Source organism: Geobacter sp. OR-1 (genome assembly GCF_000813145.1).
In the GTDB taxonomy this organism is placed as follows: Bacteria; Desulfobacterota; Desulfuromonadia; order Geobacterales; family DSM-12255; genus Geoanaerobacter.
The window spans coordinates 1-57,671 of sequence record NZ_BAZF01000017.1 but is presented as its reverse complement, the minus strand read 5'-3'; the positions used below and the strand labels follow the sequence as shown (position 1 = coordinate 57,671).

Sequence of the window (57,671 nt, the reverse complement as noted above, 5' to 3'; positions counted from 1 at the left end):
CGCCAACGGTGCAGAAGAAGGTGCTGGGGGTGTTCATCTTCCCCGGCTTCGAGATGCTGGATGCTTACGGGCCGATGGAGCTGTGGGGGAACCTGCGCCATGCTCCGGCTCCACTCTGGGGCGGGGAGGAGAAGCGGGTGGCAGTGGAGGTGGTGACCATTGCCGCCAGGCAGGGTGAGGTCGCTTCGGCCCAAGGGCCGAAGACGGTTGCGGATTACGGCTTTGACAATGCCCCGGCGCTCGACTATCTGCTGGTGCCGGGCGGTATGGCCGTTTTTCCGCTGCTGAAGGACCGAGCCACGCTGGATTGGCTCAAGGCACAGGCAATGCAGACGCCGCTGGTGATGTCCGTCTGCAACGGCGCGTCGTTCCTGGCGGCAGCGGGTATTCTGGACAACCGGCCGGCCACCACCAACAAGATGTTCTGGAAGATGTCCACTGACCCGGGACCCAAAGCGAAATGGGTGAAAAAGGCCCGCTGGGTGGATGATGGCACCGTCGTGACCGCCTCCGGCGTCTCGGCCGGCATGGACATGAGCCTGGCGGTGATCGGCCGGCTCTACGGCCAGGGGATCGCCGACTGGCTGGCCCAAGTGACCGAATACGACGCCCACCGCGACCCGACGTGGGACCCGTTTGCCAAGAAGGCCGGGCTGGTGGAGTAACTACCTCGTCCATTGACCGAGCCGAGTCTGAAAATCGAGGGGACCGATTTAATGAATTGTGCTCCCGGCAAAAAGGACTAAAATTATCGATAAGGATGTCCCAGCGCTTTCCGGGCAGGCAGAGGAAAGGAGCGGATGCTGAGGATCATATTTTGCCGGGTTCAGAAGAAGCCATTGCAGTCTGAAAATACCAACATGTTTTGAGGTTCATCTATGGCTATCATTTTCGACGTTGCTGCGCATTACCGAGATCTCCTGGCCAGGCACTATTCCTGGATGTTTGGCGGAGCAGAGACGAAATTCGCCGAGAACCGGCGCTTCTTTGCGGAACACCTGATTTCCCCGCATTTGTCGGGTCGGGCGGTCGATCTGGGGGCAGGACCCGGCTTTCAGAGCATTCCCCTTGCGGAAGCCGGGTTCGACGTCACTGCCATCGATCTGAGTGCTGAGCTGCTGGATGAACTGGCCCGGCACAATAAGGACAACCTGAAGGTCAGAACCGTCGTGGCTGATCTCTGTGACTTCCCCAGTCACGTATCCGCAGCTGTTGAACTGGTTGTCTGCATGGGCGATACCCTGACCCATCTCGGATCACCGGAACAGCTCGAGCAGCTGTTCGAGAACGTGCACTCCCTTCTGGAGCCGGGCGGCCGTTTTGTCGTTACTTATCGCGACCTGACCAGTCTGCCGGCCGGACTGGATCGCTTTATCCCGGTGCGCAGCGATGAGCAGGCAATCTTCACCTGTTTCCTCGAAGACCTGGGAAGCCATGTCGCAGTGCATGACCTGATATATACTCGCGAAGCAGACGGATGGGCGCTACACAAGAGTGCCTACAAAAAGCTCAAGATCTCTCCGGATGGTGCGGCGACCACCCTGGAAAAGCTGGGGTTTGCGGTCGAATACCGTTCCGCGGCCAGGGGGTTGGTTACACTCATCGCTCGGAAGCACTCCAAGGACTGAACAGACCGGCCGATTCCTTGGGGAATGATCAGTTGGATTGTTCATCTTGGCGACATAAAGAGTATTTTTAGTTCTGACACCAAAGGACACCATGAATCCATTTCTCCAATCAAGCGAATACATCGACTGGCAGCACCCGGAGATCCTGGCGGCAGCTCGCGAGCTTTCCGGCAACTCGACGGATCAGGTCGAAATCGCCCGGCGCTGCTTCGAGTTTGTCCGGGACAAGATAAGGCACAGTTGGGATTATCGTCTCAATCCGGTAACCTGCAAGGCATCGGAGGTACTGGAATATGCCACCGGCTACTGCTACGCCAAGAGCCATTTGCTGGCAGCTCTCCTGCGGGCCAACGGCATTCCGGCCGGGCTCTGTTATCAGAGGCTCTCGGTCAACGACAACGGTGCGCCTTACTGCCTGCACGGCCTCAATGCGTTCTGGCTGCCGGACTACGGCTGGTATCGTATCGATGCGCGGGGGAACAAGCCGGGGGTGGATGCGCAATTCTGTCCGCCGGTGGAGCGGCTGGCGTTTCCACTGAATGACAAGCAGGAGGCAGACCTGCCGGAGATCTGGCCCGACCCGCTGCCGGTGGTGATCAAGGTCTTAACCGGATACGACACAATCGAGGATGTGTATCTGAATCTGCCGGATGTGGAGTTGATCCGTCCGGCATCCGGAGGAAGCAATGGAAAATGCGGCAACGGTTAGCCGCTGCGCCTGGGTGGGGAATGACCCGCTCTACCGGGAGTACCACGACAAGGAATGGGGGGTGCCGGTTCACGACGACCGGCTGCTGTTCGAGTTCCTGATCCTGGAAGGTGCCCAGGCCGGGCTCTCCTGGATAACGATTCTCAGGAAGCGCGCGGCGTACCGCACCGCCTTTGCCGGGTTCGATCCCGGACTGGTGGCCTGTTTCGATCAGGCAAACGTGGCAGAGCTGCTGGCCAATCCCGGCATCGTCCGCAATCGCTTGAAGGTGGAGTCGGCGATAACCAATGCCCGCGCCTTCCTCAAGGTTCAGGAGGAGTTCGGCTCCTTCGATGCCTACATGTGGCGCTTCGTGGACGGTGAACCGATCCGGAATGCCTGGAAAAGCATCTCGGAGGTCCCGGCCAGCACGCCGGTTTCCGATACCATGAGCCGGGATCTCAAGCAGCGGGGTTTCCGTTTTGTCGGCAGCACCATCTGCTATGCCCACATGCAGGCCGTCGGCATGGTGAACGACCATACCGTGGATTGCTTCCGCTGGCAGGAACTCGGGGGCGTCACAGGACCATCCTGATCCTCTCCAGCAGAGCCTCGGCAGTAAACGGTTTCTGCAGGTAGTTGACCTCCTCTTCGAGCGTGTCCTTCCGAAGGCTGGGGTTCATCGGATAGCCTGAGATATAAACCACCCGTAGGGAAGGTATCTGCAGCAACAGTTGTTCGTATAGTTCCGGACCGTTGATCCCCGGCATGACGATATCTGACACCAGCAAATCGATCTTGTCCCGGTTATCTGCTGCAACTTGAATGGCGTTATTACCGTCTGCGGCGGTCAGCACCCGATAGCTGTACCCTTCCAGCATCTCCCGGACCATGTCCCGAACCATTTCGTTGTCTTCAACCACCAGGACGGTTATCTCTCCATGATCCCTGACCGGTTCGGCAACCGGCGCCATGGTCTCAACCGGTGCAAGTTCAGCAGCTGCCGGCAGGTAGATGCGAAAGGTAGTGCCCTCATGTTCCCGGCTCAAAACACTGACATGACCATTGTGCTGCTTAACGATCCCATAAACCGTTGCCAGACCGAGTCCGGTGCCATGGCCGGCCGGCTTGGTCGTGAAAAACGGTTCGAAAATATGGGCGAGCACCTCACTGCTCATACCGCAGCCGGAATCATGAAACGCCAGCAGGATATAGTCACCGTCCATCATCCCCGGGTGCAGCCGGGCACTCTCGCCATCCATGAACAGCTTGCAGGTCTCGATGGCTATGGTGCCTTTGCCGCCCAAGGCATCCTGGGCGTTTACCGTGAGATTGAGGATCACCTGCTCCATCTGGGAACGGTCCGCCGCAATAAATGCGCCAGCCGGATCTAGGGCCAGGTCAATGCTGATACTTTCACGAATAGTCCGGCGCAGGACAATGTAAAACGATTCGATGATCTCGTTGAGATCTATAACCGCCGTGGCCACTGCCTGCCTCCGGCCAAAGCTCAGGAGCTGCTGGGTGAGGTCTTTGGCCTTGTGAGCCGCAGCGCTGATCCCGGCCATCTTTGCGCCCAACGGATCACCGGGTTGCAGACGGGCGGCAACCATCTCGGCGTATCCCAGGATCGGCGTCAACAGGTTATTGAAATCATGGGCAATACCGCCGGCTAAATGCCCGATGGCTTCCATTTTCTGCGCCTGGCGTAGCTGCATCTCCATCTGCAGCTGGTCGGATATATCCCGTTCCACCACGAGCATGCCGCGCCGGCTGCCATCCGTCTTGTAAAGTGGAATTTTGATGGTGTCGAATACCCTGATCGTGCCATCCGGATCAGTGATTGTCTCCTCCGAATGAGTCCGGCATTGCTGCTCCCAGGCGGCCCGGTCGGATTCCCGGCAGGCCAGTAGCGCCTCCCGGCGCTCAGGCACCAATTCCGCCAGTTCAGAATCGGTCTTACCGAAATAATCCACTGCTTGCAAACGAAACAGTTCGATTCCGGCGTTGTTGGCCAGCAACCACCTACCGGCGGCGTCCTTGAAGAAGATCGCATCCGGTATAGCCGAAAGGAGCCCAAGAATACGGGTCTCGTTTTCGAGCGCCTGCTCCTCAACCAGTTTCAACTCAGTGATGTCTGAAACAATGTGCACCGCACCGGTTATAGCGCCGGCGTCGTTCCTGATCGGATCGACCGTGACATCGTACCACTGTTGACCGTGCATGATCTGCATTGAGGCGCGATGACCGCTGTCCAGCATCTTCTGGAAGGGACATCCGGCAAAGGGGGTCGCATTGCTATGGGCAACTTCGCAACATCTGCGGCCGACGACCGGCTCCCCCGGTTTGCCGAAAATCTGCTCGGTTGCCTTATTGGCGCGCAGAATGACACGATCATTATCCATGACCCAGATGGCGTCTGCCACGGCATCAAAGGTTGTCTGCCAGGCCTCGGCAGATCTCACAATCTCGCCCTGCTGCTGCAGCAGCACCCGGTTTGATTCCTCAATACGCCTCAGTTGCCGTAGCAGTCCCGCTGCCAGCAGACTCAACGCTGCAGATACCGCAATGACGAGAACCGCCTGGATTAAGGCGCTTTGTTGCCACTGGGACAACACCTCGTCCTCGTCCATGTTTGCCATTGCGACCACGGGGAACTCGTCCAGAGAGGCGTACGAGATGATCCGGGCAGTCGATTCCAGGAGCGCCTTCCCCTTGGGGATATGAAAAGTGCCTATCGGTGAACGGGGGAGATGGGTCCGGATGAGGTGGGATTTTTTGAAATCGATGGCAAAGTCAGACTCCTTGTACGGCACCGCCAGTAGCAATACCCCGTCCTTGCGGACCATCACGATCTTGCCATGGTCGCCCAGGTCGAGGGATTCGTAAAATTTGCGGAAATAGTCCAGATCCAGGGCAACTGCGGCCACCCCGTCAAACTCCCCTTTGGCATTCCGGATGGGACGGGAAAGGGTGATGCGCCATTTGCCGTTGATCCGGCTCTTGAGCGGCTTTGACAGGTAAGGAGTATCAGAGGGGTTATCGCGATGATGGATGAAATAATCGCGATCGGTCACATCGGCTTGCCTGACCGGCGCGTCCAGAGAATGGGCAAACAACAGGCCGTTCCGGTTGACCAGGATGATCGAGGCTACTTGCGGGGTTATGCGAACCTGTGCGCTCGCAATCCTGCGCAGAGATTCGCTGGATTGCGCAGAAATGCCGCCATTGGTGGCAACCTGCTTGATAACCTCCTGCAGCACGGTATCCGCTTCGTTCAGGGCGCGGCCGGCATGTTCATTGAGAGCGCTGGCATAGCCCCGCGTCTGCAGTTCCGCCCCGTGGATCGTCAACCGGTATTCGGCGATTGATTTCCACACGAAAAACGCTGCCGATACCAGGATAAGTGCCGCTACGGCAATTATCACAACCCGTTTCAGCAGGCGATAATCCGGTATGGAGTCTATTTTATTCAGGCTCATGACAGTACCGGGTGAAAATGCTCATAATACCGTTATCGGTAACAACGATAGCAGCTTGACAGGATTATTACCATATACGGTCAGAGTCAATAAATCAATAGACCGTGAACCAGCAGAACATGGCGAGGCAGGGACGGCGCCAGTCGGCAAAACGCCCGGTCCACGCTTCTAACATAAGGGTTTCCCTAATCGTTACTGCGTATTCCCTATGTTGCACAAACATTTTCATAAGCTACCATTTAGACGGCAAGTAAAACCTGCTTGTTAATGACGGGCCGTCAATTATTGCCAACAGTTCTGTCAACTGATCCGAATATGCGCACCGTTTATCCGAATATATTTCCATCCGGGAGTTTGACCCGGACATTACCGGACAACATACTGAATTCCCTTTGCCGGAGGCCCCATGACAACCCTGCGCAAGATAATTGATAGGGTAATTTCCCCCGTTACTATGATCAGTGGGATTAAAAACATTATCCAGACATTCTGCCTTCTGATTGCTTTGATGATGAGCAGCCAGGCAATGGCGGCGAGTTACGGCGCCAATCTGGTGCTTAATGGCGATGCCGAAACCAACAGCCTTGCAAATTGGACAAATTCAGGCCCGGTCTTTGTTGCTTTGAGTCCCTCGGGCAGTGGCGTCAGCAACAGTCCAAGCGGCGGTTACGCCTTTGATTATTATCCGGGATCCGCTTCCGGAAATGAGTCGCTTTCCCAGATCATTGACATCACTTCCCTTGCCGCCGACATTGCTGCGGGCAGCGTCCGGGCCGTGCTAAGCGGTGAGGTGAAGAAATTCTATGCGGCTTCAAACTGCATCCTTCGCGTGCAAGAGCTGGATGCTTCCAATGCTCTTTTGCAAACATCCGAGATCGATGGCAATACAAGCGGAGACGTTTGGGTGACATCCAGCGTAACGATCGCCAATTTGAATACGAATACAAGAAAGCTGAACGTCATCTTGTATGCCCAGGTTTCAACAAATACGGATGATTATATTGAATTCGATAATATTCAGCTCGTCTTGTCCCGGTCCCCGACCTTGACCACGACCACCGTTTCCACCTATGGAGCAACATCGGCAACACTGGGTGGCAATGTGACTGCCGATTGTGGAGCAACCGTGACGGGCCGGGGTGTCGTTTACTCTTCCACGGACCTGACCCCGACGATTGGCGAACCTGGAGTTACTCAAGACGCCAATGGCAGTGGGACAGGAACCTTTAGCGAATTGATTGCTTCTTTGTCTCCCGCTACGACCTATTACGTCCAGGCCTATGCGACGAATAGTGTGGGAACCAGTTATGGCGGAGTGGTGAATTTTGCAACCAATGCCGATGCTCCAACCGTTTCCACTCAAGCGGCGTCGGCCATAGCCGCTACGTCGGCCACAGGCAACGGCACAATCACCGCCACCAACGGCGTCAATGCCACAACCCGCGGGGTGATCTACTATGCCTACACCAACACAGACAAGATCATCGGCGATGCTGGCGTCACCAATGTCAGTGAAAATGGCAACTTCGGCACCGGCGCCTTTACCGCATCACAGACATCTCTTTCGGTCAACACCCAGTACAACACACGGGCTTATGCCGTCAACGCCATCGGCACCGGCTACGGCGCCCGCGTTGCCTTCTGGACCCTGGCCAACGTCCCGGCGGCGCCGACGGTGAATAACCCGACCGCCACGACGCTTGATGTCAGCGTCAACGTCAACAGCAACCCGAGCGGGACGGAATTCACCATTCAGGAGACCGGCACCGGCAATTACGTGCAGGCGGACGGTACGCTGGGTGCCGGCGCGGTCTGGCAGACCGCCGCCACCTGGGGCACCAAGACCGTCACCGGCCTGACCACCGGCAGCACCTACACCTTCCAGGTCAAGGCGCGTAACGGCGGCTCGACCGAGACGTCTTTCGGTGCCACTGCCTCGGGCACACCGGTCGCCGCCCCCACCGTCACCACTCAGGCAGCGTCAAGTATCAGTGCCACTGCCGCCACCGGCAATGGCAACATCACAGCCACCAACGGCGCCAATGCCACGACTCGCGGCGCGATCTACTGGGCCTATTCCAATACGGACAAGATTATCGGCGATGCCGGCGTCACCAATATCAGCGAAAACGGCAGCTTCGGCACCGGCGCCTTTAACGCCTCCCTGACCTCCCTGTCTGTCAATACCCAGTACAACGCCCGCGCTTATGCAACGAGCGCCAATGGCACCGGCTACGGCGCTCGCGTCGCCTTCTGGACCCTGGCCAACGTGCCTTCGGCGCCAACAGTGAATAACCCTACCGCCACCACCCTGGATGTGGCCGTCAACGTTAACAGCAACCCGAGCGGGACGGAATTCGCCATCCAGGAGACCAGTACCGGCAATTACGTCCAGGCGGACGGTACGCTGGGTGCCGGCGCGGTCTGGCAGAACGCGGTCACCTGGGGGACCAAGACCGTCACCGGCCTCACCACCGGCACCACCTACACCTTCCAGGTGAAGGCACGCAACGGCGGTTCGACCGAAACGGCTTTCGGGGCCACGGCATCGGGTGTACCGGTGGCGGCCACCCTTACCGTTACCAACACCAACGACAGCGGCGCCGGCAGCCTGCGTGACACCATAGCAGGGGCCAATCCCGGCGACGCCATCACTTTTAATGCTGCGTTGAACGGCCAGACAATAACGCTGAGCTCGCAGATCACTATCGACAAGGATCTGACCATAAACGGTCCGGGGGCAGCCAGCCTGAGCATCAGCGGCGGGGGGAGCGTCCGCATCTTTGAGGTCAATGCGGGCAAGACCGTCCAGATTGCCGGACTAACCCTCGCCAACGGCAGTTGGTTCGACGGCCCGTCTCTTTTCAACCGAGGCATTCTTACAATCAGCAACGCTCTCATTACCGGCAACCATGCGGTTGCCTCATCGGGAAGCGGCATCTACAATGAGACCGGCGCCACCCTGACCGTATCCGGCTGCACAATCACCGGCAACATAGCCGATGCCTTCGGAGGCGGTGTCTATAACAATATCGGCAGCACGGCGACCATCAGCAACACCACCATTACCGTCAATACCGCATCGACCGGAAGCGGCATATATAACAACCTGTTGAGCAATTTGACGGTGGAAAACTCCACCATCTCGGGCAACTCTGCTGTGGGAGTATACAATGACGATACCGCACTGATCCGCAACAGCATTCTCTGGGGGAACGGTGGCAGCGAAATCTACAACGGTGACACTATCACCGTTACCAACAGCATCGTCCAGGGAGGGTATGCAGGCGCGGGTAATCTCAATGTCGACCCCAAACTCGGCCCCCTTGCCAACAACGGCGGGCCGACCAGGACCATGATGCTGCTTAGCGGCTCACCGGCAATTAACGCCGGCAACTGCGCCACCGGCCCTGCCGCTGACCAGCGTGGCATGGCACGGCCACAGGACGCAACCTGCGACATCGGCGCCTATGAGAGGGGCGCTGTAGCCAGTGTGATCGCAACCGGCGGCTCACCGCAGTCTGCGATCATCAACGCAGCATTCGCTACGCCACTCTCTGCGAAGGTCACCGATTCCCTGGGCGGCTTACTGGACGGCATCAGTGTAACTTTTGCCGGACCCGGAAGCGGGGCCGGCATAACTGCGGGCGGCAGTGTCAATACTGCCTCTAACGGCATCGCTGCGTTCAGCCCTGCAGCCAACGCGACAGCCGGAGCATATACCGTTACCGCCACGGTCGCTGCGCTCACCGCGAATTTCAACCTGACCAACAGCAAGGTGAGCCAGGCCATCGCCTTTGGCGCTGCTCCGACCGTCGCGGTCGGCGGCAACGGCACTGTCAGCGCCACAGGTGGCGCCAGCGGCAATGCCGTCACGTTCAGCTCGCAAACAGCGCCAGTCTGCACGGTCAGTGGCACCACCGTCACCGGCATTACCGCGGGCAGCTGCACCATTGCCGCCGCCCAGGCGGGCAACGCTAACTACAATGCCGCCGCCACGGTTACTCAGAGCTTCACTATCGGCAAGGGAAGCCAGACCATCACCTTTGGCCTCGCCCCGACCGTTGCGGCCGGCAGCAGCGGCACGGTCAGCGCCATTGCCACGTCCGGCCTGGCAGTCGGCTTCAGTTCAACCACGCCGGGAATTTGCACTGTCAGCGGCTCAACCGTAACCGGCGTAACCGTCGGCACCTGCACCATTGCAGCCAATCAGGGTGGTGATGCCAACTACCTTGCCGCTTCCCAGGCAACACAAAGCTTCACCGTCGGCAAAGGTACACAGACTATTGTCTTCGGGGTCGCTCCGACCGTGATAGTCGGCAGTACCGGCACCGTTACCGCCACCGGCGGGGCATCGACAAGCCCGGTGCTTTTCAGCAGCATGACTCCGTCCGTCTGCTCCGTAGCCGGTGCCACTTTTACCGCCATCACCACCGGCACCTGCATCATTGCGGCTAACCAGGCCGGCGACAGCAGCTACAACGCAGCCTCTCAGGCAACCCAGAACATTACCGTTGCCTACAGCACCACTGCACCCACCCTTACCGTCTCCACTCTGGCGGACAGCAGCGTCACCAACAACGCCACCCTCAACGTCAGCGGCACAGCCACCGCTATAAACGGCATCACGTCCGTCACCGTCAACGGCACTGCAGTAACCCTTGCTCAAGACAACAGCTTCTCCACGGCCGTTACCCTACAACAGGGCAAGAACACCATCGCCACCGTGGCCACGGACAATGCCGGACTCACTACCACCGACAGCCGCAGCATCACCCTGGACACCACCAGCCCGGTCACCACCATCACCTCGCCGGCCGACAACAGCACCCTGGCGGCCGCATCGGTCACCATCACCGGCACCGTGGACAAGAGCGCCACGGTCCAGGCAACCGTCAACTCGGGCTCGCCCCAATCAGCGGCCATGGACGGCAACACCTTCACCATCATCGTCAACCTGGCTGACGGCTCGAACACCATCACCGTCTCCGCCACCGACCTTGCCGGCAACAGCGCCTCGATCAAGCGAACCGTTGTCTCCGACACCACCAAGCCGACCCTGGCCATCTCCGACCCGGCCCAGGACATCACCACCAGCCAGCCCTCCCTGACCATCTCCGGCACGGTCAGCGATACCCTCACGGCAGTCACGGTCAGCATTGCCTGTGACGGACAGACCTACGCACCCCAGGTGGCAAACGGCAGCTTCCAGCAGCAGATTTCCTTTACGGGCGCCAAGCAGTACGCCATTGTAGTGACCGCCACGGACCTTGCCGGTAACAGCGCCACGACCCAGCGGAACGTTATCTATGCCCCATCGACAGCCCTTCCCACCGGCGACATCAACAATGACGGGACGGTGGATATCGCCGACGCGCTTTTGACCCTGCAGATGGCCGTAAAGCTTGCCACCCCCACACCAGCCCAACTGGCCGCAGGTGACGTGGCCCCGCTGGTGGGCGACAAGCCGGCGCCGGATGGAACCATCGACATCGGAGACGCCGTGGTGATACTCGGAAAGGTAGTGGGGATATTGACGTGGTAGGGCAAACTCCTCCCCGTGGTTTAAGGGGACCCAAGGGGCCTAAAGAAGACGGGAGTGGTTATTGCCGCAGATAAGTTGCCAAAAAACATGTGAGGAGATGGTATGAAGAGATTTATGCGCATTGCATCATCACTGCTGTTACTGTTCACCCTTGCCGCCTGCGGCGGAGGCGGAGGTTCCAATACCGTACCGGCTAATACGATTGTCAGCGGTATCGCCTCAAAGGGATTGATCATCAACGGCACCGTCAGGATATATGCCCTGGTCAACGGAACAAAAGGCGCCCTGCTGGCCACCGTCCCCACCAACGACCAGGGTTATTACTCCGCCGATATCGGCAGCTATGTAGGGCCGGTCATGGCCGAGGCCAGCGGCGCTTACCTGGACGAGGCCACAGGCACCACCAAAACCGTGCCCGACAACGCTCCCATCCATGCGGCCCTCCCCCTGGCCCAGGGGACCGTATCCCTGCCGGTGACGGCGCTCACCGAACTGGCGGTACAGAAGGCGGACAACCTTACCCCTGAGGCCATTACTGCCGCCAATACCCTGGTCTCAGAGATCTTCAAGGTGGACATCGTCACCACCCTGCCGGTGGCCCCCACCGCCACTGCGCTGGCAGATGCCACCCAGGCCCAGAAGGACTATACCCTGGCGCTGGCCACAGTGTCCCAGGTATCCAAGGATACGGGGACCAGCCTTGAGAATACCCTGACCACCCTGGCCCAGGGCATCACCTCCAGCGGCATGTCCACCGCCACTGTCGCCACGGTCCAGGCCGCCCTGACCACCTTTGTAACCACCAACAGCAACAACCGGACCGGCGTGACCAACACCGCCGAAACCAATGTGGCCAACGCCGGAACCCTGAGCAAAAGCTATACCCTTGCCCTGCAGGGAACCATTGCCGCCGGAGCGATCAGGGGTATCCAGTTCAACCTGGTCCTGCCGCCCGGAGTCACCCTGAACATCAACAGCGCCACCTCGGCCATCCTGGACAGCAGCCTGAAACTCCCGGCCGATGGGGTGCTCGCCGCCAAGTATGCAAACGGAGCGGCAACCATCGGCATCGTCAACACCAGCGGCCTCAGCGTTGGGACATTGGCCACCCTGACCTGCAACATCACCGCGACTGGAGGCGCGCCAGCAGCAACTGCATTCTCCGTGACCAATCTCAAAGCGGTCAATGAAAAGGGAAGTGCCATTACAGGGGTCACGGTGATCGTGCAATGAGGACGCGCACCGGCATTACCCTCGCCGGCGGAATGCGGCCGGTTACGACCCGATTACCAATGGTACGGTAGTGCTGACCAACAAAGTCCAGGTGACCATCGGGACGTACAATTATCCGGTAAGATAATTTTAATTCTGTCAGATACTATGGGTTGACATTAACGTGAAAGGTGACATTATGTTTCAATCCCCTTGCATATCGCGCCTCAGCGTCACTAATTATTCCCGGGAATTCATTAAATGGCTGAAGACTCCTTCAAACCGATACCGCTTGAATGCGTACTGCCCGATATCTTCCCCGCAATAGCACTCTACACCAAGGGAAGCGGTGCCAATTACGTACTGTACAAACCATTCGACCGCCCGTTCACGCTCTCCGATCAGCAACGGCTCGAACGAACCGGAAAGCAGAACATCTATGTGCAGATGGATGATTCAGTGGATCTGACCTCATATATTGAGGAGCATCTGACGGCATTTCTGGCTGACGATTCGATCTCGGAAAAATCCAAAAACCTGATCCTGTATCAAACCTCCATGGAATTTGTGGCCGAAGTCATGGAATCGCCTCATGGGCTGTCATCCAACATTGGCCGGTGCAAGAGTCTGATCAAAAACCTCATGAAACATGTCGCCTCCTCCGCAGCGCTCTTGGACGTATTTCAGGAAATCGCCGCCGACAAGCTCTATATCCTGTCGCATTCGGTCAAAGTGGCGGCTCTGACCATGCTGGTGCACGACAAGGCCTTTAACATCTCTCCTGACGAAATGCTGGATGTGGGAGTAGGAGGCATACTCCACGACATCGGCATGACAATGATCTCCGGAGATATCCTGGAAAAGCCGGAGGCGCTGTCGAATATCGAGTACGAAATCGTGAAAACCCATCCGCAAAAAGGTTATGAACTGCTGAATAATGCGGGATGCTTCAATGAAATTTCCCTTACCATCGTCAGGCATCATCACGAAAAATGGGACGGGTCAGGGTATCCGGCCAGGCTCAAGGGGGACAACATCACACGGTCGGCTCAGGTTGCCGCGATCTGCGACATCTATTGCGCCCTGGTATCGGAGCGCCCCTACCGCAAGGCCTCGCCGCATCCGGAAGCGTTGCGGATCATGAAGGATGAAGCCGGCAGAACGTTCAAGAAAGAGCTCTTCGACACATTCGAGAAAATCGTAAACAAGCAAACATTGCAGAAGTGAGCCGGTAAAATCGTTTTTACGGCAAAAAAATTCCCTCAGGAACGGCCGTCCCGCTGGCCGAGTTCGCTCTCGCACGTTTTCAGCCGCTCCCTGAGAGCAACCTCCCGATTTCGCTGTTCCGTCACGTTCCGCATTATCGAACCGCTTCCCGCTATCGTGCCGTCCTCGTTCTTAAGCAGGACCATACTGAACTCCAGCGACACCCGGCGCCCCTCCCTGTCGATCCCTGGAGCGCTAAGCAGGCCGGTCTTGTATTTGGTCTCCCCGGTTGCCATGACCCGGCGGTAGCCCTCCCAATGGCGGCCCCGCAGGTTTTCAGGGATGATGATATCAAGCGACTTTCCCAGGGCATAGTCAGCGCCATGGCCGAAGATTCTCTCCGCCCCGGAGTTCCAGTACCGGATGACCCCTTCCTGGTCCGCGGCAAGGATGGCGTCGGGGGAATCATCAAGGAGCTGTTCGAGCGTCTTATTCATGTGGCCTCCCAATTTCCGGTCAATGTAATAAGTTAACCAGAAAGCCGGGCCGGCGCAAATCCGATTATTTTAATCGAATTGGGCATGCGCCTTGATACTAATGACATATTCTGTCATCTCTCCCTGTTATTATTCAGCCACCATGCCTAAGGAGTTGGCCTTGTGGCGACTATTGACCTGATGGACAAACTGAAGATACTGGCAGATGGGGCGAAATACGACGTCTCCTGTGCCTCCAGCGGCAGTTTCCGCCGGAACAGGGACGGCATCGGCAACGCCGCTTCGTGCGGCATCTGTCACACCTGGACCAGTGACGGCCGTTGTGTCTCACTCCTGAAAATCCTCATGACCAACAGCTGCGTCTACGACTGCGCTTACTGCGTCAACCGGCGCAGCAACGATGTGCAGCGGGTGCTGCTGACTCCGGCGGAGGTCGCGGAACTTACCATCGGCTTCTATCGCCGCAACTACATCGAGGGGCTCTTCCTCAGTACCGGGGTGGTGCGTTCGCCCGACCATACCATGGAGTTGCTGATCGAAGCGGTACGAACCCTGCGGGAGGAGTACCGGTTCAACGGCTACATCCACTTGAAGCTGGTACCGGGAGCCGATCCGCTCCTGGTGCAGAAAGCCGGGCTCCTTGCCGACCGGGTGAGCGTCAACCTGGAGCTGGCGACCAGGGAAAGCCTGGCCCTGCTGGCGCCGGACAAGAGCCGCGACGCCGTGGTGGAGCCGATGCGGCAGGTAAACCAGCTGATAACCGTCAACCGGGCGGAACGCAAGGAATCCCGAAAAGTGCCGCGCTTTGCCCCTGCCGGCCAGAGCACCCAGCTGATCGTCGGCGCCACCCAGGAAACCGACCGGCAGATCGTGACCCTGTCGGAGCAGCTCTACCAGCGAATGGAGCTGAAGCGGGTCTACTATTCGGCCTTTATTCCGGTAATGACCGACAACCGCCTTCCCGCCCTACCCGATTCGCCGCTCCGGCGTGAGCACCGGCTGTATCAGGCCGACTGGCTGCTCCGTTATTACGGCTTCAAGGCCCACGAGCTGCTGGATGAAGAGCGCCCCAACCTGGAGGCTAATCTCGACCCGAAAACCGGCTGGGCGCTGCGGCACCTGGAACTATTTCCGGTTGAGATCAACCGAGCCGATTACGAGGTGCTGCTGCGGATTCCGGGGATCGGCGTCCGCTCGGCCCAGCGCATCCTCAGGGCACGGCGCCAGGGTCACCTGGGAATTGACGACCTGGCAAAGCTCGGCGTAGTTTTGAAGCGGGCACGCTATTTCATTACCGCCAGGGGCCGCTACGCCGGTGAATGCGCCATTGAGAGCACCCTGTTGCGCAGCCGGTTGGTGGGAGGGACCGTTCGGAAAGGTGGAATCCAGTTGGAACTGCCGTTTTCACAGCCGGAGGCGCATGGAGATGCAATCAGCCTGATTTCCGGGGAGTTGTGATGGGTGGCATCTACCGTTACGACGGCAGTTTCAGCGGGCTGCTGACGGTCATGGCCAGACTCGTGCCGCAGCGCATCCTGCCGGACGCCATCGGCACGGACCCGCCGCCTCAGCAGAGCCTCTTTTACGAAGTGATTGCCATTGAAACGGATGAGCAGCTGGTGGAACAGTTCTGGCCCGAGCTGATCGCACGTCTGACGCCGGCGTGCCACCACCGGATCAGCCAGGTCTTTCTGGCCGGCCATCCGGAACGGGAGTTGCTGATCTGCCGCTATCTGCTGCTGGCATGGGAAGTCGGTCGAAAGGTAAGCGCCATGCTGTCACATCAGCACGTGGCGCCGTTCTGGAAACTGGCCCAGCAGGTGGGGCACGAAGCGCACCGGTATCTGGGCTTTGTCCGGTTTCAGGAGGTGAACGGCGGCTTCTATTATAGCGCCATTGCCCCGGACCACCGGATTCTGCCGCTCATTGCTTCTCATTTCGCGGCCCGTTTCAGCGATCAGCAGTGGGTAATACACGATACCAAGCATGGCGAGGGGGTTTTCCATGACCGGCAGCGCCGGGAATGGCTGATTCTTCCCATGGCCAGTCATGCCGATCCGGATCTGACCGTGGCGGAAGAGCGTTTTCAGGAGTTGTGGCGCAGTTACTTTGCCACCCTGGCGATTGGCGAGCGAGAAAATCTGCGGCTGCAGCAGAGCAAGGTGCCGCTTAAGGTGCGGCCGTGGCTGGTGGAGTTTGCACCGGGTAAGGTATGACCCGTTGTGATATCAGACGGTCCGCCGCACTCTTTTCAATCCCTGTTGCTGTCAAAAATATTCTCGAACTTATCGACAGTCGCTTGAAACGCCTCTAGCACCCGGCGGTCAAAATGGCCCGGCATGGTTCTGCCATCCCCTTCACAAATGATGCTTACCGCCTTTTCATGGCTGAAGGCGGGTTTGTACACCCTTTTGCTGCGCAGGGCATCATACTGGTCCACCAGCATGACTATCCGTCCTTCAATCGGAATAAGATCGCCTTTGAGGCCATGAGGGTAACCGGTGCCATCCCATCGTTCATGATGATTGAGCGCAATGGAGGCAGCCATTTGCAGCATGGGATATGACGATCCCCGGAGGATCTTCTCGCCGACCACCGTGTGGCGTTTCATGACGTCGAACTCCTCTGCCGTCAGGCTCCCCTGCTTGAGGAGGATTGCGTCGGGAACGCCGATCTTGCCGACATCATGCATGGCACTGGCAACGGTGATGGTCTCGATGAAATCGTCAGGTTGGCCCAGTTCTCGTGCAAGCATCCCGGCATAGAGCCCGATCCTGGAGATATGACGCCCGGTGTCCTCGTCTCTGAGTTCTGCCGCGGAGGTAAGCCGCGCGATGGTCTCCACGCTCATGTTTTTGAGCATGCACAATGCATCCGCCAGCTCGGCCGTCCGCTGGAGGACTGTCAGCTCAAGCTCCTGGCGGTAATTTTTCTCAATCTCCTTCAACCGCCTGAAATCAACCGCTTTCTCGACGCTATGAATCAGGTACTGGGCGTTATACGGCTTGATGATAAAGTCGTGGGCGCCCTTCTTCACAGCGGATACCGCTACATCAAATTCAGGGAAAGCAGTCATGAGAATGACCGGGGTCTCGGTATCGCTGCGGCGGATCGCCTCCAGCAACTCTATGCCGCTCATCCCCGGCATGTTGATATCAGTGAGGAAAACGTCCACAGCGTTGGTCCCGATGGCAGCAAGAGCGCTTTCACCGCTGTCGTAAGAGTAAACCCGGAAACCGACCATGGAGAGCAGCGTTGATACACTGTGCAACACATGGGGGTCATCATCGATGACCATTATTGACCCTTTTTCTTCCTCATTCATCCTAGCTCTCCTCCGGAGATCGCTGGCAAGAAGATCTTGAAGCTGCTTCCTCGCCCCTTTTCACTGCTACAGGTTATGAACCCGTTATGCCGTTTGACTATGCCGTAAGTTATGGAAAGACCAAGACCGCTGCCGCCACCCATCTCTTTCGTGGTAAAGAACGGTTCGTAGATCCGCTTAAGTGTCGCCTCGTCCATGCCGGTTCCGTCATCGGCAACGGTCACAACCGCATAATCGCCGATCTGGCCATAACCGAGCCGGTTGATCGACTCCTGAGTCAGGTGACAGACTTCGGTTTCGATGGCAAGGGCACCACCACCGGTCAGAGCTTCCCTGGCGTTGGCAATAATGTTCATGATCGCCTGTTCGAGTTGGATGCTGTCAGCCTTGACCGGCAATGGGCTATCGCTGATTTTTGTTTCGAGCCGGATGGCCGGGCCTAGATTTTCGCCAACAATTTTCACCATTCTGCTAACCAGTTCGTTCATGTCGATGGGCGTCAAAGGACCGGCATGTTTGCGGCTGAATGTCAGCAGGTTCTTCGTCAACTTGGCGCCTCGTTCTGAGGCGCGGATAATTTCGGTTATGCACCGGTTGACTTGCTCGCTTTGCTCGCATTTAATTTCAAGAATACTGGCGTAGCCCACTATGGCTGTCAGAATATTGTTGAAATCATGAGCTACGCCGCCGGAAAGCTGGCCGATCGCCTCCATTTTCTGGGCATGCCGGAGCTGACCCTCAAGGCGTTTCTTTTCGGTTACTTCCTCTTTGATCGCAATGAAATGGGTTATCTCCCCATTCGGCCCCTTTATCGGCGAGATCATCGCCTCTTCCCAGTACAGTTCGCCGTTTTTCTTCCTGTTGAGAAACTCGCCCCGCCACTCACGGCCGTCAAGGATTGTTTCCCAAAGGTCTTGGTAAGTCTCCAGGCTGGTCTGCCCCGACTTGAGCACCGAAGGATTACGGCCAATGACCTCCTGCTCGGAGTATCCGGTAACCTCGGTGAATTTCGGATTCACATGTTCAATCAGCCCCTCGGGTGAGGTGATCACGATGGAGACCGGGCTCTGGGTGATGGCATAGGAGAGCGTACGCAGTTCATCCTCAGAACGCTTGCGTTCGGTGATGTCTTCGAGCGTTTCGATTACTGCGACGATTTCACCGGTTGCAGAACGGATCGGAGCGGCATTGAAGAAGATATAACGTTCCTCGTTGCGCAAGAAGTACCACCCCTCAGCCATCAGCAGATCCGTCTGGAGAGGAGACCTGCTGAACTGGCTATAGAGTCCCGATAACAGCCCTTCCTGTCCGTCCAGAACGATATCGGCAAGACAGGGACGCTCATGGTCGTAGAACCCCTTCCATTGTCCCGTTGTCCCGACAACCTCATCTGCGCGAAGGCCGGTCAGCATCTCACAGGCTTTGTTCCAGACAATCACGCGATGCCCGTCATCGATGACAAAAGTCGGCGCCGACAAGCTATCCAGCAGCTTTTCATAAAATTCTTTCTGCTGTTGCAGTGCTGTTTCGGTATTCTTATCCATGTCCGTATCCCGTTACCTCTATTATCGGGTAATTATTCTTTTTATTAACTCTTCTGCGCCATTCTTGTCATTTTGCCGAATTATATTTATTTAATATTGTCTCCCGGATTTCTGGTTCGCGCAAGTTGTTTCCTCTCCGTAGTTTCCCCCTTTGGCTGGCGAAGCATGAAAATTAGGATATCCTAGTACCAGTTCATCTCTCATTTTCCGGAAAAGCGCCCGTGGATCATTATCGTATCGTTGCACATCGGTTTGTGATGCAGCGCATGCTTGCCAGCGTGCTGTGGCCGGCCATTACCATGGTTGTCCTGGCAGTGTGCGCCGCCGGTGCCGGTGCGGCCAACCTCCCCGTACCGGGCGCAGACCGGGAGATCGTTGTCGGCGGCGACCGGGATTATCCCCCCTATGAATTCATTGATCAAAACGGCCAACCAACGGGATTCAACGTCGAACTGACCAGGGCCATTGCCGAGGTCATGGGGATGAAGGTCGAGTTCCGGCTTAGCGGCTGGTCGGAGATGCGTTCAGCCTTGCAGAGCGGCCGCGTTGATGTGCTGGAAGGGATGTCGTTTTCCGAAGAACGGGCGAGAGAGGTCGATTTCTCCCTCCCCCACGCCATGGTCAACCACGCGGTCTTTGCCAGGCGTGACTCACCGCCGATAAACTCGTTTGCCGAACTGGCAGGAAAATCGGTGGCCGTTCACCGGGCCGGGATCATGCACGATTTATTGGTGCGAGAGGGTTTCAAGGGGAGGCTGGAATTGACGCCGACCCCGGCGGATGCCCTGCGGCTCCTGGCTGCCGGGAGAACCGATTATGCCATTGTCGCCATCGTTCCGGGGATGTATATCATTCGCGAGCTGAAACTGACCAACCTCTTTCCGGCCGTGCGCAACGTGGCGACCCATCGTTACGGCTATGCGGTCAAGAAAGGCAATGCCGAACTGCTCTCACGTTTCAACGAGGGGCTGGCCATCCTCAGGAAGACCGGCCAGTACGACCTGATCTATAACAAATGGCTCGGGGTTCTGGAGCCGGAACATGTGGACTGGCGTTCCATAGCCAAGTACGGGGCAGTAGTCGTAGTGCCGCTGGTGCTGCTGCTGGGTGGCTTTGCCCTCTGGTCGCGCACCCTGCACCGCCAGGTCGCCTTGCGCACTGCCGACCTGACCCGGGAAGTCAGCGAGCGCAAACATGCCGAAGAGGAGCTGCGGCGCAACCAGCAGCAGCTGGTCCAGGCCGACAAGCTGGCGGCCCTGGGAGTTCTGGTTTCGGGCGTCGCCCACGAGATCAACAACCCGACCGGGCTGATCCTTCTCGATGTACCGATCCTGAAACGGGCTCACAACGATACGGAACGGATACTTGAAGAGCATTACGCCGGCCATGGCGATTTTACCCTTGGCGGCCTGCCGTATTCTGAGATGCGCGAGGAGATCCCGAGGATTCTGGACGAGATGCAGGATGGGGCGAAGCGGATCAAGCGGATTGTCAACGACCTGAAGGATTTTGCCCGGCGGGACGATCTGGGGGATAAAGAGACCATTGATCTCAACACGGTTGTCCGGACAGCGCTGCGGCTCGTTGAGCCGACGGTCCGCAAAGCAACAAACAGGCTGCAGGTCGATTATGCCGAGGATATACCGCCGGTCAGGGGGAACAACCAGCGGATCGAGCAGGTGGTGATCAACCTGGTGCTCAACGCCTGCCAGGCCCTGCCGGATAGCGAGCGGGGCATATTTATCGCCACCAGCTGCAACCGCGCCACTACCAGCGCCATTCTGACGGTGCGCGACGAAGGGGTCGGCATTACCGCCGAAAACCTGTCACGCCTGACCGACCCGTTTTTCACCACGAAGCGGGAGAGCGGCGGCACCGGTCTCGGCCTGTCGGTATCCGACGGCATAATCAAGGAGCATGGCGGCCGGCTGTTTTTCGATTCGACCCCGGGCAGCGGCACCACCGTTACCCTGGCTTTGCCGGTAATTACAGAGGAGGAGACGTGAACCAGCAATCCTATCCCGCCTTCGGCATTCTCCTGGTGGATGACGAACCGGCCTGGCTGAAATCGCTGTCCCTGACACTGCGAAGCTGCGCCGGGCTGACCAATGTCACCACCTGCCAGGACAGCCGGGAGGTGATTGGCCTCCTTGCCGGAGGAGGGATCGGTCTCGTGCTCCTCGATCTCACCATGCCCCATCTGTCGGGCGAGGAGCTGCTCAAGCAGATCGGCGAGCAGTTCCCGGAGATCACCTGCATAGTCGTCAGCGGCCTCAATCAGCTGGAAACTGCGGTGCGCTGCATGAAGCTCGGGGCGTTCGATTATTTCATCAAGACCGACGAAGAGGACCGGATCGTCGGCGGGGTACTGCGGGCGGTCCGGATGAAGGAGATGCAGCGGGATTACCTGGAGATGTCCAACCGCTTCGCCTCAGGTGAACTGCGCCATCCGGAGGCATTTATTGCCATCGTTACCGGCGACCGGGCAATGCTGAACGTCTTTGCCTATGCCGAGGCAGTGGCCAAAAGCCCGCAGCCTTTGCTGATAACCGGGGAGAGCGGCGTCGGCAAAGAGCTCATCGCCCAGGCGGTCCACCAGTTGAGCGGATGCCGGGGCAAACTGGTAACGGTCAATGTCGCAGGGCTGGACGACACGGTCTTCAGCGACACCCTGTTCGGCCATGTCAGGGGGGCCTTTACCGGAGCCGACCAGCTCCGGCGTGGGATGATCGAAGAGGCGGCCGACGGTACGCTGTTCCTCGACGAAATCGGCGATCTCAGCATCCCTTCCCAGGTCAAGCTGCTCAGGTTGCTGCAGGAGGGGGAATTTTTCCCGATCGGCTGCGATCAGCCGAGGCGGCTAAAAGCGCGGATCATCGCCGCCACCCACCAGAACCTGGCGGAAAAGGAGGCAACAGGGGTATTCCGGCGCGATCTCTACTACCGGCTCCGCACCCACCAGCTGCACGTGCCGCCATTGCGGGAACGGCCAGGCGACATCCCGCTGCTGCTGGACCATTTTCTGGGAGAAGCGGCCAAGGAGCTGGGGAAAAAGAAGCCGACCCCGCCGCGGGAACTGGCCCAGTTGCTGGCGACCTACAGATTCCCCGGCAATGTCCGCGAACTCAAGGCGATAGTTTACGATGCCGTAAGCATCCATCGCGACCGGATGCTTTCCATGGACTCATTTATCAAAGCGGTCGGACAACCCCTGCCAAGCAGTGAACCACAGGCATCACCCCCCCGCCAGAACCCATTTGCCGGCTTTGCCGACCTTCCGACCTTCAGCGACGCGGCCGCTCTTCTGGTGATGGAGGCAATGGACCGGTCCGGCGGTAACCAGACACTTGCGGCGCGCCTGCTTGGCATCTCGCAGCCGGCGCTCTCCAAACGGTTGAAGATGCGACAGTCCTGAGCCGGACAAGCCATCCCAAATATCCAACCCCCATAACCAAGGTTATAATCATAACCCCCGGCTATATCCCATCCATACTGTTTAAAATCAATTAGTTATCAATAATATCCCTTATTCGCCATAGCCTTTGGTTATGAGGGTTAAATTGGCCTTGTGACCATTTTCGCGCAATTTAACTAACATAATCAGCGTGTTACGAACACATGCCGGGCTGGCACTCTCTGTGCTCTCCATAACTTAAAGAGTTCGCACTAATCAGCTTTACGGCTGAATAAGGAGGATTGGCCATGGATTACATCATCGCACTCGAATTTCTGGTTATCGTTGCATGCCTGTTGGTGGGCACCCGTTACGGAGGCTTCGGTCTCGGGCTCATCAGCGGCGCCGGTCTCCTCGTCTTTGCCTTTGTCTTCCATCTCGCACCCGGCAAGCCCCCGGTGGATGTGCTGCTTACCATCATGGCCGTCCTCGGTTGCGCGTCGGTGCTGCAGACCGCCGGAGGTCTCAACGTGATGATGCGCTTCGCAGAAAAGATATTGCGCCGGCATCCCCAGTACATAACCATTCTCGCCCCGATCACGACCTGGTGCCTTACCGTCATGTGCGGCACAGGCCACGTGGTTTACACGATGTTCCCCATCATCTACGACATCGCCATCAAGGAGGGGGTCCGTCCGGAACGCCCAATGGCCGCGGCATCCGTTGCATCCCAGATGGGGATCTGCGCCTCTCCCGTATCCGTGGCTGTCGTCTCGCTGGTCGCCATTCTGGCAAAATCCACCCATCCGGTCAGCTTGCTGCAACTGCTGAGCATCGGCATCCCCGCCACGTTCTGCGGTGTAATAATGATGGCACTCTGGAGCCTCAAGCGTGGCAAGGACCTGGAAAATGATCCCAAGTTCCAGGCAAAGCTGCAGGACCCGGAACAGAAAGAGTACATTTACGGCGAATCCGCCACCCTGCTGGACAAAGTGTTCCCCAAAGAAGCCTACTGGGCCACCTGGATCTTCTTTGCCGCCATCGCCGCCGTGGTTGTCCTGGGCGCCTTCCCGGAATTACGCCCGGTCTTTGCGGTTGCCGGAAAAACAAAGGTGCTCTCCATGAACCTGGCGATCCAGATCATGATGCTGACCGCCGGAGCACTCATAGTGCTGTTCTGCAAGGTGAACACCAAGGATATCCCCAACGGCACCGTATTCAAGGCCGGTATGGTTGCCGTCATCTCCATCTTCGGGGTGGCCTGGATGGCCGACACCTTTTTCGAAGCGCATTTCGAACTGTTGAAAGGGAGCCTCGCGGGTATCGTGGCTACCCAGCCATGGAGCTACGCCATCGTGCTGTTTGTCGTCTCCAAGTTCGTTAACAGCCAGGCTGCGGCCATCGCCGCAATGGCACCCCTGGGGGTCAGCCTCGGTGTGGATCCACTGATGATGATTGCCTTCATTTCCGCCAGCTACGGTTACTTCATCCTTCCTACCTATGCCAGCGACCTGGCCTGCATCAACTTCGACCGCTCCGGCACGACATGCATCGGTAAATACATCCTCAACCACAGCTTCATCATCCCCGGCCTCATCGGCGTAAGCACAGGATGTGGGGTAGGCTATCTCCTCGTTAAGATGCTCATAGTGTAGGCGATTTTAACTGGCAGCAGGACCAAGAGAGTAAGCCACCCCCGCCTCAAGGCAAGGGTGGCTTATTTTTTCTGGGGATCATGGGTGTAGCGGATAACAGTGGCCTTTTCCAGGGTAATCATACCGCCCCCCATCATCGCATCAATGCGCGGCATGATGGCGTCGATCTTCTCCTGGCTGTCGACGACCTCAACAATAATCGGGAGATCGGCAGAGAGGTCAAGGAGCTTTTGCGTATGAAAGACACTATGCGCCCCGAAGCCACAAAGCCCACGCAGTACCGTGGCCCCGGCAAATCCCTCCTGGCGTAGCAGCTCCACCAACGCTTCATAGAGCGGCTTGTGGTTGTGTCGATCGCTCTCTCCGATGAAAATACGCATCAGCAGATGCTCGCCAACCAGTTTTGTCATTTGCCTTCTCCTTTATGAAATCGAGCGGATGGTGATTATCCCGAGCCAGGTAAACGCAAGACAGACTGCCACACTGGCCAGCACATTGACAAAAGCCACCAGCAGCTGGCCCTCTTCCAGAAGCTTGAAGGTTTCATAGCTGAACGTGGAGAACGTGGTCAGGCCTCCCAGGAAACCAACGGTAAGCCCCAGGCGCAGGGTGTCGGGTATGGCGCTGCTGCGCATGCCGAGTTCCATGATCAGGCCGATGAAATACGCGCCGATAATATTGACGGCAAAGGTGCCGTAGGGGAAGGTCCGGCCCATCAGGCTGTAGACCCATCCGGAGAGATAATAGCGGGTGAGCCCGCCGCCGGCGCAGAAAAATGCTATGGTTACCGCTGTTTTCATCTGATATATGCTCCGGAAATCAATGCACCACCTGATCAGATTCCGTCCGGCAGCAGTGACAACTGATCCAGAAATGCAACGCTAAAGCTGCCGGGCCCCTGCGAAACCTTTGCAGCACGCTCCCCTGCTATGGCAAAGATGGCCGAAGCCGATGCGGCTGCCCGCAACGGAGACTCGGTGACCGAAAGCAGAGCTGCAATCAAGGCGCCGAGCGCGCAGCCGGTTCCTGTTACCCTGGTCATGATTACATCACCGCCGGGCACTCTTATCACCGACTTCCCGTCGGTTATGTAATCGATCTCTCCGCTTACCGCTATTACAGCACCGGTTTGCTCGGCCAGTTTTCGCGCAACAGGCAACGCATCCAGGGACGATGCGGTTGAATCAACCCCCTTCGCGCCGCCGACAGCTCCGGCAACCGACAGTATTTCAGAGGCATTGCCCCTGATGACTGCTGGGTTGTACCTGATCAACTCCCTCACAACACTGGTCCTGAACTCCAGTACGCCTGCCGCAACCGGGTCGAGCACCCAGGGGGTTCCTGTCTCAGCAGCAGTGGCGGCCGCCTTGAGCATCGCTGCGGCGTCATGGCCGGTAATAGTGCCGACATTGATCAGGAGTGCCCGGGCGATGCGCACAAATTCGGCGACCTCCTCGGTAGCAACAATCATCGCCGGGGAGCCACCCACCGCCAGCAGCACATTCGCCGTGAAATTCGTCACAACAATATTTGTGATGCAATGCGTCAGTGGGGAACTTTGACGCAACCTGGCCAAGTCGTTCTTAACGTCAGGGTGTGGCCAAGCTACAATAGTATCTGATTCCGGCTTCTGCACAGCCATCCTCCAATGTTACCGTTCATACCCCTTGGCAATAACGGCAGCAGCAAACTCTTTATCCACAAACAGAATATGATTTATCAGCCACTCTTCCAGAAAGTAAATCACTTCGACATTATATTGCTGCGCTGATGAGAGAAATCTGCCGAGCAGTTCATTGACCGTAACCCTGAATTTTTCATGTTCAGCAACATGTGCAGCAGACCCTGTGTATTCGTACCGCTGCATCAACTCCTCTTCGGCAGCAAAATGATATTCCGCATAGGCAAGGAGTTCGTGGAACAGGCACCTGGCGTCATTTATATCCCGGGACTCGGTAAAGGCCCGATATGCCATGTTCAGCAGCTCCAGCAGATGCCGGTGATGCTTGTCAATATGGTTGATCCCCAGGCTGAATCTCTGTTCCCACTCTACAATTCTCATGTTTCCCACTCCAGGCCTAAATCCCGATTCTAGCGTACAGAATTCGTGCCTATTGTCAATCATTGAGCAGAGGGTCGACAAACAGCTGTGGCACCCGGGTGACCTGTTCGGATATGGGGAATTGTTCAGGATAAGCGGAGAAAACAGGTAATGGTTATGTACTTTAAACAACAACTGGCCGCCCCTAAATGGAACGGCCAGTTGAGTTAACCGGATTTTGTATGACTTATTGCACTACTTTGCGACAGGAGCTGCAGCCGGCGCCTCTTCTTTTACAGCGGCTTTCTTGGCTTTCTTGGCTTTCTTGGCTTTCTTGGCCTTCTTGGCAGGCTTCTTCACTTCTTTCTTCGCCTCGGCGGCAGGAGCACCAACAGCCGGGTGACCAGCCGGCATGCCAGCAGGTTCAGCAGCGAAAGCTACGCCGGCAAAAGCAAGGGCAACAAGAGCAGCAACAACGGTGGAAAGAACTTTTTTCATGGGATATCTCCTTGGATGTAATGTTGAAACACACCCAGGTAACAGCATATAAAGTGCCAAGGCGGAAAACTTTTACAACCCATTGAAAATCTTGCAATAATCTTGACGGTGCCGAAATATTCGGGGAAATTACCGCTCGATATCCGTTACCCATACCCCATCTGGGGTAACGTACCGATCAATCCGGACCTCGTGGCAACAAATCTTCGGAATAGCCGGTTGCCTGGAATGGCCGAGCTAATATTCCCTGCGAATGCACATATGCATATTATGAAATTAATCGGGCAATATCCGGCGAAAATGATAATATAAGTCAGCAATAGGAATCGAGGGCCGATGCTGAAGATACTCTTACTCATCTGTGGGGCCGCACTGTCAGCGGCACTGCTCTGGTTTGCGGTCAGCAACTACCGGGCTGCCACCCCAATAGCGCAGGAGAACCTTCGCGGGATGGCCCTCTCAATCACCGCAGCTGTTGAGAATATTGCCGCGCACGATCAAACATTGCGCTCTCTCGACACCCTGCGCCCGAATGAGCTGGCGTTTCTTGCTGTCGTAGATCGCAACGGCTCGTACCGCTTCCATTCCAACCCGGACCTGATCGGCTTGCCGGCCAACGATCCCAGGTATGCGGACGTCCTGAGGAGAGAAGTGGTCGTCGAAGGACGAGTGACGCTGGGGACCGGGGTAAAAAGCCTATGAATTCCTCTCCCCGGTCCATCTCCCCGGCCAGACCCTGGTGCTGCTCCTGACCCTGCATACCTACCGGGCCGATGCCGTTATCCGCAAGGCAGAACTGAACATGACGATACTCCTGGCGCTGCTGCTCGCTGGGTGGGTTCTGTCGATCGTCATCTATCGCTTCGCCGTGCGTGAGGAAAAGCATCAACTAGAGATGGCGAGACAGGAGAGTCTGGCCAGACTTGGGGAGATGGGGGCCATGCTCGCCCATGAGATCAGAAATCCTCTGGGGGGAATCAAGGGATTTGCCCAGATCATCGAGAAGCGACCGACTGATGAGCGGAACCGCGGTTTTGCCCACCGGATTGTCACGGAAACCCTGCGATTGGAAAACCTTGTCACCAACCTCCTCGCCTACGCCGGCAGCGACCGGTTGCGGCCGGTCAAGTTCGGCCTCGAAGAACTGATCGCAGACACGGTTGCGCTTATCCGCAGCGAGGCCGATGAGCAGGGGGTGGCAATCACGGTCAACTCCTCTGCAGCGGTGCAACTCATTGGCGACCGGGACCGGTTCGGCCAGGTACTGCTCAATCTGGTGAAAAACGCGCTCCAGGCAATGCCTGCGGGTGGAACCCTCGGTATTGCATTTGCGACATCCGGCAAGAACGTCTCCATTGTCGTAAGCGATACCGGAGAGGGGATCGCCCCTGAGTCGAAGTCGAGGATCTTCGAGCCGTTCTTTACCACCAAGGCCAAGGGGACCGGCCTGGGGCTGGCGCTCTGCAGGAAAATCATTGAAGAGCACAACGGCACCATCGAAGTGAACAGCTCTGCCGGGCAAGGGACCAAGGTTCTCATAACCATGCCGCGTCACATGCAAACATGATTACATCAACGGGGATTCCGATGACTGGACGCATACTACTGATCGAGGACGATGAAACATTTCGGAGCTTTGTCCAGACGATCCTGGAGGATGAGGGGTACGAGGTCGTCCTTGCCTGCGATGGCCGTGAAGGGGCGCGAAGGCTTGCCAAAGAAAGCTTTGACCTGGTCATCTCCGACCTGAAGATGCCCGGCAAAGGCGGGCTCGAGCTGTTCCGGGAAACCCGCCAGGACCCGAGCCCGCCACAATTTATCTTTCTTACCGCATACGGCACCGTAGACGAAGCTGTGGCCGCCATGAAGGAAGGAGCGGTCGATTTCCTGACCAAGCCGCTCGTTGCCCCTGAAGCGCTCCTGACGCTGGTGACACGGGTCATCGAGAGCCAGTGGCGAACCCGGGAACTCCTCTCGCTTAAAGAATCGGAATCAGCAGGACTGCCACCCGAGGAACTGGTCTTTGCCGGGCAGGCCATGGCAAAAGTCCGGCAACTGGTGCTCGATGTGGCCGGGACCACCGCCAATGTGCTCATTTATGGCGAGAGCGGCACCGGTAAAGAGCTGATTGCCCGTATCATCCACCTTCTAAGCCAGCGGAGCAAGGCCGGCTTCGTTCCACTCAACTGTGCCGCCATTCCGGAAAATCTGCTGGAAAGCGAGCTGTTCGGCCATGAGAAGGGGGCGTTTACCGGGGCGATCCAGGCGCGTCAGGGTAAGTTTGAACTGGCACGAGGCGGAACAATCTTTCTGGACGAAATCGGAGAAATGCCCCTGGCGCTGCAAGCAAAGCTACTGCGGGTGCTCCAGGAGCGGGTCTTCGAACGGGTGGGCGGCAGCAAGGAGATCCGGGCTGAAGTTCGGGTCATTGCCGCCACTAACCGCAATCTCCAGGTTGAAGTAGCGGAGCGGCGCTTCCGCGAAGACCTTTACTACCGGCTCAACGTCTTCCCCCTGCATCTTCCCCCTTTACGGGAGCGGGTTGACGCAATCCCGCTGCTGGTGGACTATTTCCTCGACCGGTTCGGCCGCCAGATCGGCAAGAAGCTGAAGGGTGTGGAAGCCGAGGCTCTGACCGCACTGAAGGGTTACGCCTGGCCGGGAAATGTCCGCGAACTCCAGAATGCCATGGAGAGGGCGGTTATCCTGGCGCAGGGGATGGTCAGGTGCGCCAATCTGCCGGAAGCAATCCTTAACAGGAGCGTACCGGAGAGCAGGGACAGTCGCGAAGCATTGAAAGATGTGGAACGGGAGTTGATCGTCAAGGCGCTGGAGAGACAAAGGGGCAACCGACGCCTGGCTGCAGAGGAGTTAGGGATCTCCAAACGGGCTCTGCAGTATAAGTTGAAAGAGTATGGCCTGCTCGACGACTGAGTTGGAGGTGCAAAACCGTGCGCTACCGGTGCAGGATTTTGCACCTGTTTCCCGACAGGAGAAACCTTTCAGCGATAAAGTATGCCATTAAATCAGCAGGTTACTGGAAATATCCCCATTGGCATGGGGCGTGGAATATCACCCGTCAGAAACAACAATTCACCACGGAGGTATTCCAGATGAAACGAAACGCTACCATTGCCACAGTGGCAACCATCGCTATCCTCAGCGTCGCTGCGCAGGCATTCGCTCTTGGCAGTGGGACCGGCGGGGGCCGGATGAGCATGGCCGGCAGCCATCCGGCTTCTCCAGGCATGCAGCAAGGCACCATGAGCGGCACCGGCCCACGGAGCACGATGCCGACCGGTACCACCAGTGCTACTATGCAGCAGTTGCACATGACAGTTCCACAATCTTCCACTACCACAACCACCAAGTAACATTGCCCGGGGAATAGGTACCCATGAGTCGAGATCGTTTTTCCCACCATATCGTGCTGGCAGCCATCCTGAACTGCCTGTTGACCGGCACCGCGTTCGCAGGCTTCGGCTTCGGCGGCGACGATCTGGGTAAGAGCGGTCTCGACTTCAACAAAGGGTACGATGTCAATACCGTTACGACCGTCTCCGGCCGAGTGGCGTCATCCCCCCGGATCGACGACAAGGAGCAGGTGTTCGTCGATGTCAAGGCAGGTGGCGAGATCGTTACCCTCAGTCTCGGCCCCTCCTGGTTCTGGGAGAAACGGGAGACACCGCTGCACCCCAACGACGAGGTCGTTGCCAAAGGATCAAAGGCCCAGGGGAAGGACGGCAATACGTATCTTCTGGTACAGAGACTCACCAACCGGACAACCGGCGGTCAGTCGATGGTTAGGAGCGACCGCGGATGGGGCGGATGGTCGGGGCGAGGCGGTGGCGGCATGTCGGGCGGGCCGGGCGGCGGCATGATGCGGGGCGGTGGCGGCGGGATGAGGCACTGAGCCTTGTACGCTGGTTCCCCGCACCAGACGAATATCTTCAGAGGAGCAGACAGTGAAACAATTACCTGGACCGGTACAACCTTTCCTCCTTCTTGCGGCTGCGGCCGCCATCCTTCTCCCGGTATGCGCCCATGCCGAGGGAACCGCCTATTCAGTGGGTCTCGGCTTCGAGTTCGCATCGGGGAAATACGGTACCGGGATTACAACGGACTCCATCTACCTGCCGTTTACCGCGACTGTCAACCCGACCGACCGGCTCGACTTCTCCCTGGAACTCCCCATTGTCTACCAGAGCACCAGCGCGGTGGTAGCTGGGCAGTTCATGGGGATGCAAGGGCAGGCCACGGGTAGCAGGTCGATGATGGCCCCCATGAATGGCCAGCGGACGGGGAGCGGGGCGATGACGTCCGCATCGGCGGGAAACGTCGACAAATCCGAGGCCGGGCTTGGCGACATGAAGCTCAAGGCAGGGTATGTCCTGTACACCGAGGAACGGTTCGTGCCGGCCATCCGCCCAAATTTTTACGTCAAATTCCCCACGGCGGACAAGAACAAGTTTCTCGGCTCCGGGGCGTTTGACGAGGGTTTTGCCGTGGAGCTGACCAAATGGTTCGGCGCGTGGTTTGCCGACTGCGAGGCGGGGTACGCGTTCCAGGGGAAGTCATCGGTCCTGGCGGTCAAGGACTACCTGTATTACTACGCCGGCGGCGGCTATCAGCTCACCGACCGGTTGCGGCCGATGTTGTTCGCCAAAGGGAGCACCCCCACCGTCGAGGGGGGAGCACCACTCCTGGAGGCGCGGCTGCGAGTGAAGTACCAGTTGACTGAGCATATCGGCGTCGACGGCTATCTGGCCAAGGGGATAGCAAAGGCCAGCCCCGATTACGGCACCGGATTGGCAATATTTTACGATTTTTAACCAACATACGACAAAGGAGTTATACCGATGAAAAAGATTCTGGCAGCAGCAGGTTTGATGAGTGTGGCATTAGTAGCAGGCTGCGGCAGCAGTGGCAGCGGCAGCGCCAGCAGCAGCAGCGTAACCCCTGCCGGTACAACAACGGTCAGCGGCGCTGTTGCCGACGGCTACCTCCAGAATGCCCAGGTGTTTCTCGACAAAAATGGCAACTATCAGCTGGATGCCGGCGAGCCGTCCACCACTACTGATCAGACTGGCGCCTACACCCTTAATATTGCCCCTGAGGACCTGGGGAAATATCCGGTTGTGGCAGTGGCGATCAAGGGCCAGACCATCGACATGGACAATCCGGGGCAAACGCTCCAGAACTCCTATGTGCTCTGCATCCCTGCTACGGCAACCTCGGGCACAGTCAGCAACTTTATCAGCCCAATGTCGACCCTGCTTCGGGCAAAACTCGAGGCGAATCCGGGCATGACCTTGGCCGATGCCATGACGCAGCTGCGCAACCAGCTGGGCCTGCCCGGCGGGATGAACATGCTCGGCGACTATGTGGCCGGCGCCAAAGCTGGCCAGTATCGGGCGCAGTACCAGGCTATGCATCAGGCTGCGCAGCAGATGGCAAGCCTGATGGCGGATCAGGCGGCACTGGTTATGAATGGGACGAGCGTCAACGCGGGGCGTTTCCGGAGCATGATGGGGCTGATGAACCAGAACCTGCAACAGATTGCCGACAATAGCAACCAGGGTCTGGGAATGAACAGCACATTCATGAATTCCATGCGGGGCCAGATGCAGGGCATGCTCGGCGTAATCACGACATCTACCGGCGGGTTCGGTAATTATTCAGGCATGTTTCGCAACATGACGAGCCAAAGGTATTTCTGGAACTATACCGGCGGAAGAATGCACCCACGCGGCGGCATGATGTAGCGGCATAAAGGAAGAAGTCCGATACGGCAACGCGGGTGGGTGCGGAATAACCTTCATTTTTACGTGAAGTTCTCTTTTTCGTCCCACCCCTCGTTGTTTGGGAACATCCCGTTCTCTTTGATCTTTTCCGCGATCTTTCGGAAATGGAAACCATATATTGCATAGGTTATTGCCAAGGGGAAAAGCCGCGGCTTCGCAAACAGCGACCAGAAGAACAGTTTCCAGAAATGGAGCCGCTCTTTCCCGAACACTCCCAGAAGCAGGACCGACTTGTATAGCGCGCCGATATAGCCTGGCTGCAGGTGGAATTTCCCCAGATGCAACGGCCGGTACTCCCGCAGGAGCCGGATCACCCGCTGGTAGTAGTTTTTTGGGGAGTAAATGGCATCGAGGACGGATTGATAGCCGCCAATAAGTTCTTTGGCTCCCATCCTGGGGATAAAGTTGAGGGAGACATCCGTATTGTTGCCGGACGCGTTTCCGAGTAAGCGTCCCTCCTGGCTGAGACGCTGATGGAGCCTGGTACCGCGAAGTGCGGTCAGTAACCCGACCATTGCGGTGACAATGCCGCTTTCCTGGATAAAGCGGATCTGCCGGTCAAAGATCGTTGGCGGATCGCTGTCGAAGCCGACAATGAAGCCACCATGCACCTGCAGACCAGCCTGCTGGATACGCCTCACCGAGGCCAGCAGGTCACGATTCCGGTTCTGCACCTTGCCGCTCTCGGCGAGCCCTTCCTCCTGTGGGGTCTCGATGCCGATGAAGACCTCTTCGAAACCGGCCCTTGCCATCAATGCCAGGAGGCCGCTATCGTCGGCCAGATCTATCGACGCCTCGGTATAGAAATAGAATGGCCGGTTATGTGCCTCCATCCAATCGATCATGGCGGGCAAGATCCCGGTCTTCAACTTCAGCCGGTCACCGATGAAGTTGTCGTCAACAAAGAATACCGCCCCCCGCCACCCCCGGGCATTGAGAGCATCCAGCTCCGCTAGAAGCTGCTCCCGCGTTTTGCTGCGGGGCTTGCGCCCGAACAGGCCGGTGATATCGCAGAATTCGCAGTCAAAAGGGCAGCCGCGCGAGTACTGAATATTCATGGCCGCGTACTCTCTGATATCAATCAGGTCCCAAAGCGGGACCGGAGTATCTTCAAGATCCGCCCGTCGATTTTCGGAATAGACCGGTCGTGGCGTACCCATATCCAGATCATCCAAAAACTGCGGCAAGGTGCATTCAGCCTCGCCCAGCACCAGATGATCGACCTCGGGAAAGTCATCCCGGTATGAGGTAAAAAAGGGGCCGCCTGCTACTGTTTTCACCCCCAGCCTCCGACAGCGGTCCAGCACCTCCTGCACCGATTCCCGTTGCACAGTCATGGCGCTGATAAAGACATAATCGGCCCACGACAATTCATTGTCAGTCAATGGCCGAACATTCATGTCTATCAGTTTTTTCGTCCAGGTTGCCGGCAGCATTGCCGCAACAGTCAACAGGCCAAGGGGAGGGAAGCTGGCTTTCCTGCCGATGAATTTCATCGCATGCCGAAAGCTCCAGAAGGTGTCCGGATAGCACGGATACACGAGGAGAATCTTCATATGACTGCTCCCGCAAACTCGAAATATACCAGGGAGTGTGTCGTAAAATTATATCGCTATTTCTGTAAGTCAATCTTTCAGCAATGTAAAATTTAGGTAAAAATCGGCTGACCGGCACCAGTCTTTAACCCGATCTACCACAAGCTCGGACTTGCGCAATTGCATGCGCATACATTCAAAAAAATATATACAACAACTCGGCCGAATGAAGTATACTTGTTCTATAGAAATAAAAGTAGCCATGGAGGTAATTCTCATGAAAAAGGCAATTTTCTTTATATTGACAATGGCGGCGGCTTGTATTTTTACAGGAGCATTGCCAGCCTTCTCTGCCGAGCACGCCCACATGGAGGCAAAAAATCAGGCGGCCACCGTGACCAAACTCGCGGACCTGAAGGCAGGGTTGCGTGATCTCTGGATCGGGCATGTCTTCTGGGTTAGAAACGTGGTAGTCGCGACAAAATATGGCGACAACGAAGCAGCCAAAGTTGCTGAAGCGGCAGTGGTAGAAAATGCCAAAGCGATCGCCGGTTCTATTGAGCCGTTCTATGGCAAGGCTGCCTCGGACAAACTATTCGGCTTGCTGGCAGGACACTACGGAGCGGTAAAAGAGTATATGACCTCGGCCTATGCCAATGACAAGACCGGCAAGGATTCATCTCGGGATAAGCTGATCAGAAACGCCGACGAGATTGCGGTATTTCTGAGCGGTGCCAACCCTTATCTGCCGAAAGAGACACTATACGGATTATTGACGGCTCATGGCGGCCATCACATGAAAGAGATCGAAGCCTTGGCCTCTAAAAACTATGCCGAAGAGGCCCAAGTATGGAGTGACATGAAAGCGCACATGTACGTCATTGCCGATGCCTTGGCAGGCGGACTGGCCAAGCAGTTCCCTGAGAAAATCCGGTAACACAGCACGGATCGAGTCAGGCAGAGCCCCGCACATCATCGGATGACGGGGCTCTTTTCATCTGTGCCGCGGATCAGGCTCCGCGCTTTCTTTGCCAGAGGTACCAGTAGATGATCAGGTTGATAAACAGCGCCAGCACGCCGAACAGCACCTGTCTTCGGAGGGACAGACAAAACTTCTAATATTTTGCTGACTGATTTTCGCTGAACTTCTTTTGATCGGGATGGCGACAGACGAAATAAGTAATTAAGGACACTGAAAAATCACATAAGCGGGGATTGGCAAGTTTTGCCTCGCACCGATAGATTTTGTAATCATTTGTGCTGGTCCGGCATACAGCAATATCAGGGGGTTCCTGAACGTTCATTCATTTATAATACTTTACATGCATACAACCTACAATACTTTTTATGACACCCGGCCGGGTGTTATATACCTCCCAAAAATTTTAAAATCGCCCCACTTCCAGTCTCTCCAAATTTTCCATTCAAAATGTAATCTGACTCACAATTTTTAGGCGCGAGTATTGTATTAATGAAAAGCATACATCCCTAGCAGGAGATCACATGGCATACATACGCATTATCAAGCGCTACAAGAAACGATATGAGATCCGGTTCGGAATCTATTCTCCGCAACGTCTCGCCTTTACTGAGGACATCTCGGCCAATGGTCTTTTCATAAGGACTGCCAACATCACCCCAGTTGGTACGCGCATCTTGATCGATCTTATCTTGCCAAATAGCGATACGGTGTCAATCGAGGGGGTTGTTCGCTGGGCCAGAAATCCTCCCCAGACGACCACGATGGCCGATAAGTGTGGCATGGGAGTAGAAATCAAGCTTTTCATTGCCGGCGAGGCAAGCTACCGAAAACATATTGCCGAATTGAATTCCAGGGAATCAAAGTTGATGAGTAACCACGTCCGTTTCATTTCTGCGCCTTAGAGCCTGGTTACTCTGATAGCAACCGGCAGTTGCGGACAAACAAACAATAAAGAAAGTCACCAATAGACATGAAAATTCTGGTAGTCGACGATGAAGTGAAGCTTGTAAAACTGTTAAAAACCGGGTTAGTTGAGAATGGATACCGTGTCGATGTGGCCTATGACGGCAACGATGCGCTGGAACTCGCAACCACAACCGGATATGACATCATAATTCTCGATATCATGCTCCCGGGAATGGATGGCAGGGAGATATTGAGAATTCTGCGTGAGCAGAACATAATGACTCCGGTAATTTTCCTTTCGGCACTAGACCAGATAAATGACCGGATCAAGGGGCTGCAACTCGGCGCGGATGATTATCTTATCAAGCCGTTTGCTTTTGCCGAACTTCTGGCAAGGATAGAGGTTGTAATACATCGCTGCCAGAAAAAACCTTCTGAACCCCGGTATGTTTTTGGCGACCTGGAGCTTGACCCTGCAAACCTAACCGTCGCCAGACAGGGTATTAAAATTAATCTCACCCCTGTCGAATTCAAACTTCTCTCCTTATTGATGGAACAAAGATCTGAACCTATCTCAAGAATTCGTATAGCAGAGAGGATCTGGGATATAGACAGTTTGCATAGGACGAAGATTGTGGAAGTGAACATAAGCCATTTACGGAGAAAGATAGATGACCCCTTTGAAAAAAAGCTGATCCATAACGTGAAGGGGTTCGGGTATATTCTGAAAGATCAGGGATGAAACCATCTATTCGCACTGCATCCAATAATGCTGCGATTGGAGACAGCACTGCCAAACGTTACAGGATGAAATCAGTAGATAGAAAGTGAGAACGCCGTTCCCGTACTATGGCGCTGATTAATTCCTTGTTGCTCTCCTGGTCTTTGCATGCCACCAAGGTTCTGATGGAAAATGCGCGCAGGGCGTCGGAAACTGAAAGTGTGCCGACTGCGGAGTCTTTCCTGCCAGTGAACGGGAATGTGTCCGGTCCTCGCTGGCATTGACTGTTGATATTAACTCGACAGACCTGATTGACCAGCGGGTCGATCAATGCGGCCATGGACGCAGGATTTGCCCCGAACAGGCTGACCTGTTGCCCGTAGCATGAATTCACAATGTAGCTGATTGGCGTTTCAATATCCGAGAATGGCAGCACCGGCACGACCGGCCCGAACTGCTCCTCGTGATAGATTCTCATCTGCTCGTTGACCGGATAAGCTACTGCCGGATAGAAAAACGTGCCATTTACCGTACCGCCTCCTTCGTTGACCACCTGTGCGCCATGCCGTGCGGCATCGGCAAGCAATTCCGTGAGATAATCCGTCTTTCCCGGCTCAGGCAGAGGAGTTATAGCAACACCCGGTTTCCATGGCATGCCACATTCAAGAGCGGCAATCGCCTTGGAGAAGAGTTGCAGGAATCTGTCCGACACGGTTTCGTGGACGAAGATGATCTTCAATGCCGTGCAACGCTGGCCATTGAACGACAGGCTTCCGGAAATACATTCGGAAACTGCCAGATCGAGATCTGCATCGGGAAGAATGATGGCCGGGTTCTTTGCTTCGAGTCCCAGGGTTACCCGTAGTCGATGTGGTTTGGGATGAGCTTTTTGCAGGGAGTCTGCCGCCTTGCTGGTACCGATGAAAGCGAGGGTATCCACCTTGCCGGAACTCATCAGCGGCGGGATGATCGTGCGACCGGCGCCATAGAGCATGTTTACAACACCTGGCGGAAAGGCTTGTTGAAACGCCTTGATGAGCGGTTGAAACAGGAGTACGCCGTGGCGGGGCGGTTTGACTACAGCGGTATTCCCCATGATAAGCGCCGGGATCAGGGTGGTGAAGGTTTCATTAAGCGGGTAGTTGTAAGGCCCCATGCTGAGAACAACGCCCAGCGGCGCCCTGCGGATCTGTCCTATGATACCCTGTTCGACGACAAAGCGTGACGATACCCGATCAAGCTCTTTTAGGGCATCGATGGTATCCATGATATAGTCAACGGTTCGATCGAACTCTTTTCGAGAGTCGGTCAGGCTTTTGCCGATCTCCCACATCAGGAGCATTACCACCGCATCTCTCTGTTCTTTCATCAGCCAGGCAAATTCCTGTAGATGCGCAATCCGTTGCTGTACCGGCATGGTAGGCCAAAAGCCGCGTCCATGGTCATAGGCGTTAACCGAAGCATCCAGTGCGGCCAAGGCTTCGGTCTCGCCCATCAACGGAAAGCTTCCTATCAATTGACGCACTGCGCCTTCCCCAGTGACACAGCAGACAGGGGAATAAACCTGTTGCACCGGCCCGGCCCATTGACGGATTTCGCCATTAAGCAGGTAGTCGATCTGAGGTATCGGTGTCAGACGAAATTCGGGTGGAATTGCATCATATTCGGGGAAAATCGTTGCCAAAGATGCGGACAGAGACATGGTGTTCTCCTACTTATCCGAATGTGGTCATCCCCATACTCCGCTCATTATCCAGTGACTGTGCTGCCCAACACCTATTCAATCCCTCGCTTGTTAGAGCCAGAGTTCAGGGATCAAAAGGGTTTGCTCCTGCATCTCAATGGTTCTAAGCCAGCATTCATGATCCCTTGTTGCCAGGCTTTCTGATTTCTGTCGATCCAACTTACGCACATGAACTGCGAAATCACCATTGGAGAAGTGGACAACCCTGCCTTTATCACCACCAAGATCATATGAGAGCAGCGGAATCCCATCATTCGAGAGGAATTCACGAATAAACCTGCAATTCGCCTCGCCAACACAGGTAAAATTATCGGAACCCGGCGTTTTCTTGATAAAGGAGGCACCTCCAAATGCTTTGGCCTTGAGGTATTTCCTCTGGGCGCCTCTTTTGAGCATGTCGTTGATGAGGAGTTCCATGGCATGAATCCCGTAGCGTCCGGCTTCCGAGATGTGGATCGGTAGGTCGGAGGAATAGCGCCGGTTGCTAAGCATGAAGTGGTTCATTCCGATGATCCTGCCGACCGGGTCGAACAAACAGGCGGCAACGCACGATCCGAGGAGGGTAGAGATGGTTGTCGCCTCACCGGAAACAAAATATTCTCCGGGTTGTATTATTACCTTCTTAAATCTGCCTAACGTCTGAACCCGCATCATGTATCCGGATTAATGTTTTTGTGTGGCCTGGAAACAGTATACCCGATTTCAGTGATCCGTCTGCAATCACTCGCGCTTACATTTACCCGGTATAAGGTGTCTCCCCAGATCCACTGTCATATAGATCATCAGTGCGGCAATCGGCTCATGGGAAAGATCACGGTCAGCAGGGAATGCGGAGAACCTGACAAGGGCCTTACTCCACATGACCCCCGTCTACCCGGTCGCAAACAATATGGCTTTACGCTTCAGAATCATACTTTTTCCAGTACTTCTTGAAACGAGGAAATTTTGTATGGTTTCTGAACAAACCCAGACAGCCCCTTGCCGGCAAATTTCTGCGTCACTTCGTATTCGCTGTAGCCGCTTGACATGATCACCTTCACGTTTGGGTCGATCAATCTCAGTTCTCTGAAAGTCTGCTCACCGTCCATATGAGGCATGGTCAGATCCAAAACCACGCAGAACACATCAGGATTCGCTTTAAACAGATCTATTGCTTCACGGCCATCGTTTGCAGTGACTACCGCGAACCCGAGCTCATTGAGTATTTCGGTGCCGATGGCACGGACAGTCTCTTCATCGTCAACCAAAAGGATTGTTCCCTCTCCACTGAACCCGTTTTTGTGAGGCTCGATTTCGATCTGCTCGGCAGTCTTTGCCCCGGCAGGGAACAACAACTTGAAACGGCTCCCATTACCGGCCTCGCTGTAGACGTTCATTGCCCCCTTGTGGCCGCGCACTATCCCTTGTACCGCAGCCATTCCCAGCCCCCTGCCGGTAAATTTGGTAGTGAAGAACGGGTCGAACATTTTTGCCTGTGTCTCCCTGTCCATTCCGCAGCCAGTATCGGCGACTTCCAGGAAAACGTAAAGCCCTTCGGGAATTTCGCTGTTCAGCCAGGCCGTGTTCAGGTAGTTGCGGTCACAGCTTACACAACCGGTGGTTACTGTAATGACACCGCTTTTATCACCTATCGCCTCTGAGGCATTGATAACCAGATTCATGATTACCTGGCGAATCTGAGTTGCATCAGCTTCGAGCGACGGAAGTGGCTTGGTGAGATTGAATCGCAATATCGCCTTTTTGGATATTGAAACATCGAGCATGTGCCCCATCTCTTCAACCAGCCGGTTGAGATCGATCGCCTCGACAACGAACTTTCCCTTCCCTGAATAGGCGAGCATCTGTTTTGCCAGATCGGTGGCCCGGATGGCACCGTTTTCGATACGCTTCAGGTTGTCCAGGACCGGGGATTCGGGGTTGAGACGCATGAGAGCCAACTCGGTATTGCCCACGATTGCCGTCAGGATGTTATTGAAGTCGTGTGCAATGCCGCCGGCGAGAACTCCGAGGCTTTCCATCTTCTGGGACTGCAGGAGTTGTCTTTCAAGGGACAGGCGCTCCTCTTCGGCCCGTTTGCGGTCGGTAATGTCGTCAAATATCACAAAGACTTTGTCCGAAACCGGTATTCCAAAGATAAGCGACGTCTTGACCGTGCCGTCCTTGCAGGTGACCCGGTACTCGCGACGTTCGATTTCGCTCTTCTCAGTCATTGCTTTTCCGACAAGACCCATCCATTGGGCGATTACTTCGGCACGGTAGGATTCATCAGGATATGCCTGTATCCACCAGCGCTCCATATTCGGAATATCGTCAGGTAAATACCCGAACGTTTCAATGGCCCGGCGGTTGATTTGCTCAATAGTGCCGTCAATGCTTACTATAGCCATCGAGATGGGACTCAGTTCGATTATTTCCGCAAGAAGGTCTTTGTTTTCCTGAAGCGACTGTTCTCTCATCGCCAGCTGGTTGGCCATCATATCAAAAGCCTGGCTCAAATCTCCCAACTCTCCACCAACGACAAGACTGGAAACCCTGATATCAAGATCTCCATGAGACAGTCGCTCTGCGGCATTTTTCAATATGGCAATGCGATCCGTTATTGAGTGTTTGCCGATAAGCCAGGCAAGATAGCATGCCGCTCCCAGAAACAGCATGAATGCTGTCACGTTATACACAAGTGATCTAAAAGCCGCCTCAGTAACCGCATTCAGCGGGATACCGGCTGTGATATACAAGTAAGGGGCCTCTTCTCCAGGCAACAGGAGTTTCTGATAGGAAATAATACGCCTATCTCCGGCAAGACCGGGCCTGATGCTGGTACCAGCCTCAGGTCCCTCCTGCATTTGCTTAAAATAATCCGGGATGTACGGTTTACCGATAAACTTTTCCGGTTCAAGGGCTCTGGACAGAATCATCCCGCGATGATCGATGAGCACGAAAGAGGTACCGGCAGGGAGATCTAAACGTGACAGTAATTCCCGGTACTTATCGATGATGAATCCCACACTGATGATACCGATAGTTTCGCCACGATCATCTTTCAGGGGATAAGCCAGATTGAAAGCAGGTTTTGAAGTGGCGCGGCTGACCACATATTCACCTGACGACAGTTGTCCGCTGGCGAGAGCCCTCTTGAAGTAACGTCTGTCCGCAACAACAAAGGGAGGAGGTGTCGGAACGGCGGTGGCCCAGACGGCACCGGAGCGGTCTGCGATGAAGATGTTAGAATACATCGGGTTCAGCGTGCGGAGTTTCTTCAGGACCGGTTCAACCCGGGCAGCGTCACGGTTCTTTACCTCTGGGAGCTGAGCCAGGGCAGTCATCAACTGCTCGGCGCCGACAACCAGGTTCTGTTGCTCTGTAGCAATCCTGTCCACGAGTTTCCGGGTTGTATTTTGAGCATCGTCAAGTGCCATCTGCCTGGAGTGAAACCCGGAATAAAAAATGATGCCCATCGCCGGGACAGCCACAATGAAAATGATCACGAACAGTTGGCTTTTGATTGATTTTTGGAAGGATATGGCCATGTAATTCTCCGGATTTGCCTGCAGATGCATTTCACATGCGCTCGGATGAGCCACAAAAGTTGAAAATTCGCGTAGTCAACCGAGGTATAAACACCAAAGCCAACTAAATGATATATACTTCTCTCCTTTTGTCTCCTGCTCAACGCCCCAAAGTATACCAGAACCATTCAGATGTGTTGTCTGAAGTCAATCGACATTGAAAAATGACCCACCATCGGCGTCTGGACGCGGAATTGTTGTGCTGTTGCCTGTTCAGAACGTACATCAATGAAGAGGATATTGGGTAGGGAACATTCGATAGTTCGTAATGTTTTAGCTCAGCATCAAACGGATAAATGCCACATGAAAGGGCTTTGTCCTTTCATGTAGCATTCCTGTATTATCGGGGTACATCCTGAATCGACTCGTCATTTCCTCAGTGCTTTGAATAATCAGGCTCTTTGTAGCTCTTTTTGTGTTTTTCTACTGTACCGTGGTTAGCGTGTTCGCCATGCGATTCTTTACCTGTTGCATCCTGATGAAGCCGTTCGACATAATGGGTGTATGCAACATAGGCTTCCACAAACTCCCGCCCCAGCGCAACACTCTCATCTTTGTGCTGGTAGGATGCAACTGCATGCTCGAATCGCTTTTTGATTCCCGCGGCAACGTCGTCGGTGATCAGTTTCACCAGTGCGTCGGACGAGCCGCTCGCCAAGGCCTTGTCAGCTTCAGCAACAGCCGGCTCCACTGCGCCGGCAGGTTTCAGACCGGCAAAGGAAGCCCCTTCGCCGGCACGGTGGATTTTTACAAGGGTTGCGAAGAATGTGTGTTCCGTTTCTTCCTGGTTCTTTGATTTACTGGTCAACACCTTGTTAAATGCGGCTTTAACTGCCTTTTCATCCTTCGTTTTTACCCATTTTAGAATCGGGGTGATATCCTTGGCTTCAATAGCCTTTCTGGCATCCTGAATAACCGGACCGTCCAGTGTGTCACAATGTGCTGCAGCATCACGCGTGGTGGAAAGAATCAGTGCTGTAAATGCTGCGATTCCCAATAAGCTGATTTTGAGCAGGGTTATCTGTCTCATGGCGATTCTCCCGTATTTTTAAGGTTAGATTGTTGATAGATATGCTTTTTGAAAAATGGATCAAACGTGATCTTTGGGGGGGAATTCGATGGGCGATCGATAGCCTGACAGCAAGCTGCCTTTATCCGATGCGATGAAATTGGAAATAACCGGCAAGGGTTCAAGCACAGAGCCAGATGCTGTGTCACATGGCGCATCCAGTTCATGGCAGTGAGGAATCTTTTCGTGACCATCCCGAGATTCCTGGCTGGAATCAGCGTCGGTATGGCCGCAAGCAAGATGAGCATGACTCGCTTCACTGCCGCTCAAATATTCAGAGATATATACCGGTCCTGAAACCGGCAAGCATAACTGCACCAGCAGCATTAGTAGCGATAAAATCTGTATATATCTGCGAGAAGGACTCATAGGCAATATCAACCTGTTTCGTTCGGAATAGCTTCCTGTATCTGACTATCTCATATCCTTAATACGGAAACTTTGATTAAGGTCAATAAAATGAAGAATACCGCCATCGCACGAGTTGAAATTTGTCAGCTCGACAGTTTTGCTTCACAAGCCGTCAACTTCACCGTCAGCTCTTTCTCTTTCTTCCAGCGCTCAGCCACATCCCGCATGATCAAAGCACACCTCAGAATTGAATCACCGCTTCCACATGTTAAGCATCGCGACAATGGGTAGCATGGCGCGAGCCCCCAACACTACGGCTTCAAGAGGATTGTAAACCGGCGCAACTAAAACCTTCGTCTCCGACTGGATTATTCCCCGCATACCTGCCAGCAGGGCGCCTCCGCCAGTCAAATGGATCCCGTTGTCAATAATTTCACTGCCGAGGGAATGCGGCACATCCTTGAGAAATGTCTTTATCATGTCGGTAATTGTCTCGACTGCCGGCCAAACGGCTTGCCACGCTTCTTCCGGGCTGATTAATGACACTACTGAAGAGGCTGTGTTTTCAGAGGCAGGATAAGCCAGCCTTGCGTCATCGCTCTGCTCAGCCAGCCCAATACGCAAAATTTCCTCTGCATGATGTTTGAGGATTCGGAAATTCCGCCGTCGGTATATCTCTGTCTGTATCGCTTTTCGTAAGGCACTGCACCCTCCTCTAACGGCTGCGGTGCCGACAATTTTACCAGCCCTGATAATAGCACAGTCGGTTACCCCTTCGCCGATATCAACAACCATCTGCGCATATGGCGACGAAATATCGACTTTACCGCCAACTGCTGCGGCAAGGGGTTCAGGTATGACAACAACTGACGATGCGCCAGCCCTGGAAACGCTCTCGACAATAGCCTCCCGCTCGCTGATGCTGGCATCGGTTGGTGCACATACCACTGCACGTGGGCGCAGGATCCCCATTGATCTTGTTTCTGACAGAATCGGCTCAAGAATCGCCACCACTGCTTCTATGTTAACAACTACCCCTGAACAGAGTGCAGAGATGGTACCTGTCTCAGATGGGCAAACTATCGGCCCATGCAATTTGGACGCAACCCTGATTGTCGCTGTGCCCAGGTCTATGGCGATATCGGGTCGCCAGACCGGGCGACCCCACAACTGTGCCATACCACTCCTCCGCTTGTGTTACTAATTACTTTCCACCCAATGATAAAGTCTCTCTGTGCCGGAAAACATCCTGTATCAAGAGCTATAAATGAAAGTCCCCGGCGGCCTCAGGCTGGTAAAGTATTTCTTCAATTTTGAACTTTTTTGCTGCTGAGCGAATGTTCCATTCTATGGTGTCGCCGACAGAATAACCAAGAGTTGCAGTGCCGATGGGAGAAACCACAGAGATCTTTCCTTTCTCAATATTTGCATCCTTGGGGAATACCAGAGTTAAGACCATCTCCTTGTCGGCATTCAGGTCGCGCAGCCTGAATTTGGAGTTCATTGTTACAATGTTTGGAGGAATGTCTTTCGAGTCAACAACCTTGGCTACCGATAACTCCTCTTCCAGTTTCTTGAGATCGTCACGGTCTCGGTAGTTGAACTCCTTCGCTAATTCGAGTAGATCTTCGAGCCTCGATACGTCGTATTCAGTTATGTATATTGTCCTTACGACCATAATATTATGTGTCCTTTCAATGAATAATCCTGAAATCATGCATAGAGCGCTGACTCGATCCCGAGGATAAATGCTGCTGCCGAAAAGATGAAAACATTCCGGATCAGTATGCCAACTTCCTTCTATGGCGTTTCCACTGGAGATTCTTTCAACCTTACGGGACCTCCCCGCCGGCTTTCCAATTCCGCAACAATCGGACTCGCGATGAATATCGACGAGTAGGTGGCAATGACTACTCCGGCAACCAGAGCCAGGGCAAAATCATGAATTACTTCGCCTCCGAACAGATACAGCGATATTGCCGCCAGGAAGGTGGTTAGTGAGGTGATCACTGTTCGTGACAGCACTTCATTGATGCTTGTATTGAACAGGCGCTCCATTGACTGATCTAGGTTCTTGTTCAGGTTTTCCCGTATCCGGTCGAAGACCACCACCGTGTCGGTCAGGGAGTAGCCGGCAATCGTCAGGACAGCGGTAACGAACAGCAGGTTGATCTCCTTGTTCATGACGTAAAACAGGGCAACCATTGCCAGCACATCATGAAGTGTGGCTACTATAGCGCCAACGCCGAATTTGAAATCAAAACGCCAGGCAATATAGATAATAATCCCGACCATGGAGAGCCCCACCGCTACCAAGGTATCCTTCTTGAGCTTGTCACCTATCGAAGGACCGATCTCCGTGGAACTTTCTACGACGAAGACATTGCCGGGAAACTCTTTCTTGAAGGCCTCGTTGATGACCTCAGCAACATTCCCTGTTGCCATGCTGGTCTTGCCGATCTTGATCAGCAGCCGGTTGCCCTCTTTGATCTCCTGCAACTGTGCCTCTTTGAGGCTGTTCCGGGCAAGAAGTGTCCGGGCCGTTTCCAGAGAAACAGGCTGGCTGAATTTGAGCTGTACCGATGTCCCCCCTGAAAAGTCGATCCCCATATTGGCGGCATTTCTGGATATCTGCACAATGCCGATAAGCCCCACGATCGCGATAATAGCCGAAATGACGAAGGTGACCTTTCTCATGCCGATAAAGTCGATCCTGGTGTTTTTGATAAATTGCATTGTTTTCTCCTATATGCTGAGCCGCTTGACCTGAAAGCGGTTGAGTATGCTGTCAAAGACCACCTTGGTTGTGACAAGCGAGGTAAAGAGATTGATTAAGACGCCGAGGCTTAACGAAACGGCAAAGCCCTTGACCGGTCCGGTGCCGAACTGAAAGAGCACTGCCGCAGTAATCAGGGTGGTCACGTGTGAATCCATGATGGTCAGGAATGCCTTGTCGTAACCGGCATCGATACTCATCCTGGGTGTCCTGCCAAGCCTGATTTCTTCCTTCACCCGTTCAAAGATGAGGACGTTGGAATCAACCGACATACCGATCAACAGGACGATGGCGGCAATGCCGGGCAGGGTCAGGGTTGCGCCGAGTGCCGCAAGCGCTCCCATGAGGTACAGAACATTCAGCACCATGCCGAGATTGGCCACCAGGCCTGCCATCCGATAGTAAATCACCATAAACACCACCACCAGGCCTACGCCGACCGCTCCGGCAAGCAATCCCTTGTTGATCGAATCAACCCCTATGGAAGGTCCGACCGTGACATTCTGCACGATCTTTACCGGAGCTGGAAGCGAACCTGCGCGCAGCACAATCGCCAGGTCCGCAGCCTCTTTCTCGCTGAAGTTTCCTGAAATCTGGGCACTGCCGCCGGATATCCGCTCGCGAATCACCGGCGCCGAGTAGACAGTGCCATCCAAAACTATGGCGAACCGCTTCCCCACATTGGCTGCGGTCACCTGGTCAAACAGTCTGGCGCCGGTCGAATTGAAGTCTATTGATACATATGGCTGGTTGTACTGCGAGTCGATCCGTACCTGAGCATCGGTGAGAAGATCGCCAGTTATTGCGGCTTTCCTCTTCACAACAAGTGGTACATCCGTTACTACGCTGCTTGACGGGTTGGCTACCTTCTCTACCAGGATTTCATCATCGTCAGGTATGGATCCGGGCGTGGCAGTGGTGCCGCTGATTCCTTCATCAACCATCTTGAACTCAAGGCGCGCAGTCTTGCCAATCAGCTCTATGGCTCGCTTGGGATCCTTGATTCCCGGAAGTTGAACGACAATATGGTTGATACCTTCCCGTTGAATGGTCGGCTCCGATACGCCGAACTGGTCGATTCTGTTACGGATGGTTTCAAGCGCCTGAGTTACTGCCTTGTCCTTCCTGTCCTGAACAACGCTTTTGTCCATACGTAGCTGGAGGGCCACGAATCCCTTATCTTCAAACGGAGGAATCAGTTCATACTCGGGGTACTTTTTCTTGATCAACTGCTGCGCACTTTCAGCGGTTACTTTGTCGTAGAGCGTTAACTGCACCAAGTTTTCGCCAATTCTGGCAACCTGCTTATAACGGACGCGCGCGGTATTCAACGAATCTTCCAGGTCAGTGGCAACCAGGTCCAGGGTTCCTTCTATTGCCTTCTGTGTCTCCACTTCCATGACGAGATGGGTTCCACCCTGGAGATCAAGTCCAAGGTTGATCTTGTCCTTGGGAAGAACCCCTGCCCACCAGGAAGGCAATTGGGCAACCACTGTCGGAGTCAGATAGATAAACGATATCAGCGCGAAAATCAGAATAAGACTCACGCGCCATGAATGATTGGTCATGGGTGATGCTCCTTTCAATTATGAATGCCGACGGCTACCCCGGATTCCAGCATAAGAGCAGACCGGTACACGAACCAAAGGCTCATGAAAATCTTTGCTTTAATGCCCGACCGGGCAAAACAAACAAGAATTCATCGCCTATGGCAGTGCCATTGGCACCACAAAGGTTGCGAATATTAAATGGTTATCAAGTTGTGAGGGAACTACAGGGTTTAAGCGGGTGGAGCTCTCGCGGGAATGGCTGCAATTACAGCAGAAATGAAGGATTGGGATTCATTCTGTGGCGTAGAAATCTGTACGACAAGATTCTTGAAATCATGCGAATTGCTGGAAAGAGCTAAAAAATGGGCAGTTTTTACGGTTTTGAGTTGGGAGTGCTTTGCCTGGGTATGGACAACGGCGCTGTTGGACGTTTTGGCTTTCTGTGTACTTGATAGCCTGGGTTCCTGCGGATTGGGGAAATTAGGTAGACTTATCCCTTGGGAAATAAATAGAACTGCCGCCAGCATGACGAACGGCAAAAAGCATTTCCTGTTTGTGAGATAAACTCCTAACCATTTCATAGCACAAACCTATACGAAACCATTATCAGGCGCAAGCAGTATTAAGTATTATCGCGTATTATCAGATGGTTGATGACTCCCCTCCCATATACCGAGCAGCAACAAACCTACTAATCCTGACCCCATAATAATAAAAAGAATTGCACCTGTTACAGGGGGCAATTATCGCCTATGCTGAAGTCAGAATTGTCATACGATGTCCGGGCAATTGCAGACTTGAGAAAGCAACTTGATACCTAGTTCGATTTCGGTGGCGGTCATCCCGCCGAAGCCGACCAGCAGGGTGGTAGATTCTGGTCCGCCGCTGAGGTAGAAGTCGGAAAACGGGAACAGCCGGACACCTTTTGGCCTGGCTCGTTCATTGATCTCAACAGCGCTGAGTGAACTGCCGGGCAGTTGTAGGACAAGATGGAGTCCAGCCCCCTGTCCAATTACAACGGCCCGACTGCCGAAGTAATGTTCAATAGCACAGAGCAGCGCATTGTGCTTATTTTTATAGATTATGCGCATGCGCCGAACATGCCGCTCCCAGTGTCCTTGTTCCATGAAAATCGCTAGGGTTCGCTGCTCCAGGAGCGACACCGTAGGGAAATAGTCCCGGTAAAGCTGACGGTACTTGGCAAGCAGTGAGCTGGGCAGCACCAGGTAGCTTACACGCAGTGCCGGAGAGAGGATCTTGGAGAACGTTCCCGAGTAGATGATGTTCCCTTGGGGTCGCAGTCCTTGCAAGGAAGGGATTGGTCTGCCGTGATAACGAAGCTCGCTGTCATAATCGTCTTCAATGATGAAGTTTCCGCCTTCCTCGGCCCACTCGATCAGCTTCAGCCGATTGGCGACTGGCATCACATAGCCCAATGGTAGCTGGTGTGAAGGGGTGACATAGACTATGGTGCTGTTACTTGCCTTGAGGCAATCCAGATCCAGCCCGCCCGGCCTGACCGGAACAGAGAAGATCTTATATGAGTGGTTGCTGAATACAGACCGGGGAAGAAAATAACCGGGGTTCTCGACGGCAACAACGGAATGATGATCTTTCAGAAGATGAGCGACAACATCAAGACCCTGTTGCAGGCCAGAACAGATAACAATCTGATCGGGGTTGCACAGCACTCCGCGTGAACGTTCCAGATAACTCTGTATGGAGCAGCGCAACCCCCAATCGCCCTGAGGGTCGCCATACTGGACAAGCTGTTGACTGTTTTGGCGCAGACTGTCGCTGTAACATTTCCGCCAGAGCGCCGTGGGAAAGCTTTCCGGGTCAAGCCGTGCGGGATGAAAATCAAAAGGAAAGATAGCTGGAGGGCCGGGGAGCTGTTTGTGGGCTTTTAAGTTTCGTGAAAGGGACAATGGCGCGGCATCTTGGTCAAGAGCTGACACGAAATACCCGCTACGCGGTTTGCTGTAGATGTACCCTTCCGCGTACAACTCCTGGTACGCCCCTTCGACAGTGTTGCGACTGGTTGAAAGTTCGGCTGCCAGATCCCTGACCGAAGGCAGTCTGGTATCGGGAAGGAGTTTCCCCGACAGCACATGCTCTCTTATCTGATTATAGAGCTGTTTGTATAACGGAACCGGATTATGGTTATTGAGGATGAACATGGCACTTCCTATGATATTCGGATTCGATCCGTTTATGGCAGTTTAGGGTATTTACGGCCCAAACGTCAAAATGAATCTGACCCCATGTAAATTGAGGTTACTTATTCGATCATTGGTGGCAAAAGCAAGTATATCAAGCAGGATGACACTACAAACAAATGGAGGTAGGCACCATGATTTCGGAAACATTACTGGAAGTGTTGAAGCAGGACGGGGTGGTTGCCATAGCAACCCTGGGGCAGGATGGACCGCATATGGTCAACACCTGGAACAGTTACATCAGGATTTCAGCAGATGGACGTCTGTTGATTCCTGCCGGTTACATGCATCGCACTGAGGCGAACATTGCCTTTAACCCGAATGTGTTGATAACCTTGGGGAGCAGCAAGGTGAAAGGCCTTCATGGACCGGGAGCCGGCTTTCTGATCAAGGGTACGGCGACCTTTGTTACCTCTGGCCCGGATTTTGACCTACTGAAAGAAAAATTTGAATGGTTACGCGCCACGTTGGCCGTTACACCTGATTCCGTTACTCAGACTTGGTAGGGTGTGACTTTGATCAGGGAAACAATTCAATAGCTAACTGAGTGGTAGTCAATGTGGGCCAAGGTGATTCCGCCTATTATAATGATGCGGCCAAGCGACTCCAGAGTAATGAGTATTCAACAAGGGCCAGCTTGAGCTCTAACTGCTAACTATTTTATTTTAGAAACTTTTTTGATGACAGCGTAAGCTGTAATTCAGACTGAAAAATAAATGGCCGATTTCATTTAAGAAATCGGCCATGATTTTTATGGCTCCCCAGCGCGGACTCGAACCACGGACATGGTGGTTAACAGCCACCCGCTCTACCGACTGAGCTACTGGGGAATAAATTGTCTGCAAGTTGTTAATCTTGCAGTGCTTTTTAAGTATTTTTACTTTCAGATTGCCCTTAATGGACAGCTCATCAGTATTGAACGACTTAAAAGCAGAAGGTTAATTACCATAAGCCGCGTTTTGATGTCAACCAATTTATTTGAACAATTCATTCCTGGATGCAAATTTCTTTATCCGGCTACAGTGCCGCCAGAGGCCTCGCAACAAGCCCTTGCCCACTTTTCACGTCTGCTCTGTACTATTTCAAATTACAATTTCCGGGCTTGCTGCGGAGGTTAATCATTGACAAGGCCTGGACTTGGCCTTCAGGAAAGATTCCAGGCTGCTCCGGTCGCGTTCCGCCTCATGGCTCTCAGCAGCATGCCTCAGAAGACTTTTCATCAGGTCGGTGCACAATGGTGAGCAGTCTGAGCTAACCCGGTATTTCATCCATATTCCCTGTCGCCGGTCAGAAACCCAACCGTTACGCTTCAGGTAAGCCAGGTGGCGGGATACCGTGGACTGGGGCAAGCCCAACACTGCCATCAGATCGCAGACGCACAGCTCGCCCTCATTCTGCAACAACATCACGATCCGCAGGCGGATCGGATCGGAAAGTGATTTAAAGATTTGGGCAAACTGTTCCATGTCGCTATCCTGTGCAGTGCCAGGTAACCAGCACCCTTTTTCATTCAGGTTCCGCGTCCTGCCATGGTCATTCGATAACATCAAAGTCCAATGGAGCAAACTTTACGAGCCAAAATAGGCCGATATCAGCGTTACGTCAAGACACAAGCTGGCCGGTTCATTACAGCTGCAATGGCGGGTCAAATGCATTCAGCTTCTTGAAAATAAGCTAATTCGGATTAGACTTTATAAGACCTGGAGCTGAATATACCCTCATCAAAGTGGAGTCGATCATGGTCTTCCGGATTCGCTCAAGGTTGTTTCGGCTGTTTGCTGCACCGCTTCTCCTGGCGCTGGCCGCCACTGGCTGTACCCGCTCGGATGTCCCGGAGATCAGCCTGGAGAAAAAAACGCCGATTCCGGCACCGATGACCTCATCCGCTAATTCCGGTTTGCGTATCGGCATGGGAGCGATGATCACTCCCAAAGAGGGGTATGTTTACTATAACCGCTTGAAGGAGTACCTGGCAAAAGAGTTAAAGATGCCGGTTACTCTGGTCGACCGCGATAATTATGCCGAAATGAACAGTCTGCTGGCTTCCGGCGGAGTAGACATCGCCTTTGTCTGCGCCGGGCCTTATGTGGAAGGGCACCAGCAGTTCGGATTGGAACTGCTGGCGATGCCGCTGGTTAACGGGAAGCCTGTCTATCATTCCTACATCATAGTCCCCAAGAATAGCGCTGCCAAAAACCTGGATGACCTGAAAGGCAAGTCATTTGCTTTCACTGATCCCAAATCCAACACGGGCAAGCTCGTCCCGACCTATATGCTCGTTCGCCGCAACACGACGCCGGAGGAGTTTTTCAGCAAGGTTTCATATACGTACGGCCATGACAAATCGATTGCTGCCGTAGCGGAGGGGCTGGTTGAAGGGGCAGCAGTTGACAGCCTGATCTGGGAGTACCTGCACAGGACCAAGCCGAGCCTGACCTCCAGAACCCGAATCATTGAAACCTCCGATCCGTATGGCATCCCGCCGCTTGTGGTTAGAAAGAACCTCCCGGCTGAGTTGAAGACAAGGGTGCTGAACTCCCTGCTCACCATGAATAATGTTCCGTCAGGCCGCGAAATCCTGACCGGCATGATGATCGATCGCTTTGTCCCCGGCGATGACCGAAACTATGACTCCATACGGGCAATCAACCGCTGGATTGACGGTCAGAAGCTGGGAAAGAGTAAATGATCCGCCGGTTCTCACTCCGCACCAGGTTCCTGATTGCCGTTATCGGCATGCTGGCATCTGTCGGCCTGGTGCTGCTGGTCTATATCCATACCTCTCTGCAGCACGGGCTGTCCGAACAGATGCGGAAACGGGGCGCAGCTATCGCCCACAGTTTTGCCCGGATGGCTGCCGAACCGAGCCTCACAGAAGATATCATTGCTCTGCAACTCCTTGCCTTTGACGTCAGAAACGGCGAGGAGGATGTTCAATACGTCTACATAGCCGATAATAAGGGGCGCATCAGAGTTCATACCTTCAGGGATGGGTTCCCGAATGCCCTTTCCGGGCTCAATCCCCTGGGCAGCGGCGACAAGCAGCGGATAAGATTGATCAAAGCCGATAACCGCCTGGTTTACGACATTGCCGTTCCGGTCCTTAAGGGTGAAATGGGCACGGCACATATCGGGTTGTTCGCGGACTCGATAACTGAAAGCGTCAGCAAGATTATCTGGCGGGCAACCTGGCTGCTGTTCGGACTATTTGTAGTTGCCTGTTTCGGGACGGTGTTGTTGGCGCAAACTTTGATCCAGCCGATCCAGGAACTGGTCGAAGGGGTCGAGGCCGTAGGGCAGGGAGATCTGACCCAGCGGATCAAGGTGGACACAGGCGACGAAATCGGGCTCTTGGCCAATGCGTTCAACCGGATGGCGGAAAACCTGGAAGCAACCACAGTATCCCGCAATGAAGTGGAACAGCTGAATCAGCAACTTGAGGCGCTTGTCGCAGAGCGGACAAAACAGTTGTCGCTGGCAAACATTGAGCTGAGCAAGGAGATTACCGAACGGCGCTCAGCTGAGGAAGAGGTTCGCAGGCTGAACGAAGGGCTTGAAATGCGAATCCGCGAACGGACCCTGCAACTGGAACTCTCCAATAAGGAACTGGAAGCGTTCAGTTATTCCGTGTCCCATGACCTTTCCGCTCCGTTGCGGCATGTCGAGGGGTTTAGCAGCATTCTGCTGGAAGATCACGCTCAGCAGCTTGATCAGGAGGCGTTGCATCTCCTCGAACGGATCAGGGTCGGGGTGGAGCGGATGAAAGAACTGATCGCCGCACTGCTCAGGCTTTCCAGGGTGGGGAGGGCCGATATCAGCAAGCAGAATATCGACCTGAGCATTATGGCAACTCAGATTCTGCAGCAGTTCCAGGAAGACAGCCGGGAACGGAATGTGACCGCTAAAATTGAGGATGGCGTTACCGCTGTCGGCGACAAGGCACTCCTGAGCATTGTCCTGCAGAATCTGCTGGAAAATGCCTGGAAATACACTGCTCCGAGGGAGAATGCGACCATCGAATTCGGGAAAACCGATATCAATGGCAAACTAGCCTATTTTGTCAGGGACAACGGTATCGGCTTCGACATGGCTTATGCAGACCGGCTTTTCGGTGTATTTCGCCGACTGGTGCGCGAAAAGGATTTTGCCGGGACCGGCATCGGTTTGGCAACCGTCCAAAGGATCATCGCCCGGCATGGTGGCACAGTCTGGGGGGAAGCCGAGCCGGATAACGGCGCCACCTTCTATTTCACCTTATGATGCCGTCAGTCGCGGCAGCACGGTTTTCGGAATCGCTCTTGGCAAACCTTCGCCGCCCGGGCGATTACACTATTCTTATCAATAACTCTCGATCTCCCTCAACAGCTGCTGCTCCCGGTACAGCTGCGCATATCGGCCGTCGATTTCCAGAAGCCGGACATGGCTCCCCTGCTCAACGATCCGGCCGTCTTCGATGGCAACGATCAGATCGCAGTCGCGCAGGGCCGAGATCCGATGCGACACAATGATTACGGTCCGACTCCCGTAATAGCCGGCGAGATTGGTCAGTATCTCTTCTTCCGTATGCGCGTCCACCGCTGACAGCGGATCATCCAGGATCAGAATGGCCGGATCCTTGATCAATGCCCTGGCGATTGAAGTTCGTTGTTTTTGGCCGCCGGACAACGTAATCCCTCTTTCCCCCACCAATGTTTCGTAGCCGTCGGGAAACCGGCTGACTTCGTCATGAAGCCCCGCCATTCTGGCCGCCGCTGTCATCTTCTCATTGTTAGCCCCTTCCCTGCCATATGTTACGTTTTCCGCTATGGTGCGCGAAAACAGGAACCCCTCCTGGGGAACAAACCCGATGGAGTTGCGCAGAGTTGTTATCGGAATCCGGTTGATATCAATCCCGTCGATCCGGATCATCCCGTCTTCAACCGGGTGCAGTCTGGCGAGCATCCGGACCAGGGTAGACTTGCCCGCCCCTATCGGGCCGACGATTCCCAACCTGGAGCCACGGGCAATCTTCAGGGAAATCCCGCGTAAAACCGTTTCTGCGCCGTAAGCAAAGACAAGATTGCACAGCTCGATTTCACCCTGTAGCTTTGCCACTGCTGCCGGTTCTGCAGGTTCGGAAACACGCGGCACTGCAGCGAGAATCCAGTTAAGCCGTTCCATGGAAGCAGCACCACGTTGCGACAGATTGAGTATCCATCCGAGCATGATAGTCGGCCAGATCAGCATCGCCAGATACCCGTTGAAGGCGACAAAATCCCCCAGGGTCAGGACCCCGCTGACCACCTTCCCGCCGCCGACCAGCAGCACGATCAAGGTTCCCAGAGCCCCGGTCGCAGCCATTACCGGGATCATGAACCCCCGCAACTGCGCAACGCGCATATTGCTCGCCATGTAACGCTCGCTGGCCTCGCGGAACGATCCAATCGCCGCTGCTTCGCGACAGTATGCCTTGATAAGCGGCGCGGCCGAGACATTCTCCTCCACTGCCGACGTCAGCCGCGCCAGCTCTTCCTGGGATCTTTTCGAGCGCCGGAACATGGAGGCGCTCATCCGCTTGACGACAAAGATCATAGCAGGGAAGGGGAGCACCGCATAAAGTGTCAGAGTGGGGCTCAACCGGATCATGAGCGCAAGGGCGGCAATATAAAGGACTAATGAGTTAATGATGTTGAGAACGCCGAAGCCGACCAGCATCCGGACATTGGTCAGGTCGTTGGAAAAGCGGGAGATCAGGTCTCCGGTCCGCTCACCGGCAAAAAACGACTGGTCCAGGGTAAGAAGTTTTGCATACAGGTCGTCGCGGATCCGGTATTCAATCCGGCGGGCGGCATGCAGAAGGGTGGTGCGGGAAAACACTCTCACGCCACCATGGAGCAGAGCGGCGCAAATAATCAAGCCGCCGTAAAATGAGGGAGAATGGGGAGCGGTACGGGGTGATTGCAGGCTCTCCACGGCGAGCTTCAGCAGCCAGGGGATCAGCAGGGCAAAGCCGTTGGTAGCAACGAGGAAAAAGGCACCGGACAGGTAGCTGCGGCGGCTTTCAAGCAGATAACGTTTTAGAAGGGAAAACTCTCGAATAATGCGCCTTGTCGTACTGCCTCATTAGAGCTGAACTGTTATCAACAGCTGCGCTATTGCTGCTGCCGGAAAACATGCGCTCTGCTGCGCCCCGAATAACCGGCAAAGCCATTGATTTCCTGCATAAATAACAGTTCGAAGCGAGCCTCAGAAATACAACAGATTCTCACGAAAAGCAATATCAAACGAGGAACAAACGTTCTCTTGACCGGGTACCCCAAGGACGCATGGCACTGTAATGGGAGCGTCACGCGCTGCTCTCATTAAAAATCAAGGGCCTGCCTGATTCCACAGCTTTTTGATTGACATTCTACAGCCGTATACACTAATGTGCGTTTAGCTATAATAAAATACCCTGCGTATTTTTTATACATTTGTGCCTAATTATGCAGCATTTTTTAGTATAACTAAAAAATGCCTGTTCGGGGAGCGCAATGAAACACTCCAAGATGACGTTATCGCAAGAGACGATGAACCTGGACTTTGTGAAGAAAGTCGAGCAGCTATCGGGGAGTTCGGTACGACGGTGCTTTCAGTGTGGGAAATGCTCGGCCGGGTGCCCGATGCGCTCGTTCATGGAACACCCGCCGAACCGGATCGTCCGGTTGTTGCAGCTGGGTCAATTCGAGCGGGTCCTGGCGGGCCGGAGTATCTGGTACTGCGCCTCGTGCGAGACCTGCACCACCCGTTGTCCGAACAAAGTCGATCTGGCGGCGATCATGGATGCCCTGCGCAAATGTTCGTGGGATGCCCAGGGAGCGTCCAAGGAATCACTGGTACAGCTGGCGAACAGCCTGTTCCTCGACAACATCCGGAGCTACGGCCGGCAGTACGAAATGCGACTGGCCGCGGCGTTCAACCTTAGGAGCGGCAAACTCCTGAAAGACTTCATGCTCGGCCCCAAGCTGATCACCAAAGGAAAGCTCAAGATGTTCCACCAGAAGAACAAGAACCTCGCCGATATCGAGAAGATCTTTAAAAGAATAGAAGAGCTGCGCAAACAAGGGCAAGCGCCTTAGAGAACGGCAGGTACTTTAGGTTTTCCTGCCGGGCGAGAGGTTTCAGGTTCTGGCAAGGCGGCCGAGGAATCCCGCGGAGGCGTGGCAGCGCCACGTCGCACAAGGAGATTCAGAAGGCCAACGCCGCCAGGTTCTGGAAATCCTCGCCCGTATTATGAGGTCATTACATGGTAAAGAACGTACTCAATTACTCCTACTACCCCGGCTGCTCCCTGCACGCCTCGGCCAAGGAATACGACGAATCGACCCGGGCGCTGTTCAAGGCTCTGGGGATCGGGCTCAAAGAAGTACCGGACTGGTGCTGCTGCGGGGCCACACCGGCGCACAACGTCGACGAGCTGTTATCGCTGTCCCTGTGCGCCAAGAACTTGGAGCTCTCCGAACAGGTTGACGGCGACCTGGCCGTAGCCTGCGCCGCCTGCTTCTCCCGGCTCAAAGTAGCCCAGCACCGGCTGGCCGACCATCCCGAAGTGCGCCAACAGGTCGAATACGCCCTCGACGCCCCGCTGGCGATTGACAAGCCGGTCAAGCACCTCCTCGAGATCCTGGCCAGCGACTACGGCCTCGACCAGCTGGCGAGCGCGGTCAAGAAACCGCTCTCCGGGCTCAAGGTCGCCTGCTACTACGGCTGCCTCC

General features: G+C 55.0%; 49 protein-coding genes and 1 tRNA gene (1 of these 50 running past the window's edge). 28 read left to right on the top strand and 22 right to left on the bottom strand.

Features of this window, described 5'->3' with window-relative positions; all coding sequences use genetic code 11:
* The 4 genes from OR1_RS15570 to OR1_RS15555 all read left to right on the top strand — a co-directional run.
* Positions 1-665 carry the 3' portion of a DJ-1/PfpI family protein gene (locus OR1_RS15570; protein ID WP_052440529.1) on the top strand. Its footprint begins 100 nt before the window's first position, so the window shows 665 of its 765 coding nt (coding positions 101-765); the start codon falls outside the window, past its left edge; the stop codon is at positions 663-665.
* 213 nt (positions 666-878) lie between these two features.
* Positions 879-1,628: a bifunctional 2-polyprenyl-6-hydroxyphenol methylase/3-demethylubiquinol 3-O-methyltransferase UbiG gene (locus OR1_RS15565; RefSeq protein ID WP_041972822.1), complete on the top strand. Its 750-nt coding sequence runs from the start codon at positions 879-881 to the stop codon at positions 1,626-1,628.
* A gap of 91 nt (positions 1,629-1,719) precedes the next feature.
* Complete coding sequence (locus OR1_RS15560; RefSeq protein ID WP_041972820.1) at positions 1,720-2,337, top strand: transglutaminase family protein; 618 nt, start codon at positions 1,720-1,722, stop codon at positions 2,335-2,337.
* Positions 2,315-2,911: a DNA-3-methyladenine glycosylase I gene (locus OR1_RS15555; RefSeq protein ID WP_041972818.1), complete on the top strand. Its 597-nt coding sequence runs from the start codon at positions 2,315-2,317 to the stop codon at positions 2,909-2,911. Before OR1_RS15560 ends, OR1_RS15555 begins: the two co-directional genes overlap by 23 nt.
* Here OR1_RS15555 and OR1_RS21030 read toward each other — a convergent pair.
* Positions 2,895-5,798: a PAS domain-containing protein gene (locus OR1_RS21030; RefSeq protein ID WP_052440527.1), complete on the bottom strand. Its 2,904-nt coding sequence runs from the start codon at positions 5,796-5,798 to the stop codon at positions 2,895-2,897. The genes OR1_RS15555 and OR1_RS21030 overlap by 17 nt on opposite strands.
* Before the next feature lie 406 nt (positions 5,799-6,204).
* On the opposite strand from OR1_RS21030, the gene OR1_RS15545 reads away from it, so the two are divergent.
* The 3 genes from OR1_RS15545 (at position 6,205) to OR1_RS15535 (ending at position 13,782) form a co-directional block, all read left to right on the top strand.
* Positions 6,205-11,343 carry an S-layer family protein gene (locus OR1_RS15545; protein WP_041972816.1) on the top strand — a complete coding sequence of 1,713 codons (5,139 nt, stop codon included), beginning with the start codon at positions 6,205-6,207 and terminating at the stop codon, positions 11,341-11,343.
* A 102-nt stretch (positions 11,344-11,445) separates the two neighbouring features.
* Positions 11,446-12,576, top strand: coding sequence for a hypothetical protein (locus OR1_RS15540; protein ID WP_052440525.1), 1,131 nt, complete (start codon positions 11,446-11,448; stop codon positions 12,574-12,576).
* A 240-nt stretch (positions 12,577-12,816) separates the two neighbouring features.
* Positions 12,817-13,782, top strand: a complete 966-nt coding sequence (locus OR1_RS15535; protein ID WP_041972815.1) for an HD-GYP domain-containing protein — start codon at positions 12,817-12,819, stop codon at positions 13,780-13,782.
* Between the two features lie 35 nt (positions 13,783-13,817).
* On the opposite strand, the gene OR1_RS15530 is transcribed toward OR1_RS15535, so the two are convergent.
* Positions 13,818-14,258: a PAS domain S-box protein gene (locus OR1_RS15530; protein ID WP_041972814.1), complete on the bottom strand. Its 441-nt coding sequence runs from the start codon at positions 14,256-14,258 to the stop codon at positions 13,818-13,820.
* A 171-nt stretch (positions 14,259-14,429) separates the two neighbouring features.
* On the opposite strand from OR1_RS15530, the gene OR1_RS15525 reads away from it, so the two are divergent.
* The gene (locus OR1_RS15525; RefSeq protein WP_370543365.1) at positions 14,430-15,716 is read left to right on the top strand and encodes a putative DNA modification/repair radical SAM protein; all 1,287 of its coding nucleotides are present in this window, start codon (positions 14,430-14,432) and stop codon (positions 15,714-15,716) included.
* Entirely contained in the window at positions 15,716-16,474 is a 759-nt protein-coding gene (locus tag OR1_RS15520) for a TIGR03915 family putative DNA repair protein (RefSeq protein ID WP_041972812.1), read from the top strand. The genes OR1_RS15525 and OR1_RS15520 overlap by 1 nt, the downstream gene beginning before the upstream one ends.
* Positions 16,475-16,509: 35 nt before the next feature.
* On the opposite strand, the gene OR1_RS15515 is transcribed toward OR1_RS15520, so the two are convergent.
* Positions 16,510-17,583: an HD domain-containing phosphohydrolase gene (locus OR1_RS15515; RefSeq protein ID WP_041972873.1), complete on the bottom strand. Its 1,074-nt coding sequence runs from the start codon at positions 17,581-17,583 to the stop codon at positions 16,510-16,512.
* Positions 17,580-19,127 carry a PAS domain-containing sensor histidine kinase gene (locus OR1_RS15510; protein WP_052440523.1) on the bottom strand — a complete coding sequence of 516 codons (1,548 nt, stop codon included), beginning with the start codon at positions 19,125-19,127 and terminating at the stop codon, positions 17,580-17,582. Before OR1_RS15510 ends, OR1_RS15515 begins: the two co-directional genes overlap by 4 nt.
* 257 nt (positions 19,128-19,384) lie before the next feature.
* Between OR1_RS15510 and OR1_RS15505 the strand changes: the two genes are divergently transcribed.
* The 3 genes from OR1_RS15505 (at position 19,385) to OR1_RS15495 (ending at position 24,176) form a co-directional block, all read left to right on the top strand.
* Positions 19,385-21,133: a transporter substrate-binding domain-containing protein gene (locus OR1_RS15505; RefSeq protein ID WP_082002992.1), complete on the top strand. Its 1,749-nt coding sequence runs from the start codon at positions 19,385-19,387 to the stop codon at positions 21,131-21,133.
* Positions 21,130-22,542: a sigma-54 dependent transcriptional regulator gene (locus tag OR1_RS15500; RefSeq protein ID WP_041972810.1), complete on the top strand. Its 1,413-nt coding sequence runs from the start codon at positions 21,130-21,132 to the stop codon at positions 22,540-22,542. Before OR1_RS15505 ends, OR1_RS15500 begins: the two co-directional genes overlap by 4 nt.
* 296 nt (positions 22,543-22,838) lie before the next feature.
* Entirely contained in the window at positions 22,839-24,176 is a 1,338-nt protein-coding gene (locus tag OR1_RS15495; protein ID WP_041972871.1) for an anaerobic C4-dicarboxylate transporter, read from the top strand.
* Positions 24,177-24,238: 62 nt separating this feature from the next.
* On the opposite strand, the gene OR1_RS15490 is transcribed toward OR1_RS15495, so the two are convergent.
* The 5 genes from OR1_RS15490 to OR1_RS15470 all read right to left on the bottom strand — a co-directional run bounded on the left by OR1_RS15490 (position 24,239) and on the right by OR1_RS15470 (position 26,715).
* Entirely contained in the window at positions 24,239-24,586 is a 348-nt protein-coding gene (locus OR1_RS15490) for a DUF190 domain-containing protein (RefSeq protein ID WP_041972809.1), read from the bottom strand.
* 12 nt (positions 24,587-24,598) lie between these two features.
* On the bottom strand, positions 24,599-24,976 hold the full coding sequence (crcB, locus tag OR1_RS15485) for a fluoride efflux transporter CrcB (protein WP_041972808.1): 378 nt from the start codon (positions 24,974-24,976) through the stop codon (positions 24,599-24,601).
* Positions 24,977-25,011: 35 nt separating this feature from the next.
* Complete coding sequence (gene thiM / locus OR1_RS15480) at positions 25,012-25,818, bottom strand: hydroxyethylthiazole kinase (RefSeq protein ID WP_041972807.1); 807 nt, start codon at positions 25,816-25,818, stop codon at positions 25,012-25,014.
* A gap of 9 nt (positions 25,819-25,827) precedes the next feature.
* Entirely contained in the window at positions 25,828-26,238 is a 411-nt protein-coding gene (locus OR1_RS15475) for a bacteriohemerythrin (protein WP_041972806.1), read from the bottom strand.
* A gap of 234 nt (positions 26,239-26,472) precedes the next feature.
* Positions 26,473-26,715, bottom strand: a complete 243-nt coding sequence (locus tag OR1_RS15470) for a hypothetical protein (protein ID WP_041972805.1) — start codon at positions 26,713-26,715, stop codon at positions 26,473-26,475.
* 336 nt (positions 26,716-27,051) lie between these two features.
* On the opposite strand from OR1_RS15470, the gene OR1_RS22845 reads away from it, so the two are divergent.
* The 7 genes from OR1_RS22845 (at position 27,052) to OR1_RS15440 (ending at position 32,480) form a co-directional block, all read left to right on the top strand.
* A complete protein-coding gene (locus OR1_RS22845) occupies positions 27,052-27,417 on the top strand; it encodes a hypothetical protein (RefSeq protein WP_237754319.1) in 366 nt (121 codons plus the stop codon).
* A 37-nt stretch (positions 27,418-27,454) separates the two neighbouring features.
* On the top strand, positions 27,455-28,282 hold the full coding sequence (locus OR1_RS15465) for a nitrogen regulation protein NR(II) (protein ID WP_237754318.1): 828 nt from the start codon (positions 27,455-27,457) through the stop codon (positions 28,280-28,282).
* A 20-nt stretch (positions 28,283-28,302) separates the two neighbouring features.
* Positions 28,303-29,649, top strand: coding sequence for a sigma-54 dependent transcriptional regulator (locus OR1_RS15460; RefSeq protein WP_041972804.1), 1,347 nt, complete (start codon positions 28,303-28,305; stop codon positions 29,647-29,649).
* A gap of 179 nt (positions 29,650-29,828) precedes the next feature.
* A complete protein-coding gene (locus tag OR1_RS15455; RefSeq protein WP_041972803.1) occupies positions 29,829-30,089 on the top strand; it encodes a hypothetical protein in 261 nt (86 codons plus the stop codon).
* Between the two features lie 23 nt (positions 30,090-30,112).
* Positions 30,113-30,628, top strand: coding sequence for a hypothetical protein (locus OR1_RS15450; protein ID WP_041972802.1), 516 nt, complete (start codon positions 30,113-30,115; stop codon positions 30,626-30,628).
* A 52-nt stretch (positions 30,629-30,680) separates the two neighbouring features.
* The gene (locus OR1_RS15445; protein WP_052440521.1) at positions 30,681-31,547 is read left to right on the top strand and encodes a transporter; all 867 of its coding nucleotides are present in this window, start codon (positions 30,681-30,683) and stop codon (positions 31,545-31,547) included.
* A 27-nt stretch (positions 31,548-31,574) separates the two neighbouring features.
* Positions 31,575-32,480, top strand: coding sequence for a hypothetical protein (locus tag OR1_RS15440; protein ID WP_041972801.1), 906 nt, complete (start codon positions 31,575-31,577; stop codon positions 32,478-32,480).
* A 59-nt stretch (positions 32,481-32,539) separates the two neighbouring features.
* Here OR1_RS15440 and OR1_RS15435 read toward each other — a convergent pair whose 3' ends face one another.
* On the bottom strand, positions 32,540-34,075 hold the full coding sequence (locus OR1_RS15435; RefSeq protein ID WP_041972800.1) for a B12-binding domain-containing radical SAM protein: 1,536 nt from the start codon (positions 34,073-34,075) through the stop codon (positions 32,540-32,542).
* Positions 34,076-34,331: 256 nt separating this feature from the next.
* Between OR1_RS15435 and OR1_RS15430 the strand changes: the two genes are divergently transcribed.
* The 3 genes from OR1_RS15430 (at position 34,332) to OR1_RS15420 (ending at position 36,684) form a co-directional block, all read left to right on the top strand.
* The gene (locus OR1_RS15430) at positions 34,332-34,991 is read left to right on the top strand and encodes a hypothetical protein (protein WP_041972799.1); all 660 of its coding nucleotides are present in this window, start codon (positions 34,332-34,334) and stop codon (positions 34,989-34,991) included.
* 566 nt (positions 34,992-35,557) lie between these two features.
* The gene (locus OR1_RS15425) at positions 35,558-35,938 is read left to right on the top strand and encodes a PilZ domain-containing protein (RefSeq protein ID WP_041972798.1); all 381 of its coding nucleotides are present in this window, start codon (positions 35,558-35,560) and stop codon (positions 35,936-35,938) included.
* Between the two features lie 68 nt (positions 35,939-36,006).
* Entirely contained in the window at positions 36,007-36,684 is a 678-nt protein-coding gene (locus OR1_RS15420) for a response regulator (RefSeq protein ID WP_041972797.1), read from the top strand.
* Between the two features lie 58 nt (positions 36,685-36,742).
* Here OR1_RS15420 and OR1_RS15415 read toward each other — a convergent pair whose 3' ends face one another.
* From OR1_RS15415 to secD, 8 genes are all read right to left on the bottom strand, one after another.
* Positions 36,743-38,365 (bottom strand): NADP-dependent glyceraldehyde-3-phosphate dehydrogenase, encoded by a 1,623-nt coding sequence (locus tag OR1_RS15415; RefSeq protein ID WP_041972796.1) that lies wholly within the window; start codon positions 38,363-38,365, stop codon positions 36,743-36,745.
* Positions 38,366-38,458: 93 nt separating this feature from the next.
* The gene (locus tag OR1_RS15410; RefSeq protein ID WP_305047296.1) at positions 38,459-38,911 is read right to left on the bottom strand and encodes a chemotaxis protein CheD; all 453 of its coding nucleotides are present in this window, start codon (positions 38,909-38,911) and stop codon (positions 38,459-38,461) included.
* Positions 38,912-39,315: 404 nt separating this feature from the next.
* On the bottom strand, positions 39,316-41,934 hold the full coding sequence (locus tag OR1_RS21740; protein ID WP_041972794.1) for a response regulator: 2,619 nt from the start codon (positions 41,932-41,934) through the stop codon (positions 39,316-39,318).
* Positions 41,935-42,349: 415 nt separating this feature from the next.
* The gene (locus OR1_RS15400) at positions 42,350-43,003 is read right to left on the bottom strand and encodes a DUF6448 family protein (RefSeq protein ID WP_041972793.1); all 654 of its coding nucleotides are present in this window, start codon (positions 43,001-43,003) and stop codon (positions 42,350-42,352) included.
* Positions 43,004-43,645: 642 nt separating this feature from the next.
* A complete protein-coding gene (locus OR1_RS15395) occupies positions 43,646-44,572 on the bottom strand; it encodes a rod shape-determining protein (RefSeq protein WP_041972792.1) in 927 nt (308 codons plus the stop codon).
* A gap of 82 nt (positions 44,573-44,654) precedes the next feature.
* Positions 44,655-45,071 carry a nucleoside diphosphate kinase regulator gene (rnk, locus tag OR1_RS15390; RefSeq protein WP_041972791.1) on the bottom strand — a complete coding sequence of 139 codons (417 nt, stop codon included), beginning with the start codon at positions 45,069-45,071 and terminating at the stop codon, positions 44,655-44,657.
* A 122-nt stretch (positions 45,072-45,193) separates the two neighbouring features.
* Positions 45,194-46,129 carry a protein translocase subunit SecF gene (gene secF / locus OR1_RS15385; RefSeq protein WP_041972790.1) on the bottom strand — a complete coding sequence of 312 codons (936 nt, stop codon included), beginning with the start codon at positions 46,127-46,129 and terminating at the stop codon, positions 45,194-45,196.
* Between the two features lie 9 nt (positions 46,130-46,138).
* The gene (secD, locus tag OR1_RS15380) at positions 46,139-47,737 is read right to left on the bottom strand and encodes a protein translocase subunit SecD (RefSeq protein WP_041972789.1); all 1,599 of its coding nucleotides are present in this window, start codon (positions 47,735-47,737) and stop codon (positions 46,139-46,141) included.
* 237 nt (positions 47,738-47,974) lie between these two features.
* On the opposite strand from secD, the gene OR1_RS15375 reads away from it, so the two are divergent.
* Positions 47,975-48,283 (top strand): hypothetical protein, encoded by a 309-nt coding sequence (locus tag OR1_RS15375; protein ID WP_041972788.1) that lies wholly within the window; start codon positions 47,975-47,977, stop codon positions 48,281-48,283.
* Positions 48,284-48,489: 206 nt separating this feature from the next.
* On the opposite strand, the gene OR1_RS15370 is transcribed toward OR1_RS15375, so the two are convergent.
* Entirely contained in the window at positions 48,490-49,899 is a 1,410-nt protein-coding gene (locus OR1_RS15370) for a PLP-dependent aminotransferase family protein (RefSeq protein ID WP_041972787.1), read from the bottom strand.
* 173 nt (positions 49,900-50,072) lie between these two features.
* Here OR1_RS15370 and OR1_RS15365 point away from each other — a divergent pair, with 173 nt between their 5' ends.
* Entirely contained in the window at positions 50,073-50,444 is a 372-nt protein-coding gene (locus OR1_RS15365) for a pyridoxamine 5'-phosphate oxidase family protein (RefSeq protein WP_041972786.1), read from the top strand.
* Positions 50,445-50,692: 248 nt separating this feature from the next.
* On the opposite strand, the gene OR1_RS15360 is transcribed toward OR1_RS15365, so the two are convergent.
* Together OR1_RS15360 and OR1_RS15355 are read right to left on the bottom strand one after the other, a co-directional pair.
* Positions 50,693-50,768: transfer RNA gene (locus OR1_RS15360), tRNA-Asn, on the bottom strand.
* Between the two features lie 288 nt (positions 50,769-51,056).
* Complete coding sequence (locus OR1_RS15355) at positions 51,057-51,404, bottom strand: helix-turn-helix transcriptional regulator (RefSeq protein WP_041972785.1); 348 nt, start codon at positions 51,402-51,404, stop codon at positions 51,057-51,059.
* A 272-nt stretch (positions 51,405-51,676) separates the two neighbouring features.
* Here OR1_RS15355 and phnD point away from each other — a divergent pair, with 272 nt between their 5' ends.
* Positions 51,677-52,627 carry a phosphate/phosphite/phosphonate ABC transporter substrate-binding protein gene (gene phnD / locus OR1_RS15350; RefSeq protein ID WP_041972784.1) on the top strand — a complete coding sequence of 317 codons (951 nt, stop codon included), beginning with the start codon at positions 51,677-51,679 and terminating at the stop codon, positions 52,625-52,627.
* Positions 52,624-54,198 (top strand): ATP-binding protein, encoded by a 1,575-nt coding sequence (locus OR1_RS21020; RefSeq protein WP_052440519.1) that lies wholly within the window; start codon positions 52,624-52,626, stop codon positions 54,196-54,198. The genes phnD and OR1_RS21020 overlap by 4 nt, the downstream gene beginning before the upstream one ends.
* A gap of 78 nt (positions 54,199-54,276) precedes the next feature.
* Here OR1_RS21020 and OR1_RS15340 read toward each other — a convergent pair whose 3' ends face one another.
* Positions 54,277-55,986 (bottom strand): ABC transporter ATP-binding protein, encoded by a 1,710-nt coding sequence (locus OR1_RS15340; protein WP_052440517.1) that lies wholly within the window; start codon positions 55,984-55,986, stop codon positions 54,277-54,279.
* Between the two features lie 464 nt (positions 55,987-56,450).
* Between OR1_RS15340 and OR1_RS15335 the strand changes: the two genes are divergently transcribed.
* The gene (locus OR1_RS15335; RefSeq protein WP_041972782.1) at positions 56,451-57,035 is read left to right on the top strand and encodes a 4Fe-4S dicluster domain-containing protein; all 585 of its coding nucleotides are present in this window, start codon (positions 56,451-56,453) and stop codon (positions 57,033-57,035) included.
* A 167-nt stretch (positions 57,036-57,202) separates the two neighbouring features.
* The coding region (locus OR1_RS15330; RefSeq protein WP_041972781.1) for a heterodisulfide reductase-related iron-sulfur binding cluster at positions 57,203-57,671 on the top strand (469 nt) is incomplete at its 3' end.

Bases quoted from the DNA above. Each gene is read 5' to 3' on its own strand.
- OR1_RS15565 (WP_041972822.1), top strand. From the start codon at position 879: ATGGCTATCATTTTCGACGTTGCTGCGCATTACCGAGATCTCCTGGCC.
- OR1_RS15560 (WP_041972820.1), top strand. From the start codon at position 1,720: ATGAATCCATTTCTCCAATCAAGCGAATACATCGACTGGCAGCACCCG.
- OR1_RS15555 (WP_041972818.1), top strand. From the start codon at position 2,315: ATGGAAAATGCGGCAACGGTTAGCCGCTGCGCCTGGGTGGGGAATGAC.
- OR1_RS21030 (WP_052440527.1), bottom strand. From the start codon at position 5,798: ATGAGCCTGAATAAAATAGACTCCATACCGGATTATCGCCTGCTGAAA.
- OR1_RS15545 (WP_041972816.1), top strand. From the start codon at position 6,205: ATGACAACCCTGCGCAAGATAATTGATAGGGTAATTTCCCCCGTTACT.
- OR1_RS15540 (WP_052440525.1), top strand. From the start codon at position 11,446: ATGAAGAGATTTATGCGCATTGCATCATCACTGCTGTTACTGTTCACC.
- OR1_RS15535 (WP_041972815.1), top strand. From the start codon at position 12,817: ATGGCTGAAGACTCCTTCAAACCGATACCGCTTGAATGCGTACTGCCC.
- OR1_RS15530 (WP_041972814.1), bottom strand. From the start codon at position 14,258: ATGAATAAGACGCTCGAACAGCTCCTTGATGATTCCCCCGACGCCATC.
- OR1_RS15520 (WP_041972812.1), top strand. From the start codon at position 15,716: ATGGGTGGCATCTACCGTTACGACGGCAGTTTCAGCGGGCTGCTGACG.
- OR1_RS15515 (WP_041972873.1), bottom strand. From the start codon at position 17,583: ATGAATGAGGAAGAAAAAGGGTCAATAATGGTCATCGATGATGACCCC.
- OR1_RS15510 (WP_052440523.1), bottom strand. From the start codon at position 19,127: ATGGATAAGAATACCGAAACAGCACTGCAACAGCAGAAAGAATTTTAT.
- OR1_RS15505 (WP_082002992.1), top strand. From the start codon at position 19,385: ATGCAGCGCATGCTTGCCAGCGTGCTGTGGCCGGCCATTACCATGGTT.
- OR1_RS15490 (WP_041972809.1), bottom strand. From the start codon at position 24,586: ATGACAAAACTGGTTGGCGAGCATCTGCTGATGCGTATTTTCATCGGA.
- crcB (WP_041972808.1), bottom strand. From the start codon at position 24,976: ATGAAAACAGCGGTAACCATAGCATTTTTCTGCGCCGGCGGCGGGCTC.
- thiM (WP_041972807.1), bottom strand. From the start codon at position 25,818: ATGGCTGTGCAGAAGCCGGAATCAGATACTATTGTAGCTTGGCCACAC.
- OR1_RS15475 (WP_041972806.1), bottom strand. From the start codon at position 26,238: ATGAGAATTGTAGAGTGGGAACAGAGATTCAGCCTGGGGATCAACCAT.
- OR1_RS15470 (WP_041972805.1), bottom strand. From the start codon at position 26,715: ATGAAAAAAGTTCTTTCCACCGTTGTTGCTGCTCTTGTTGCCCTTGCT.
- OR1_RS22845 (WP_237754319.1), top strand. From the start codon at position 27,052: ATGCTGAAGATACTCTTACTCATCTGTGGGGCCGCACTGTCAGCGGCA.
- OR1_RS15460 (WP_041972804.1), top strand. From the start codon at position 28,303: ATGACTGGACGCATACTACTGATCGAGGACGATGAAACATTTCGGAGC.
- OR1_RS15455 (WP_041972803.1), top strand. From the start codon at position 29,829: ATGAAACGAAACGCTACCATTGCCACAGTGGCAACCATCGCTATCCTC.
- OR1_RS15450 (WP_041972802.1), top strand. From the start codon at position 30,113: ATGAGTCGAGATCGTTTTTCCCACCATATCGTGCTGGCAGCCATCCTG.
- OR1_RS15440 (WP_041972801.1), top strand. From the start codon at position 31,575: ATGAAAAAGATTCTGGCAGCAGCAGGTTTGATGAGTGTGGCATTAGTA.
- OR1_RS15435 (WP_041972800.1), bottom strand. From the start codon at position 34,075: ATGAAGATTCTCCTCGTGTATCCGTGCTATCCGGACACCTTCTGGAGC.
- OR1_RS15430 (WP_041972799.1), top strand. From the start codon at position 34,332: ATGAAAAAGGCAATTTTCTTTATATTGACAATGGCGGCGGCTTGTATT.
- OR1_RS15425 (WP_041972798.1), top strand. From the start codon at position 35,558: ATGGCATACATACGCATTATCAAGCGCTACAAGAAACGATATGAGATC.
- OR1_RS15420 (WP_041972797.1), top strand. From the start codon at position 36,007: ATGAAAATTCTGGTAGTCGACGATGAAGTGAAGCTTGTAAAACTGTTA.
- OR1_RS15415 (WP_041972796.1), bottom strand. From the start codon at position 38,365: ATGTCTCTGTCCGCATCTTTGGCAACGATTTTCCCCGAATATGATGCA.
- OR1_RS15410 (WP_305047296.1), bottom strand. From the start codon at position 38,911: ATGAACCACTTCATGCTTAGCAACCGGCGCTATTCCTCCGACCTACCG.
- OR1_RS21740 (WP_041972794.1), bottom strand. From the start codon at position 41,934: ATGGCCATATCCTTCCAAAAATCAATCAAAAGCCAACTGTTCGTGATC.
- OR1_RS15400 (WP_041972793.1), bottom strand. From the start codon at position 43,003: ATGAGACAGATAACCCTGCTCAAAATCAGCTTATTGGGAATCGCAGCA.
- OR1_RS15395 (WP_041972792.1), bottom strand. From the start codon at position 44,572: ATGGCACAGTTGTGGGGTCGCCCGGTCTGGCGACCCGATATCGCCATA.
- rnk (WP_041972791.1), bottom strand. From the start codon at position 45,071: ATGGTCGTAAGGACAATATACATAACTGAATACGACGTATCGAGGCTC.
- secF (WP_041972790.1), bottom strand. From the start codon at position 46,129: ATGCAATTTATCAAAAACACCAGGATCGACTTTATCGGCATGAGAAAG.
- secD (WP_041972789.1), bottom strand. From the start codon at position 47,737: ATGACCAATCATTCATGGCGCGTGAGTCTTATTCTGATTTTCGCGCTG.
- OR1_RS15375 (WP_041972788.1), top strand. From the start codon at position 47,975: ATGGCTGCAATTACAGCAGAAATGAAGGATTGGGATTCATTCTGTGGC.
- OR1_RS15370 (WP_041972787.1), bottom strand. From the start codon at position 49,899: ATGTTCATCCTCAATAACCATAATCCGGTTCCGTTATACAAACAGCTC.
- OR1_RS15365 (WP_041972786.1), top strand. From the start codon at position 50,073: ATGATTTCGGAAACATTACTGGAAGTGTTGAAGCAGGACGGGGTGGTT.
- OR1_RS15355 (WP_041972785.1), bottom strand. From the start codon at position 51,404: ATGGAACAGTTTGCCCAAATCTTTAAATCACTTTCCGATCCGATCCGC.
- phnD (WP_041972784.1), top strand. From the start codon at position 51,677: ATGGTCTTCCGGATTCGCTCAAGGTTGTTTCGGCTGTTTGCTGCACCG.
- OR1_RS21020 (WP_052440519.1), top strand. From the start codon at position 52,624: ATGATCCGCCGGTTCTCACTCCGCACCAGGTTCCTGATTGCCGTTATC.
- OR1_RS15335 (WP_041972782.1), top strand. From the start codon at position 56,451: ATGAAACACTCCAAGATGACGTTATCGCAAGAGACGATGAACCTGGAC.